The organism is Corynebacterium urinipleomorphum (assembly GCF_900155535.1).
Classification (GTDB): Bacteria; Actinomycetota; Actinomycetes; order Mycobacteriales; family Mycobacteriaceae; genus Corynebacterium; species Corynebacterium urinipleomorphum.
Window position 1 is genome coordinate 1 of sequence record NZ_LT706965.1, and the last position, 55763, is coordinate 55763.

A 55763-nucleotide genomic window follows, 5' to 3' on the forward strand; every position below is an offset into this window, starting at 1 on the left:
ATACACCAACCAACAAACCACAACAATTGTTCAACCCCGACACGGGCGAAAACACGCAAAAAACGCAGACAAAATGACCTGCCGCGTCCACTATGCAGTATCTGACACACCACACACCCCTAACGTGTGGCCACACAGAACAGATAACTCAATAACCCGCACACACCAACTAGTGTGATGCGACCATGACACAAACCCCCAAAGGTGTGTCGGTGGTTGATAGCGGTGGGGAAACGCCCGGACCCATTCCGAACCCGGAAGCTAAGCCCACCCGCGCTGATGGTACTGCACCCGGGAGGGTGTGGGAGAGTAAGTTACCGCCGACCAAAAACTTGAATAACAAAAAGAAGGACCCCCGAGGACGAAGACGTTCCTCGTGGGTCCTTCTTTCGTTTGTCCAGGTTCCGTAGAGTAGGTCAGGTTGAACAAGCGCGAAACGGAGGGAACGGGCTGATGGGTAGGCATAGTTTTGGGGCGGGAGGCGTCGATAAGCTCGTTGCTCCTGCTGCTCGTGCCGTTAACGTAGTGAAGTCTTATGGCTCTGGCGAGACAAAGGTCACCGCTCTGGATGGAGTTAGCTACGATTTTCCGCGCAATGAATTCACGGCGATTATGGGTCCGAGCGGATCCGGTAAATCGACATTGATGCACACTATGGCCGGCTTGGACTCTTTCGATGCGGGTTCTGTGCACATCGGGGACACTGATCTGGCCGGTTTGTCGGAGAAGGAGCTCACACACCTGCGGCGTGACCGGCTCGGCTTCATCTTCCAGTCATTCAATCTCGTTCCGACGTTGACGGCTGCGGAGAATATCACGCTTCCAGCGAATATTGCCGGTAGGGACGTAGACGAGGAATGGTACGAAGAGATCACGGAACGCCTTGGTCTTGCGAAGCGTTTGAATCACCGGCCGAGTGAACTATCGGGAGGCCAGCAGCAACGCGTGGCGTGTGCCCGTGCGTTGGTGAGCCGACCGGAAATCATTTTCGGGGACGAGCCGACGGGCAATCTGGATTCGAATTCCTCACGCGAGGTACTTGAGATCCTGCGCATGGCAGTGGACAGGGACGATCAGACGGTTGTGATTGTCACGCACGATGCTCGTGCGGCATCATATGCGGATCGTGTGGTGTTCTTAGCAGACGGCAATATCGTCGATGAACTTCTCAACCCGACGATAGAGAGAGTTCTTGCAACGATGAACGGGATTGAGGGCTGATGGGCAGTGGTCTCGGTCCCGGCGCGATGACGAAAGTTTCGTTGCGCAACCTCGGTGCCCACAAATTGCGTCTAGCTCTGACGGTATTGGCCGTCATTCTCGGGACGGCTTTCATTTCTGGTTCCTTGATGTTCACGAACATGCTGGAACGGACCTTTGATTCGGCGGTGGCGAGTAGGTACGACGACATCGATGTCGTAGTTCGCGCAGAGGAAGGTAGGCCGCCAGTTCCTGCGGGCATGCGCGACGAGCTCGCCGCAGATCCGAAGGTGGGCCGGGTGAATATTGACGGCTCGGAGGCCGTCGTCATTGCTGATGCAGATGCGAATGCGATCCAGACAGGTGCTGGCGAATCCCGCGTGGGTCTTTTCTACCCCGACGATGCGATCGTGGGCGAGCCTTTCGTTATCGAAGAGGGGGCGGGGCCGACTGCACGAGGGGAGGCGCTGCTCAACTCGGCCGCGGCGGAGCGGTACGGGATCGCGGTGGGCGACAAGATCATCGTTGCCGACGCGGAGGACCGCCACACGATGACGGTCACTGGGCTCTACGTCGACGAGCTCGATCAAGGGTCATCATTGATGCTCAAGATCCCGGAGAGCGCTTTCCTCGAGTTCTATACGAATGGTCGCTCTGTTCCAGGCCTGGCCCTCGCAGCGGCGGATGGCACGACGGGCGCTCAGCTAGCGGATTACATCGCTGAAAAGCACAGTGGCCTTGAAATCAAAGAGGGCCCGGTGCTTGCCGACGACATCTCCCAGCAAATCCGGGACGGCTTAAGCTTCATCAGTTATTTCCTCATCGCCTTCGGCCTGGTGGGTCTGTTGGTGGGCACGTTCTTGATCGCCAATACGTTCTCCATGATCGTGGCGCAGCGGACGAGGGAGTTTGCGCTGTTGCGGGCGCTGGGGGCGTCGAAAAGCCAGATCACCCGGTCGGTCGTGGTGGAGGCGTTGTTGGTGGGGTTGCTTGGCTCGGTTTTGGGTGTGGCGGCCGGCGCAGGAATGGTGGCGCTCATCCGTGTGGTGATGAATGCGCAGGGCATGGGTCTGCCCGGCTCTGGTTGGGGCCTGTCGGTGAGCGCTGTCGCAGTGCCGGTGGTCGTTGGCACGGTGGTGACTGTCCTCTCAGCATGGGCGCCGGCCCGGCGGGCGGGACGAGTGCAACCGGTGGAGGCGATGCGGTCGAGCGAGTCGGCCACACCACAGCCGCTCGCTGCCCGGACGACCGCGGGTGCGGTGTTGCTCGCAGCGGGAGCTGGGCTTCTAGCAGTGGGGGTGATGTGGGACGACACCTCCACGGGGCGGCGGGCGGCGCTGGTCGGCGCGGCCGCAGTCTGCATCATTGTGGGGCTCTTCCTCGCTGGCCCGGCACTGTCGCTTCCGGTCGTTCCCGTGCTCGGCCGGGTGATCGGTGCGCCGTTCGGGGCGGTCGGGTCTCTGGCGGCCACGAACTCGAAGCGGAATCCGCGGCGCTCGTCGGCGACGGCGTTCGCGCTCATGCTCGGTGTCGCACTTGTCACGGTCATCGGCATGCTGGGCGCCACGATGGAACGCTCGGTCGACGACGTTCTTGAGAACGAAGTCGACGCCGACATGGTGCTCTACGGCCCGCAGCTGGGCACGTTCCCTATCCCCAACGATCTGCCGGAACGCGCGGCGCAGGTCGACGGGGCGGGGGAAGTGGTCAGCTACACGCAGGCGCGCCTAACGGTGAACGGGGAGTTCGGTAACCAGTTCGGCCCCGTTGGCGCCACCGACGTGATCTCTGGGGACCCGGGCAAGCTGATCACCCTCACCATGACAGAAGGCACGTCATCGCTTATCGACGGCGGCGTTCTCCTCCCCGCCTCCCTCGCCTCCGAGAAAGGTGTGGCTGTCGGGGACACGGTGTCGATCGCAGCGCCCAGTCAGGAAGGTGCACCTGAAGTGGAAACGGAAGTCACCGGCCTGTTCGAGGACTCCAACATTTTGTCGTCCTGGGTGGTGTCCCAGAAGACTGCCGAGGAGCTCATGCCGCCGGAGAATTTCAACGTGCTCATGGTGGGCTTGAACAGCGACGGATCGGTCAGTGCGGACGAGCTGAGGGCGAACCTCGAGGAGGCGGTGCACGACGACATCGTGGTGCAGGTCCGCTCGCCGGAGGATGTCGGGGGAGAAGCGCAGCAGCTGATCAACCAGATGCTGTACATCCTGTATGCGCTGCTGTCCCTGGCGGTAATGATCGCGATCCTGGGCATTGTGAACACGTTGACACTGTCGGTGATCGAGCGCCGCCAGGAGATCGGCATGCTGCGCGCGGTGGGCACCCAGCGCGGCCAGGTGCGCACGATGATCATCTTGGAGTCGGTGCAGATCGCGGTCTTCGGCGCGATCCTCGGTGTGATCACCGGTTCACTGCTGGGCTGGGCGTTTCTGACTGTCTTGGCGGACCAAGGACTGGAGAATATCGCCTACCCATGGACGATGATTGCGGCGATGCTGGCGGGCTCTGTGCTCGTCGGCGTGGTGGCAGCGTTATGGCCGGCGCAACGGGCGGCGAAGACTCCGCCGTTGGACGCCATCGCGGATTAGACCAGCGGCACCGGTGCGTCTGGGCTTAACAGGTGGAATCAAAACGGTGGGATGACGCGTAACCCATATCTGAGTCCGAACCAGGCAGATGCGACACCGAGGGTGCAGGTGAGCAGCGTGTAGCGGGTGAGGGGCCACCACTTTTTCTGGGCAACCATCAACCCCATTTCCTTCGCCATTGTTGACAGCGTGGACACTGCACCGCCGAATCCGGCGCCGAGGAATGCGGGCCACATCACGGGCATGGCGGCAGAGAAACCCAAGACGGCGGAGCCGACCATGTTCGCCGCGAATGTGCCCACGGTGCCGGGGAGGACCACGCTCAGCGCCCAGCGAGACAGCCCGCCCAGGAAAGCGCCGAATCCGACGAGGACGAAGAGCATGAAGATGGTGCGTGCGCCTTCACCGGTGCTCAGAGCTTCGAGCAAGTGGGAGCCGACGACACCGTCGGGTCCTTGGTATTGCGGAGTGCGGGGGTTCACGGGGTCACCTCCTGGGGGCGGTCACGGTGGCGTCGAAAAGCGTTGCCCAGCTCCCACGCCGCGAGCCCGACGACCATGGTGCCGGCCATGTAGACAAGCGCGACGAATGCGCTGGACTGCATGGCCAAGAAAGACACTGCGGAGAACGTGGTGAAGCCGCCGATCATGCCGCGGCCGAAGAACGGGCCCGGGTCGAACCGTCCCATGAGGAAGCAGCCGATGAAGTTGATCACGAACACGACGATGATCTCGGCGGGCGGCTCGGGTGCCATCAGCGGGGTGAAGGCGAAGCGGGCGAGGGCACCGAATGATGCTCCGAAACCGATCGCCAGACCTTCCTTTAGTGCTGTGTCGAACACATTTCAACGGTAGCGCACGCCCGTCAGCGGGATGGATTGGGCGGGTGCGTGGCGGGGGCGGGCAAACCGGGGGAAAATGGGAGACACGAGGACCCGCAATGACGAACAAGGAGCAACCATGGCCCACGAGAGAGCCGGCAAACCAGCACTTCCTTCAGACTTGATCGACATCGCCGAGGTGGTCACCGCGTACTACACGCGTGATATTGACGCCGCCGATCCGGACCAGCAGGTAGCCTTCGGCACCTCGGGTCACCGCGGTTCGAGCCTGGACAACGCGTTCAACCAGCAACACATCTGGGCGACCACGCAGGCGATCGTGGACTACCGCCGCGAAAACAACATTGGCGGGCCCGTCTACATCGGCCGGGACACCCACGCGCTCAGCGAGCCGGCGATGGTCTCCGCGCTCGAGGTGCTCATCGCCAACGGTATCGAGGTGCTTGTGGACGCCGCTGGGCGCTACACCCCCACCCCCGCCGTGTCGCACGCGATTCTGGCCCACAACGCGAAGCTCCCCGGCGGCGTGACCGGAACGGATCCGAAGCGCGCCGACGGCATCGTGATCACCCCTTCCCACAACCCGCCGCGCGACGGCGGCTTCAAGTACAACCCGCCGTCGGGCGGTCCTGCGGACACGGACGCGACGGACTGGATTGCACAGCGCGCCAATGCCTACCTGGCGGACGGCTTGGACGGCGTGAACCGCACTTTGGTGAGCGGCGTGCTGGACGAGCGCACAACCAAGCACCCGTTCATGGACAACTATGTGGCGGATCTTCCGAATGTGGTGGACCTCGACGCGATCCGCGGCTCCGGGCTGCGCATCGGCGCGGACCCGATGGGCGGCGCAAGCGTGGACTACTGGGGAGCCATCGCCGAGGCCCACAACCTCAACCTGACCGTGGTCAACCCTGAAGTGGACGCGACGTGGCGGTTCATGACGTTGGACACCGACGGAAAAATCCGCATGGACTGCTCCTCGCCGAATTCCATGGCCAGCTTGGTGGCTAACCGCGACAAATACGACATTGCGACGGGCAATGACGCGGACGCGGACCGCCACGGCATTGTCACCCCGGATGCCGGCCTCATGAACCCGAACCACTACCTCGCCGTGGCCATCGAGTACCTGTTCGCGCACCGCGATGGCTGGGGTGCCGACACCGCGGTGGGCAAGACGCTGGTGTCCTCGTCGATGATCGACCGCGTCGTGGCGTCGCTCGGCCGGAAGCTCGTCGAAGTTCCCGTCGGCTTCAAATGGTTTGTGCCGGGGCTTATCGACGGCACCGTCGGTTTCGGCGGCGAAGAGTCCGCCGGCGCATCCTTCCTGCGCAAAGACGGATCTGTGTGGTCGACGGACAAGGACGGCCTGATCATGGACCTGCTCGCTTCGGAGATCACGGCGGTGACGGGCAAGACGCCGTCGCAGCGCTACGCGGAGCTGGAAGCCGAGTTCGGTGCGCCGGTCTACGCCCGCACCGATGCCGAAGCGAACCGTGAGCAGAAAGCCACCCTGAAGAAGCTGTCTCCGGACCAGGTTGAGGCCACCACTCTCGCCGGCGACGAGATCACTGCGAAGCTCACCGAGTCTCCCGGCAACGGTGCCGCGATCGGCGGGCTCAAGGTCACCACCGACAACGCCTGGTTCGCCGCCCGGCCCTCCGGCACCGAAGACAAGTACAAGATCTACGCGGAATCCTTCAAGGGCGAAGAGCACCTGGAGCAGGTGCAGCAGGAAGCGCAGGATGTCGTCCGGGCAGTGCTCGGGGAGTAAGATCCGCGCAGTTTGGTGACACAAACCTCATTGCGGTGATCTTCCGCCGTGTCTCCCGCATGGGCTAAGGTCATTGAGGTGACAACTAAGCAGGACGTGCAGGTGGCTGAGACCGACGTGCCGGAGTTCCCCGAAGCGGGGCAGTCGGAGGCGGAGGCGGGGGAGACGTCGAGAAGCGAATTTGTGCTCGACGCTCTTTCCGCCCTTGCCCGGTTCGGGCTCGCGGTGATGTGGATTTACTCGGGCTCGACGAAGCTGGGCAACCACATGACGGTGACGCAGAGCATCGAGGCGTACGAGATTTTCACCCCGTACTGGTCCAACCTGCTCGCCAACATCATCGGCCCAGCGGAAATTGCCGGTGGGCTGATCCTGCTGTTGGGCATCAAGATTCGCCCGGCGGGGTGGGTGTCTTTCGGTGTCCTCATCCTGTTCGTCATTGGCCTGGCATCGGCATACAACCGGGGTCTGCAGATTGATTGCGGGTGCTTCGGCCCGAACTCGAAGGGCTCCAGCGACGATCTTCTCGTGGCCATCGTCCGCGACATCGGCCTGATCGCCGTCACGCTGTTCATGATCTACCGGCCGTTCAAGAAATTCGCGCTGTACCCCTAGACTTTTCTAGGAAATAGCTCGCGACACATATCGACAACACAGAAGGTGATGGATATGGCTTCTTCTAAGCCGAAAACGACGAAGGGCTCCACGAAGGTGGCCAACCCGAATTCCACCGGCGGCAAAGGCTTCCTGTGGGCGATTCTCGCGCTGGTTCTCATCGGTGCGCTGGTGATCGGCCTGATCGTGTACAACGGTCGCGGTGCGCAGGCTGACCGGGTTGCGGAAAATGTGGAGAAGGTCGACGGCGTGAACATGGAGTTCGTCGACAACGCCATCACGCTGTCCGGAGACAGCGCCGACGGTGCGAAGGAAGCGGCGATCTATGAAGACTTCTCCTGCCACTACTGCGCCGAGCTCGCTGAGAAGACCGACTCCGAAATGCTGGAGAAGATCAAGGCTGGCGAGCTCACAGTGAAGCTCCACCCGATGGTGTTCCTAGACGGCACCGGCGAGCAGTACAACCCGGGCCACTCCACGCACGCTCTCGCCGCCGTGCTCGCGCTCGCCGAGAAGGGCGACACCGAGGCAATGTGGAACCTGCGCAAGGCCCTCCTCGAGCAGCAGCAGAGCCTGTACGGCAACGCCGACGCGAACAAGCTCGCGGACATGGCCAGGGACTTCGGCGCATCCAAGGACGCGGTCGACGCCATCCGCAACGGCGAGTACGAGGACAAGGCCAAGGAGGTTGGCGAGGCGAACGAGGAATTCCTCGTCGAGCAGACCGGCGAGCTTTCCTCCCCGCGCGTGCTTGTCGACGGCAAGGATGTCGAATCCAACCCCCTCGAGAACTGGATCGACGACCTTCTGGCTAGCTAACGTTGCTGGCTGCGGGCGATTTGGGTCTCGCCCGCACGCCGGTGTATATTTATCAAAGTCGCTCGGCGGGCCGCACTGCTTCAACGCAGAGTCCGGATCCGCCGAAGCTACGGGGCTATGGCGCAGCTGGTAGCGCACCACACTGGCAGTGTGGGGGTCACGGGTTCGAATCCCGTTAGCTCCACTATGAACAAAGCCCAGCCATCCGGCTGGGCTTTCGCGTTTCTGCAGGGTGCTTGGCTAGGAAGGTCAGCTAGCGCGCAGCTTGGCGCTGACCGTCGAAATAGGCATTGCCGTCGGGTCCGGTGTAACAGGCGCTGGATTCCACCGGCCATGAAGCGCGGGCTTGCTCGCAGGTGAATTCGCTGCCGTACGGGCCGATCGTCGCCCACTCCATCGCCGGCGCCTGTTGCTGGGCAGGTGCTTGCTGTTGTGCCGGGGCCTGTTGTTGCTGCTGTGCGGGCTCGGGTTCCTGTACGTCGCGCTGACGTTCCTGGCGTTGCGCTTCGCGCTGCAGGGAAGCATCGCGCCGGCGCTCTGATTCGGCGCGTTCAGCTTCAGCGGACCGGGAGGCCTCCGCCGCTGCACGGCTCGACGAGGCGGCAGCTGCGGAGGATGATGCGGCGGCGCTGCTTGACGACGCCGCAGCTTCCTCCCGGTCGAGCCTCTTGCGTGCCGCATTGAGCTCTTCCTGGTCGATGATTCCGTCGCCGTTCAGATCGTCGATGGATTCCAGCTTGTAACTGAGGTCCCGCATGTCGGATTCGCATGCGGGGTCGCCGTCGCAGACGGCGGCGTCGATAGGCGGGTTGGTCCCGGATATCACGTCGGGTTCGGAGTTTCCGCAGGCCACGAGGGCCATTGCCGTCAGGGCTAACGAGAAGCTGATCATTGCCTTACGCACAGCTGGGAGTTTACTAGGCGCGAAGCTCTGACGAGGGACAATGAGTGTCCTGGGAGGCTTCAGTACTGTGGGGTGCATGGACGAGCTGCGGTTTCATGAAATAGATTCCCCGGTCGGCCGCATTGGTCTGGTCGTGTCGTCCGCTGGGGTAGCGAGGGTCCTGTTCGAGTCCGACGGCATTGAACAGGAGCGCGAGCGCATCGGGGCTGAAGCAGTCATTCCGCTCGCTGCGCATCAGCTCACCGAGTATTTCGAGGGGCGCCGCCGCGAGTTCACGGTGCCGTTGGACTACCGGTTTGCCCGGGGCCCGTTCCGGGCAGAGGTGCTCCGCGAACTCGCCCGCGTTCCTTACGGCCACACCACGACCTACGGCGAACTGGCGGCTCGGGCCGGTAACCCGAAAGCCGTGCGGGCTGTCGGTGGTGCGTGTGCTCATAATCCTTTGCCGTTGCTGGTGCCCTGCCACCGGGTGGTACGTGCGGATGGCGGGCTCGGAGGGTATCGCGGTGGTTCGGAGATGAAGCGTTTCCTGCTGGAGCTAGAAGGTATCGATGTCTGAATCAAACGTTTTTGTGAAGCAGGGCAGTGCGCCTGGTGCAGCCGCGGCGGAAGCCGCGTATTTGCGGTGGCTGCGTGAAGGTTCGAATGCCGTGGTGGAGGTGCTGGACCTCGACGACGAAGCCAACACTGTCACTATCGAGCGCGTCGATAGTGCCCGGCCTACCGCAGATGCCGCGCGCCAGGCCGGTCGAGAGCTCGCAGCTATCCACACGATGGGTGCGGACGCGTTCGGTGCGCCCGCCGACGGCTGGGACGGCCCCAACTTCATCGGCCGGGCGCAACAGGAGTGCACGCCCACGAAACGGTGGGCGGAGTTCTACACCCGGCAACGTGTGCTGGCGTTCGCGGAGAAAGCCCACCGGAGGGGCAACCTGGATGAGGCCGGGTTGGACGTGGTCAAACGTGCATGCGACGCGCTGCTCCAGGAAGACGAGGACGCGCCGCTTGCGCGCATCCATGGCGACTTGTGGGCGGGAAACTTACTGTTCTCCTCCTCAGGTCCGCGTTTCATTGACCCGGCCGCGCACGGTGGTCACCCGCTGACGGACATAGCGATGCTCGAGCTTTTCGGGGCACCGCACGTGAGCGCGCTTATCGACGGCTACTTTGCCGCCGGTGGTTCCCTGGGCAACGCGTCCGGCGGGGATTGGGAGAGGCGTATTCCGGTCCACCAGCTTCACCCGCTCGCCGTCCACGCCTACACGCACGGCCCCAGCTACGGATCTGCGCTGGTGCGCGCGGCGGAGGAGACACTGCGCGTCGTCGATTAGCGGCGGAGTTTTAGAGCCACCAGGTTTCGGCCGGGCCGGGCGGAAGATTACGCTTGTGCTGGCCTTTCGCCCAGAGCTGTTCGAGGCGTTGGGAGGAGGAGGCGCTGATGAGCTTGCCCTCCAAGTAATCGTCGATCTCGGCGTAGGTGATGCCGAGAGCCTCCTCGTCGGGAAGTGCCGGGCGGTCCTCCTCGAGGTCTGCAGTGGGCACTTTTTCATAGAGACGTGTGTTCGCCTCTAGGTGGGCGAGCAGTTGTGCGCCCTGGCGCTTGTTCAACCCCGCGAGTGGGACGAGGTCCGCGGCGCCGTCGCCGAATTTGGTGAAGAATCCGGTGAGGTTCTCCGCGGCGTGATCCGTGCCAACGACCAGAAGGCCGAGCTCGCCAGCGATTGCGTACTGGGCGGTCATGCGCAGGCGGGCTTTGACGTTGCCCTTGTTGAAGTCGCCGAGCTTCTCACGGTCGATACTGCCGGCTACTTTAGCTGCGAGCGCGGTCGTCGCCGGTTCGATGTCGACCGTGACGCGCTGGTCCGGCGCAATGAAGTCGAGCGCGAGCTGCGCGTCATCCTCGTCCGCCTGGACGCCGTGGGGGAGTCGGACCGCGACGAAGGTGGCATCGCGTCCCTGTTCGCGGGTCTTCTCCACAGCGAGCTGAGCGAGCTTGCCCGCGAGTGTGGAGTCCTGGCCGCCCGAAATGCCCAGTACGTATCCTTTAGCGCCGGTCTTTTCCAAATAGTCGACGAGGAAGTCCACGCGCCGGGCGATCTCCCCAGCCGGAGCGATGACGGGTTTCACGCCGAGCGTAGAGACGATCTCCTGCTGGGTTGCGCCGATCGCGTCGTGCGATGGATTCTCGGGCAGGTTGCCTGAAGCGGTGTCGGACTGGTGTGGCATGCCCGCTATCGTAGCGCGGAAGCACCGCTCCGAGTCCGGTCTTCAGTCGAGTCGTTTTGGTGCTGCGGGGCCGGTCAGGTAGCATTGACTCCCGTTGAACGGCAGCGCCGACTCACGGTGCGCCGAGGAAAGAGACGAATAACCGCCGCCACCTGCTCGTATTTAGGTGGAGTCGGGGTGGTTGTTCGGAACATGAACGAGTAGAAAGGAGCGCCCGATGAAGGTCCGTAAGTCCCTTCGGTCGCTGAAGAACAAGCCGGGCGCTCAGGTTGTCCGCCGCCGCGGCAAGGTGTACGTGATCAACAAGAAGGACCCGCGTTTCAAGGCTCGCCAGGGCTAACCGCAGATCCGTTCGCGCTCCCACTGCACAGAGCAATGTGCTCGCAGTGGGGGCGTTTTTCTTGTCTCCGGGGTTGTCCGTCTGCGGGGGATTCGGGTTAAGTAGCAAAATGTGTGTCCGCTCGGCGTGTCGTGGGGCGGGCACACCGTTTGTTATTTCATGGGGCCTTTTCTGATTCCTATCGAGTGTTCGTATTCGGTTGGGATAGCGTTGTCGTAGAAGGCTGGTCGTCCTGTTTCCTGGTCGGCTTTGTTGTGGTCTTCTTCGGCAAGATCGTTGACTTTGACGAGTTGATCTTGGCCAAAATCGCACTGCCTGGCGATGTCTAGTGGGTCGTCAGGCAGTTGCTTTTTGGTGTGGAGGTACCACTCGAGCATTTTCCGTTGACGTTCTCCGGACCCGCACCTTTTCGTAGAGGTTTTTGGCGAAGTGGGTGCGACAGCGCTGCCACGACGCATCAGGCAGCACTTCAGAAATGGCGTGCTGGATGCCCTCATGAGCATCACTGGTGATAAGGAAGACCCCGCAAAGCCCGCGGGCCTTGAGGTCTTGGAAGAAGCCCTTCCACGACGCGTTGGATTCCGCAGTGGCTACGTGCATGCCGAGCATTTCCCGGTAGCCGTCGGCGTTGACCCCGGTAGCTAGCAGCACGCAGCATTTGACCACACGTCCGCCTTCACGCACTTTGATCGTGAGTGCGTCACACGACAGGTAGGCGTACCCGCCGGGGTCGAGTGGGCGGTTTTTGAAGTCTGCGACCATCTCGTCAAGTTCTTCCGACATCCGCGAGACTTGCGATTTTGACAGGTTAGAAATCCCAAGGGTTGCCACCAGATCGTTCATTCGGCGGGTGGAGACCCCTTTGAGGTAGCACGTCGCGATCACGGTCGACAGCGCGCGTTCTGCTCGTGAGCGGCGCTCTAGTAGCCAGTCGGGGAAGAACGCGTGCGTGGCGCAGTTTCGGCACTGCCACGTCGATCGTGCCGACACGGGTGTCGAGGTCGCGGTGGCGGTACCCGTTGCGGTGGTTGACCCGCTCGGTGGAAGCAACGCCGTATTCGGCGCCGCAGACGGTGTCGGCCTGGGCGGAGAGGATCTGGTTGATAAACCCTTGCAGCATCTGCCGCATCAGGTCAGGGGAGGCTTGGGCGAGCAGATCATCCAAGTAGGTTGCAGGGTCGATAGAATGCGGTGCAGCGGTCATCGTCATGTGCCTTTCGGTGAGATGTGGTAGTTGAGTCGAAAGGTTACTGGCGGTGGCCGCCCCACTATTTTCAAGGGCCCACCATCAGCAAGCGTTACACCACACTAAGGGACGCAACCCCTGATACGACACCCACCGGTTCGTAGCCCGAATCAGGTGCACAATGCAGGTCTGCACCATGGAATTCGGCCAGGTTGCCTCCACGGCTTCCGGCAAGCCTTTGAGCCCGTCGCAGCACACAATGAACACGTCCTGGACACCGCGGTTGGCCAGATCCGCGCACACCGATGCCCAGAATGCAGCGCCTTCATTGTCGGCGATCCACAATCCCAGGATGTGCTTGATGCCGTCCATGTCGACACCAACCGCCATATAGCAGGCTTTGTTGACCACGCGGTGGCCGTCACGGATTTTCACGCGTAGCGCGTCGAGGAAGATCACCGGGTAAAACTCGTCGAGCTGGCGGTTTTGTCAGATCATGACCTCGTCTAACACCGCATCGGTAATGGTGCTGATCGTATCCGGGCTCATATCCACCCCAAGGGTGGTCGCGAGGTGATGCTGGATATCGCGCACTGTCATCCCGCCGGCGTAGAGCGAGACGATCATGTCGTCGAGTTCTGTGAGCCGGCGTGCGCCCTTGGGTACCATCCGGGGAGTAAACGTGCCGGCACGATCCCTGGGCACGGTCACTTCCACCGCGCCGTAGCCAGAATTGACGGTCTTGGTGTACGACCCGTTGCGGTGATTGCTCTCCTGCGCGGTTTCCACCTGGGCTTTGGCCTTGCGGTCGGAATGGCTATAGCCCAAATGCGCATCCATCTCTGCCTTAAGACCAGCGTTGATCGATGCCTGCAACAAGCCTTTGACCAGCTCGCTGGCATCATCAGCAGTGGTCGACAGCTCGCTGATCAGGCTGGCGAGCTCAGGATTTTCCATCAGCTTCTCGCTGATCTCGTTGACCCTCGCCGGGTCATGGTTTTTCTTCGGTGACACCGTAGTCATTATCGGTGAAACTCCTTCTAGATCAGAGCCTCACACACAAACTTCCTGACACCCTTCAGGAATGACAGGCGAGGAGCAATCCGCGGGGACGGATAAGGCCACAGCGCGTTCAAATGTCTCACATGAGTGCAACGGTGAGGGGTGTAGAGAACGCACGGTGGGCGGTTGCGAATAAGTGACCACGCTGGCAGCCAAGAGGTACGAGCGATGAAAGATCAGCTCGAGCATTAGCGAACGTACTGACGTCGCTTTATTAGGTGTACTGACCGGGTACGTTGCGGGCACGCCGGTTCGGCGCACCGCCACAGCCGCTTGCGCCACACCAGCAGCACCGGCCGCCCCGCCGAGGGGATGTCACGCACCAGATGCTCACGCCGGCGGTGGGCCACCGCGACCACCCCGCACCGCGGGCACCCGGTCACCGACTCGGAGGTCTCCACCAACAGCTCCAGCTCACCGCCGTACTCACCGACGGCAAGCACCACCAACCCCGAGATGCCGAGCATCGCAGCGGGCAGGACGGTAGCCTCAACACTCACCTGGGACTCCTCTCGATCCGTTGCTTGGTCGCTACGAATCGTGGAGTCCCAGGCCCGTCTTCACCAGCCCAACCCGGTCAGCGCGTCGCAACCCGGCTACCACGCTTGGTGAGGAAGAGCTGCTAACGTGGTTCGGCGACGGCCCGGGCACGTCCTTGTTCCTAACCGTCGTGCGCTGGGGTCCGCGTGGACCGCTCGGCCAGCGTCCATCCAGTCAGGAGGCAGTCAGCAGATGTTCAACGACAACGGCTCATTCCTACTCGCCATGTTCGAGTTCTTCATCTTCTTCGCATGGTTCATGTCCCTATGGTGGATCTTCGGAGATCTCTTCCGCAGCAAGGACCTCGGCGGCTTCGCGAAGGCGCTGTGGGTGGTGTTCATCGTCGCGCTGCCGTTCATCGGAATGCTCGCGTACCTGCTTGTTCGAGGTCGGGGGATGACCGACCGCGCGGTCGAGGCGCGCCAGGAGCTCCAGCAGCGGCAGGATGAGTACATCAAGTCCGTCGCCGGCGGCTCCGCCGGATCGAGCCCGACCGATGAGATCGCCTCGGCGAAGGCCCTTCTCGACTCGGGAGCGATTACCCAGCAGGAGTTCGACCAGATCAAGGCAAGGGCGCTCTCCTCGGTCTGACCCTGGTCCGCTCCCTCGCCAGCCGCAGCGTCGCGGTCCGAGGGCGGCCATCCGGCGCGGCCTAGGTATTCGCCAAGTGTGCGGCTTGCGCGCGCGAGCAGGCGCATACCGGGCAGAGGGTGTCCGATTGTTTGTGTGCGGGGGGTGGTTTACAAGTAGTCCGCGAATCGGTCGGGGTATGCCACGGCTAGTTGGTTGATGGCTTGTTTCCACCCGTTGGCTTTCGCTCCTTCAATATAGCCGTTGCATTCAATGTCCCGTTTTGCTTTCTTCGCTCGCTGGGCGGCGCGCTTGTCTTCGATGTTGCAGATCATCAACCACAGCGTCTTCAACGCCGCGGTGTCATTCGGGAACTGGCCCCGGTTACGGGTGGCCTTGCGCATTTCAGCGTTGAGCGACTCGATCGAGTTCGTGGTGTAGAGCACCCGGCGTGCCGCTGGCGGGAACTGCAGAAACGGCACGAACCGCTCCCACGCGTCGCGCCAAACTTTGACCGACTGCGGGTATTTACGGCCTAGTTCGCTGGTCTCGAACGCATCCAAGCTGGCGCGTGCGGTGTCCTCGTTTGCGGCCGTGTAGACCTCACGCAGCGCCCGGGAGACACCTTTGCGGTCCTGATACGACACCCACCGGTTCGTAGCCCGAATCAGGTGCACAATGCAGGTCTGCACCATGGAATTCGGCCAGGTTGCCTCCACGGCTTCCGGCAAGCCTTTGAGCCCGTCGCAGCACACAATGAACACGTCCTGGACACCGCGGTTGGCCAGATCCGCGCACACCGATGCCCAGAATGCAGCGCCTTCATTGTCGGCGATCCACAATCCCAGGATGTGCTTGATGCCGTCCATGTCGACACCAACCGCCATATAGCAGGCTTTGTTGACCACGCGGTGGCCGTCACGGATTTTCACGCGTAGCGCGTCGAGGAAGATCACCGGGTAAAACTCGTCGAGCTGGCGGTTTTGTCAGATCATGACCTCGTCTAACACCGCATCGGTAATGGTGCTGATCGTATCCGGGCTCATATCCACCCCAAGGGTGGTCGCGAGGTGATGCTGGATATCGCGCACTGTCATCCCGCCGGCGTAGAGCGAGACGATCATGTCGTCGAGTTCTGTGAGCCGGCGTGCGCCCTTGGGTACCATCCGGGGAGTAAACGTGCCGGCACGATCCCTGGGCACGGTCACTTCCACCGCGCCGTAGCCAGAATTGACGGTCTTGGTGTACGACCCGTTGCGGTGATTGCTCTCCTGCGCGGTTTCCACCTGGGCTTTGGCCTTGCGGTCGGAATGGCTATAGCCCAAATGCGCATCCATCTCTGCCTTAAGACCAGCGTTGATCGATGCCTGCAACAAGCCTTTGACCAGCTCGCTGGCATCATCAGCAGTGGTCGACAGCTCGCTGATCAGGCTGGCGAGCTCAGGATTTTCCATCAGCTTCTCGCTGATCTCGTTGACCCTCGCCGGGTCATGGTTTTTCTTCGGTGACACCGTAGTCATTATCGGTGAAACTCCTTCTAGATCAGAGCCTCACACACAAACTTCCTGACACCCTCTACTGGGCATCGTGGTCTGTTTTTACTCACCCGGAAAGCACACCAACCCCCGATTAGCACATGCGAGTGCCATTCCGGTGGATTGAACACAAATCGGGCGGATATAAGGTCTTGCTGCTTATATCCGTCCGATTTACCTAGACTGATCAGCAAGAACGCCGAAACTCAGACACACATTTTGCTACTTAACCCGGGGATTCAGTGCACTCGTGCCGGCTGGGTATTCGGTGCTATTCGAAAGAAAATCCCACGGATGTGACCCGGTTTTCGCCTGCGGTTGCGAGCAATGAAACTACATGTAGGTTATTTTGTTCCCCTATCCTGCGAATACCATACGTGTAACTACTATATGTAGTATCAGTTGCCATAATCTGGCACAACGTATAGTGTCTCAAGGTGTTCGCCCCCACGGGGTGCGGGCGCGGCGCATCGCTCGATGCCGCACCACTCTTACGTTGATTCGAGCGCTAGCGGCGCCCCTGGGGCCGCCAGGTAAGTCTCACTAGCCCCCGAACATCCTCTGAGAAGAAAAGAGCCTTGAGAACAATGTCGATCACCCTTTACACCAAGCCGGCTTGCGTCCAGTGCAATGCGACCAAGAAGGCGCTTGACCGCGCAGGTCTGCAGTACACTACGGTGGACATCTCCATGGATGATTCCGCCCGCGATTATGTTATGGCGCTGGGTTACCTGCAGGCTCCGGTTGTGGAGGTTGACGGGGAGCACTGGTCCGGCTTCCGCCCGGACCGCATCCGCACCCTCGCCGAGGGCGCCGCGTAACCGCCCCGCACGAAGCTTAAAGCCGTCACGTTGTTGGCGGCTTAACGTTTTGCAGCAGCAGTCGCAGTAGCCGTTCACGTTCAGTCTCGAGGTTAGCAATCCGCCATGTTGGTCGTGTATTTCTCTTCCGCGACGGGCAACACGCACCGTTTTGTGAAAAAGCTCGGTCTCCCCAGTGAGCGGATTCCGCTCCGCCGCGGTGATGAACCGCTGAAGGTGGATGAGCCGTACGTGCTGGTCTGCCCAACGTACGGTGGCGGGGTATCCCTGAACCACGAGAATTCCCGTCCAGTTCCGGTGCAGGTCATCCGGTTCCTGAACGATAAGGAGAACCGAGATCTGCTCCGTGGAGTGATCGCGGCGGGCAACTCGAATTTCGGCCCCGACTTCTGCAAGGCGGGCAACGTGATCGCCACCAAGACAGGCGCGCCGTACCTGTACCGCTTCGAGTTGATGGGCTCGGAGGAGGACGTGGAGAAAGTGCGCGAGAACTTGGTGGGGAACGTCGATAAGCTCGGCCTCAAACCGCTGTCCGCGCGCGAGCGTGAGGTGCTTGATGCTCGTCGCGCGGAGACGGCGGAGAACGCGCAGCGGCTGGCTCGGCTCCGTGAGCGGTACCAAACTGTTTAGCCCCGATTTATTACAAACACTGCTTGAGAAAGGCCCGATGAACCGTGTCTGACACCCTGGGTAAGACTGTCGCAGAGCCGGTCGACCAGTCCGAACAGCTCGACTTTCACGCGCTGAACGCACTGCTGAATCTGTACGACGAGAATGGCCAGATTCAGTTCGACAAAGACCGCGAGGCGGCCAACCAGTACTTCTTGCAGCACGTCAACCAGAACACGGTCTACTTCCACGACTTGGAAGAGAAGATCGATTACCTGGTGAAGAATAAGTACTACGAGCCGGAGACGATTGAGAAGTACGAGTGGTCTTTTATTAAGGACACGTTCAAGCGCGCGTACTCCTACAAGTTCCGCTTCAAGTCATTCTTGGGTGCGTACAAGTACTACACGTCGTACACGCTGAAGACGTTTGACGGACGCCGCTACCTTGAGCGGTTCGAGGACCGCGTGTCCATGACCGCGCTGTTCCTCGCCGACGGCAACGAGGATCTGGCCACCGCGCTGGTCGACGAGATTATGACCGGCAGTTTCCAGCCCGCCACCCCGACGTTCCTCAACGCGGGAAAGGCGCAGCGCGGCGAGCTCGTATCCTGCTTCCTCCTGCGCATCGAGGACAACATGGAGTCCATCGGACGCGCCATCAACTCCTCGCTGCAGCTGTCCAAGCGCGGCGGGGGAGTGGCGCTGCTGCTGTCCAACATCCGCGAGTCAGGCGCGCCGATCAAGCACATTGAGAACCAGTCGTCCGGCGTCATCCCCGTGATGAAGCTGCTGGAGGACTCCTTCTCTTACGCCAACCAGCTCGGTGCCCGCCAGGGTGCAGGCGCGGTGTACCTCAACGCGCACCACCCGGACATCCTGTCCTTCCTGGACACCAAGCGGGAGAACGCGGACGAGAAGATCCGCATCAAGACCCTTTCGCTCGGTGTGGTCATCCCGGACATCACGTTCGAGCTGGCTAAGCGCAACGACGACATGTACCTGTTCTCCCCGTACGACGTGGAGCGCGTTTACGGCGTTCCGTTCGCCGATATTTCGGTCACCGAGAAGTACGAGGAAATGGTCGAGGACCCGCGTATCCGTAAGTCCAAGATCAACGCCCGCCAGTTCTTCCAGACCATTGCCGAGATTCAGTTCGAGTCCGGGTACCCGTACATCATGTTCGAGGACACGGCGAACAAGGCCAATCCGGTGAAGATCGGCCGCGTGAACATGTCGAATTTGTGTTCGGAGATCCTCCAGGTCAACACCCCGTCGGTGCTCAATGACGACTTGACGTACAAGGAGCTGGGCAACGACATTTCCTGCAACCTGGGCTCGCTGAATATCGCGATGTCGATGGACTCGGACGACTTCTCCAAGACAGTCGAGACGGCGATCCGCGGCCTGACCGCTGTGGCGGACAAGACGTCCATTGATTCGGTGCCGTCCGTGCGCGAGGGCAACGACGCCTCCCACGCAATTGGCTTGGGCCAGATGAACTTACACGGCTACCTCGGCCGCGAGCACATTGACTACGGCTCGGAAGAAGGCCTGGACTTCACCAACGCTTACTTCGCCGCGGTGCTCTATGAATGCCTCAAGGCTTCCCACCGGATCGCGGTGGAGAAAGGCGAGGCGTTCGAAGGCTTCGAGCGCTCCGAGTACGCCACCGGCGAATTCTTCGACCGCTACGACCCGCAGGACTTCCAGCCGAAGACAGATAAGGTCAAAGAGCTGTTCGCTCACTCGTCCGCGCAACCGCCGACGGCCGAGCAGTGGGCGCAGCTGAAGGCAGATATCGCGCGCGACGGCATTTACAATCGCTACCTGCAGGCAGTGCCGCCGACCGGTTCGATTTCCTACATCAACAACTCGACGTCTTCGATCCACCCGATCGCCTCCAAGATCGAGATCCGCAAGGAAGGCAAGATCGGCCGCGTCTACTACCCGGCGCCGCACATGGATAACGAGAACATCGATTACTTCAAGGACGCCTACGAGATCGGCTACGAGAAGATCATCGACACCTACGCGGTGGCCACGAAGTACGTCGACCAGGGCCTGTCGCTCACGCTCTTCTTCAAGGACACGGTGACCACGCGCGACCTCAACCGCGCGCAGATCTACGCGTGGCGCAAGGGCATCAAGACCCTGTACTACATCCGCCTGCGCCAGATGGCGCTCGAAGGAACCGAGATCGAGGGCTGCGTGTCCTGCATGCTGTAGGGCACGCTTATCGACGCCTCCTGCCCACACCCTTTTCCCTGCCAACAGATAGGATGATCTGCGTGACTGACGCGCACGACTACGACTCGTACCTGGAATCCCACGACAAGCCCGTGAAGGCGATCAACTGGAACTCCATTCCCGACGAGAAGGACTTGGAAGTCTGGGACCGCCTGACCGGCAACTTCTGGCTGCCGGAGAAGATCCCGGTGTCCAATGACATCCCGAGCTGGCGCACACTCAACGAATACGAGCAGACGGCGACGATGCGCGTGTTCACCGGCCTGACCTTGCTGGACACTGTCCAGGGCACCGTCGGCGCTGTCTCGTTGCTGCCTGACGCGAAGACGCTGCACGAAGAGGCTGTGCTGACCAACATCGCCTTCATGGAGTCCGTGCACGCGAAGAGCTACTCCAACATCTTCATGACGCTGGCGTCCACCCCGCAGATCAACGACGCGTTCCGCTGGTCCGAGGAGAACGAGGCCATGCAGCGCAAGGCGAAGATCATCCTCAGCTACTACCAGGGGGATGACCCGCTGAAGCGGAAGGTCGCGTCCACGCTGCTGGAGTCCTTCCTCTTCTACTCCGGCTTCTACCTGCCCATGTACTGGTCCAGCCACTCGAAGCTGACCAACACCGCGGACATCATTCGCCTGATCATCCGCGATGAGGCTGTGCACGGCTACTACATCGGCTACAAGTACCAGCGTGGTGTGCAGGAGGAGACGCAGCAGCGCCGCGACGAGTTGAAGGAATACACCTTCGACCTGCTCTACGACCTGTACGACAACGAGACCCAGTACACCGAGGACATCTATGATCCGCTGGGCTGGACCGAGGACGTCAAGCGCTTCCTGCGCTACAACGCCAACAAGGCGCTGAACAACCTCGGCTATGAAGGTCTGTTCCCGGCGGACGAGACCCGTGTCTCGCCGGCGATCCTCGCTTCGCTGTCGCCGAACGCCGACGAGAATCACGACTTCTTCTCCGGGTCCGGTTCCTCCTACGTGATCGGCAAGGCGGAGGACACTCAGGACGACGACTGGGATTTCTAGCCCACATCCCCGCCGCCACGGCCCCGCAACTCACACACCGCCCGAGTTGCGGGGCCGTTCTATCCCCAATCCGGGGTCAATCAGGAAAGGCCAATTAGGCAGGTGCCGCGCTCATAATGGGTGTGGCCTGTGATGTCTGGATTTTGGCTGGGGCGGCCGTTAAGATGAAGCGGTACTAGTTGCGCCTACCCGCGTGCCCGCGTGGGGGTGCCCAGGGAAAATCACCCCGGGACGTGGTGTGACTGAGTCTCAATCAGGAGGAATCGAATGACTGCTGTGGCACCACGGCTCGACAACGAGGTCGGTACCGACGTTGTCGCCCCGGTCCGGCCGGAGCCGACCGGTAAGGCGCGTAAAGGCACCCGCCTTTATGATTTGCTGACCACCACAGACCACAAACAGCTGGGCATTTTCTACATCATCATGTCCTTCGTGTGGTTCTTCGTGGGTGGTCTCATGGCACTGCTCATCCGTGCGGAGTTGTTCCACCCGGGTCTGCAGTTCCTGTCCAACGAACAGTTCAACCAGCTGTTCACCCTGCACGGCACGGTGATGCTTTTGGCGTTCGGTACTCCGATCGTCTGGGGCTTCGCTAACTTTGTGCTTCCCCTTCAGATCGGTGCGCCGGATGTCGCGTTCCCGCGTCTGAACTCCTTTGGTTTCTGGATCACCCAGGCCGGTATTTTGGCGATGCTTTCCGGATTCCTCACCCCGGGCGGCGCCGCTGACTTCGGCTGGACCATGTACCTGCCGCTGGCAGATGCCATCCACACCCCGGGTGTGGGCGCTGACCTGTGGATCCTGGGTGTGGGTGCCACCGGTATCGGTACCCTTGCCTCTGCGATCAACATGGTCTCCACCGTCCTGACGCTGCGCGCGCCGGGTATGACCATGTTCCGTCTGCCGGTGTTCACGTGGACGGTGTTCGTCGCGTCGATTCTGGCTCTGATGATCTTCCCGCTGCTTACTGCGGCTGCTCTCGGTGTGCTCTACGACCGCAAGCTCGGCGGACACATCTTCGACCCGGCTAACGGCGGTGCCATCCTGTGGCAGCACCTGTTCTGGTTCTTCGGCCACCCGGAGGTCTACGTTCTCGCGCTGCCGTTCTTCGGCATCATCTCCGAGGTCGTCCCGGTCTTCTCCCGTAAGCCGATCTTCGGCTACATCGGCCTGGTCTTCGCAACCCTCGCCATCGGCGGCCTGTCCATGGCTGTGTGGGCGCACCACATGTACATCACCGGTGCGGTTCTGCTTCCGTTCTTCTCGTTCATGACCTTCCTCATCGCCGTCCCGACCGGTGTGAAGTTCTTCAACTGGGTGGGCACGATGTGGAACGGCCACTTGACGTTCGAGACTCCGATGATCTGGGCGATGGGCTTCCTGTTCACCTTCCTCTTCGGTGGTCTCACCGGCATCATGCTGGCTTCCCCGCCGCTGGACTTCCAGCTGCACGACTCCTACTTCGTCGTCGCGCACTTCCACTACACCCTGTTCGGTACCGTGGTGTTCGCATCCTGCGCCGGCGTGTACTTCTGGTTCCCGAAGATGACGGGCCGCATGCTCGACGAGACTCTGGGCAAGTGGCACTTCTGGCTGACCTTCATCGGCTTCAACCTGACCTTCATGGTCCAGCACTGGCTGGGCAACATGGGTATGCCGCGCCGCTACGCCGACTACCTCGACTCCGACGGCTTCACGCTGCTCAACCAGATCTCCACCATTGGTGCGCTGATCCTGGGTATCGCATTCCTGCCGTTCATCTGGAACGTGTACAAGTCCTGGCGCTACGGCGAGGTCGTCACCGTGGACGACCCGTGGGGTTACGGCAACTCCCTCGAGTGGGCTACCTCCTGCCCGCCTCCGGGACACAACTTCGAGTCCCTGCCGCGCATCCGTTCCGAGCGTCCGGCCTTCGAGCTGCACTACCCGCACATGGTTGAGACCATGCGCCGTGAGGCTCACACCGGCCACCACGATGCCCGCTCCGAGGCGACCACCCCGGGTGAGACCCAGGGTCGTGCCACCCGCACTGAGACTGCACGCCCGGAGACGGTGACCACCGTTCGCCCGGCAGAAGGTCGCGGCCCGGCATCCGGCTCTACCAAGGTTACCGACTAGCCACCGGCTTCGGCGGCCTTTAGAGGCCGCTCCTGATTGACAGCCCCATTCCACGTGAATCGTGGAGTGGGGCTTCTTGCTGTAGTGCGGTAGTTTCGTACCCATGACTTACGCCGTGCGCCTGCAACCTGGTCTCAACTACGCCGTGATCACGCTGACGGGGGCGGACCGCCCGGGAGTGACGGCCGCATTCTTCGCGGTTTTGTCGCAGCACGGCGTGCAACTTCTGGATGTCGAGCAGGCGAATTTCCGCGGACGGCTCGCCCTCGCCGCTTTTGCGGGTGTCAACCCAGTCGCAGTTGAAGCTCTACGCCGCGATCTTGAGGCGGCACCGCAGTTGACAGACCACACGGTGCTGATTGAGACAGATGAGGAATCGCTTGCTCCGCAGCGCAAGCGCTCCACTCACGCGGTAGTAGTGCTGGGGGACCCGGTGACGGCGGAGTCGGTCTCTGAAATCGGCCGCACGCTCGCGGACTTCGGCGCGAACATCGACCGCATCAGGGGCATCTCCGACTATCCGGTGACTGGGCTGGAGTTGTCCATCACCATCCCCGGCCAGGGGGACGAAGTCAGCCACACAGTCCGTAAAGCACTAGCGGAGCTGTCGTCGGGGCTTGGCGTGGATATCGCCATCGAGCGTGCTGGTCTTGCCCGCCGTTCAAAGCGTCTGGTCTGCTTCGACTGCGACTCCACTCTCATCACCGGTGAGGTCATCGAGATGCTCGCGGCCCATGCCGGACGAGAGGAAGAGGTTGCTGCAGTCACTGAACGCGCGATGCGCGGGGAGCTGGATTTCGAGGAGTCCTTGCGCGAGCGCGTGAAAGCGCTGGCAGGCCTGGATGCCTCTGTCATTGATGAGGTAGCGCGTGACATCGAGCTCACCCCAGGTGCCCGGACCACCATCCGCACTTTGAAGCAGATGGGCTACCGGACCGCAGTGGTCTCCGGTGGCTTCATACAGGTGCTTGAACCGATGGCAGAAGACCTTGAGTTGGACTACGTGCGCGCCAATACTCTGGAGATCGTCGACGGGAAGTTGACGGGCGAGGTGATTGGACAGGTCGTCGATAGGCGGGCAAAGGCCGATTTCCTCGCCGAGTTCGCTGCAGACTCAGGGCTTCGCATGTCGCAGACTGTCGCAGTGGGCGACGGCGCGAACGACATCGACATGATCACCAAGGCGGGCCTAGGTATCGCGTTCAACGCGAAGCCGGCGTTGAGGGAGGTGGCGGATACCGCGCTGAACCACCCATTCCTCGACGCGGTTCTGTACATCATGGGTGTGCCGCGCCACGAGATCGACGTGCTCAACGAGGAGCAGGGGATTGACGGAAAGGTCGCTCTGGATTGATGGGGAGCGAACTTATCTGCGCCCACTCGTTCCTCGTCAATAGTCTCTCCGCGCCAGGCCGCGGTGAGGAGGACCCGGACGACCCACAGACCGTTCAAGCAATGCAGATCGCACTGCATGTGCCCAAGATCGATCCGCCCGTGCGCACGGATCTGTTGGCTGCGGCAGCTCGGGCTGTCGTGCAGGTGTGCCTTGACCCGCGTGCTGCAGAATCAGGCTCGTGGCACGATGCGTTGGAGCAGTGGTACGGGCACAGGATCCGCAAAATCGCCCGCCGCGCTCGCGGTGCCGGTTGGGACGGTGTGCAGGCTTTGCCTGGGTGCACGGCAACCGCCGGCACCGCGATGGCGCGCGCTTTCATTCCGTCTGCGGTAGGGGAGGTCCCGCACGCAATCTCGAAGCTGCAAATCCGCGGCACAGACGTGCCTCTCGAAGACGATGCGCCCGGCGACCCTGGGATTCCGCTAATCGCCATCGATACCTCGCTGGACATGACCGCTGGTAAAGCTGCGGCACAGGCGGGGCATGGCTCCATGCTGCTCGCCGCGGCGATGAGCTCTGATGCAGTCGCAGCGTGGGCTGCCGTCGGCTTCCCGCTGCAGGTGAGGGAAGTGCCGCGGAAGCTCTTTGCTGAATTAGCGGCCGAACCCGGGGCGGTAGCGGTACAAGACAGCGGCTTCACTGAGGTCGCTCCTGGGTCGACCACCGTCGTGGCCCTCCCCGGCAGCTATGCCTAGTCCTGTTTCATCGCGGTCTAGCTTGGCGCTGTGAGGCGGCGCAGCGCGCCGCGGACCACGTCTGGGTCGGTTGTCTCCCAGAAATCGGGGAGGGACGCGCGGAGAAATTGACCGTACCGCTTTGTGACGAGGCGGCTGTCCAGCACTGAGACCACACCGCGGTCTGAGGTGCTGCGCAGGAGGCGCCCCGTCCCTTGCGCGAGCAGGAGCGCGGCGTGAGTGGCGGAGACTTCCATGAACCCGGAGCGGCCGGCAGCGTCGGCCGCGTTGCTGCGCGCCTGCAACAACGGGTCGTCCGGACGGGGAAACGGGATGCGGTCGATGATCACTTGGGACAACGAGGTGCCCGGGACATCGACGCCCTGCCACAGGGTAAGAGTGCCGAAAAGGCAGGAATTCTCGTTGTTGGTGAACTCTTTGACAAGCGCACCGATGGAGTCATCGCCCTGCACGAGAATGTCGAATGGCAGACGTGCGCGGAGAGCTTCAGCAGCTTCGACAGCCGCGCGTTTCGACGAGAACAGCCCCAGTGTGCGCCCTCCGGAAGCTGTGATGAGCTCGGCCATCTCGTCGATGGTGGCTGGTTGCAGACCGTCGCGGCCGGGCGGCGGCAGGTGTTTGGCAATGTAGAGGATGCCGCTCGTGCGGGGATCGAACGGCGTGCCGGCGTCGAGGCTGTCCCACGACCCGTCCGGCAGACCCCAGTTGGCCGCCATGGCGCGGAAGTTTCCGCCGACTGCCAGCGTCGCTGATGCCAGCACCACGGTCTGTTCGCTGAACAGCCGCTCGCGCAGAAGTGCCGACACCGACAGCGGGGCGACAGCTACGGAATCCCCGTAACGCTCGGAGCGGGTCAGCCAGACCACGTCAAAGTGCTTCGCCGGGTCCTCTTCGTCGAAGACATCGAGGATGCGCACAAGAGAATCGTGTAGTTCCGTCAGGTGGTTCTTCAGGTTCTCCCGTTCGGCGAACGTCTCCGGGTCATTCGTCGACTCGCCCTCGGGAGATCGCGCAATGGCCTCGCGGGTGCGCCACAGGGCATCGCGTACCGCCGCGAACGATGCCCGGGCAGGATCGGAGATCGTTTCCCAGCGGCCGGGGGATTCGAGGTCGAGGACGGCAGAGAAGTCGTCGATAAGCTCCTCGAGCTTCTGTTGCTCAGTTGTGGCCTTGAGCTTCCCGGCGCGGCGCGCGGCGAGCGTGAGGGCGCGGGCGGAAAGCTCGTTCGTGGCTACGGAGGTGACGCGGCCGTCGAGTTCGTGCGCCTCGTCGATGATCACAACGTCGTGGTCGGGAAGAATGTTCGCGTCGGACATCGCGTCGATGGCCAGCAGTGCGTGGTTGGTGACCACGATGTCGACATCGTGCGTGCGATGCCGCGCGGCTTCCGCGAAGCACTCTTCGCCGTGCGGGCACCGCGTCGCGCCCAGACATTCGTTCGCGGTGACGGAGACCTGGCGCCATGCGGCGTCGGGCACACCGGGCTCGAGCTCATCCCGGTCGCCAGTGTCGGTTTCGTCCGCCCACTCGTGGACCCGTTTGATGTGGCGACCGAGCCATGACACGTCTTCGGTGTCCATGAGTGCGTCCGGTGCATCTTGCTCGACGGTGAGCTTGTTCAGGCACAGGTAATTTGAGCGGCCCTTTTGTATCGCGAACGTCGGAGTGCGCGGAAGCAACGGCTCGAGCGCTTCGACGAGGCGGGGCAGATCGCGGTCGACCAACTGGCGCTGCAGGGCAAGTGTCGCAGTGGACACAATCACCGTGGTGTCTGTCGCTTGGGCGTGACGGATTGCCGGGACGAGGTAGGCGAGCGATTTACCGGTGCCTGTGCCCGCTTGGACGGCGAGGTGGCGCTCCGAGTCGAGGGCGTCGGACACAGCCTCCGCCATTGCCACTTGTCCGGGCCGCTGAGAGCCGCCGAGCGATGTGACGGCTGCGCTGAGTAGCTCTTCCGTGGACAGCGACAGCGGGCGATCCTGCTCCTTCTCTGCGCCCGTCACTCTTCAGGGAAACCGACGAGACGGGTGCGTACGGCCGGTTCATCACGGGACAGGGACAGGCCCTCCCACGGCAAGGTCTCGCGCTGCTTGGCCAGGTGCTCGCGGGACGCTTCCAGATCATCGAGGCCGTCGACGATCTCGCCGTCGCGCATGAGCGGCACGACCAGTTGCCGGTAATCCAGCGATGTCGGGTTCTCCGGCGGATTGGACTGCGGGTAGACAATCTCGTCGACCGCAACTCCCGTGCCGCGGTAGGTGCGCACCGCGCCTTTCGCGCCGCCCTTCATCTGCTTGCCGGACGAGCGCTTCGCCACAGGCACCCCGTCGACCTCGACGAGTTTGTACACCATGCCCGCAGTGGGTGCGCCTGAACCAGTGACCACAGACGTACCGACGCCGTAGCCATCCACCGGGTCGCCACGTAGACCTGCGATGGCGAATTCGTCGAGGTCGCTGGAGACGATGATCTTGGTGTTGTACGCGCCGAGGCTGTCCAGTTGCGCGCGGACACGGCGCGACATGATGCCCAAGTCGCCTGAGTCGAGGCGGACCCCGCCGAGCTCGGGGCCGGCCACCTCGATTGCGTTGGCGACGCCTTGGGTGATGTCGTACGTATCGACGAGCAATGTCGTGTGCACCCCGAGCGAATCAATCTGCGCCTTGAAGGCAGCCTTCTCATTAGGGGTGCCGTCTGGGTTCGTGTGCAGCAGCGTCCAAGCGTGGGCCGCGGTGCCGGCCGCCGGGATACCGTAACGCAGGCTCGCCTCCATGTTGGAGGTGGAATTGAAGCCCGCAATGTAAGCCGCCCGGGCGGATGTCACTGCGGCCTGTTCGTTCGTGCGGCGCGATCCCATCTCCATGATCGGTCGGCCGTCCGCAGCGGTGACCATACGCGAGGCGGCTGTCGCCACAGCCGAATCGGAGTTGAGGATGGATAGGATCACCGTCTCCAGGATGCAGCACTCGGCGAACGTGCCGCGGACCGTCAGGATCGGGGAGTACGGGAAGTACAACTCGCCTTCCCGGTAGCCGTCGATCTGCCCGCTGAAGCGGTAATTGCGCAGGAAGTCCTTGGTCTTGTCGCTCAAAAAGTCCGCCGTGGCGATCTGTTCTTCTGTGAAGCGGAACTTGCGAACAGCTTCGATGAGGCGGCCGGTGCCCGCGACAACACCGTAGCGGCGCTCGTGTTGCAGCTTGCGCGCGAAGACCTCGAACACGCATTCCCGCGCGTACGTGCCGTCCTGCATGGACGCGTCAAGCATGGTCAGCTCGTACATGTCGGTCAGGAACGCGGTGGAGGATTGGTAATCGCTGGACTGGATGTCCGCCTCAGGCGTAGTCATGAGGGTAATCCTAGTCGGTGCGGGCTGACACATGTACGGCCGTCCGCCGAGCCGGGGCGAGTCTAGTAAAGTTGGGTTTATGACTGGTGTCACACGCGAGATTCGCATGGGCTCGCCCATGGCCACGCCTGAGCTCGACGAGGAAATTGATGTCGACGTCGATGTCGCAGAGAACCTCCCATGGATGTGCATCGTGTGGGATGACCCAGTGAACCTGCAGAGCTACGTCACCTACGTCTTCCAGACAGTGCTGGGGTATGGACGCAAGCGCGCCCAGGAGCTCATGATGCAGGTGCACACGGAAGGGAAGGCAGTCGTCTCCTCCGGCGAGAAAGACAAAGTCGAAGGTGATGTGAAGAAGCTGCATACTGCGGGTCTGTGGGCCACGATGCAGCAGGCGGGGTGACCCCGGCGGGCAGAACGAGCCTGAACAACGAGCCTGAACAAGGACGTTCGAGAACAAGCAGCTAATTCGAGGGGAGAGGCACAGAGATGCAGCCGTGGCGGCGGAAGAAGGGACTCATGCGGGCCACGCGGTACAGCGCCGTGTTCGACCCGATGGAGCGCGAGGTCATCGGTGATCTCACGGCCACTGTTTCAGAGGCGTTGATTCACAGGGCGCAGTCCGCCCCGAAGGATGAGTTAGCCGCCATGATGGACATGCCGTCGGGTCACACGGAGGCTCCGCAGGATCCGTCCCTTGCCCGTTTGCTGCCCGATTTCGAGCGTGAAGGCGATGAGGAGTTCGACGGCGACAATTCTCTTCTACGCAGCTTGCACGAAAACGACATCATCAAGGCGAAGTTGAGCAACCTGCAGGTGATCAATGAAGCGCTGGGCCCCACTGGTGGCGTGGCCGTCACCATCGAGGAAGAGGACGCGCACCGAGTCATCGCTGCGCTCAACGACATGCGCCTGTATGTGGCATCGTCCGACGTCCAAAGTGAATCGGCTGAGCAGGACCGCGACAATCTCGTGGAGTGGCTCGCGTTCTGTCAGGATTCTCTGTTGCAGGCGTTGATGGGGGAATAGTGGCGGCCACCTCGGAGAACAGGGTGGAAGCCGGATTCACTATCCCCGGTCTTTACGTCGGCCACGTCTCGCTGGGCGACACCGGAGTGACTGCGCTGGTGTCCACGGATCCGGCAGGCATGACGGGGGCTGTGGACGTGCGTGGTGGGGGTCCCGGAACGCGGGAGACGGATTTGCTCGATCCGCACAACACGGTCCAACGCGTCAATGCCGTGGTGCTATCCGGAGGCTCCGCTTTCGGTCTGGCGGCAGCTGACGGCGCTATGCGTGAGCTCGAATCCCGCGGGCTTGGCTTCGCAGTCTTCGGTGAGGATGTCCCCGGCCCGCGTGTGCCAATCGTGCCTGCGGCAGTCATATTCGACCTCATTATCGGGGACCCGAGCCACCGGCCGACAGCTTCAGACGGCGCTGCGGCAGTGCGGGCAGCCCTTGCCACTCAGGATGAGGGGGAACCGGTAGATTCCTTTCACCCGCAGCAGACGGCGGGCAGCGTCGGAGCTGGTTGCGGTGCTACAGCCGGGGTACTGCGCGGGGGAGTGGGAAGTGCACACATCACTGTCGCAGGCATGGATGATCAGGAGTACACGCTTGCAGCACTAGTGGTTGCTAACCCGTTGGGCAGTGTGATTGATCCGGAAACTGGGCGGTTCTTCGGGGATCCCTCCCGCCCACCGGTCGACCTCGATCAGTTCACCGCGCTCGAACGGCCGAAACCTAAGCTGAACACGACGATCGGGGTGATTGCCACCGACTGCCCGCTGCCGCAGGCGCAGTTGAAACGGTTGGCAATGACAGGCCATGACGGTATTGCCCGGGCTGTCCGACCCTCGCACTCGCCGCTCGACGGCGACACACTTTTCGCTGTCTCCACCGCTGGCGTGTCGGACTACTCCGCCTACAGCCCAGCGGATGCGGATCCGGAACTGTACTACGCCTTGTGTGACGCATCGGCCAATTGTGTCGAGCGCGCCATCGTGGAGGCGGTCGCTCATGCGACGGCAGGTTATGACGTCGCGGCATGGAGCGACATCGTTGTAGCCGGGCATTAAGCTGAACCGCACCATGAGCTATAACCCGTACCCTTCAGCGCAGAACGCTTGGAATCAACAGCCGGACCCCTTTACCCAGCCCGGCCGATCAGGCGTACCTATCCCGCAACCGGGCATGCAGCCGGCACCGCAACCGATCCGTCGCCGGTCACAGGCGAAGCTTGGCCTCACCTACGCCATCGGATACATCGTGGTCATCTGGGCCGTGCACCTCGTCAACGTCATAGTTTTCGGCGGGGCTCTGGTCAATTTCGGCATTCACCCGTTGGAACCGGCTTCCCTGCCGTTCATTTTCACCTCGCCGATCCTCCATGTGGATTTCGAGCACCTCATCTCCAATACCATGCCGGGCGCGATCTTCGCGTTTTTGATCGGTTATTCAGGGCACCGTGTGTTTTGGGAAGTCACAGCCTTCGTGGTGGTTGTCGGAGGCTTGGGTACTTGGCTGTTGGGCGGTCCCGGCACGAACCACATCGGCGCGTCCATGCTGGTGTACGGGTGGCTGGCGTACTTGCTCATCCGCGGCATTTTCAACCGGTCCGCGTCACAGATCGCGCTGGGTCTGCTGCTCGGCCTGATGTACTCCGGACTGCTGTGGGGCGTTCTGCCTTTGGACGAAAGTGTCAGTTGGCAGGCCCACCTGTTTGGAGCCATCGGTGGTGTAGCCGCCGGTGTGCTGATCTCTTCCGATGACCCGCCGGCGTTGCGCGCACGCAAGCAAGCGAAGAAGACGCAGGGCGCCATCGTGCAAGGCGGCCGACGCGGATAAACCCTTTTCAGTGAAGGCCGCTTTTTGGATTTGCTCAACCGTTTCTCAGGGTTTCGGGTCGGCTTCCCGTATAAAGGAAGCAGGCGCAGGCCGTTGAGCTGGGAACCGCGTTCGGCAAGAATTTTCCGAAGCTGAGATTAAGATGAATTCCATGGAAAACACGGATTCCCTCAGCGACTTCGAGGCCGATACGTGGGCCCGAATGTGGGCATGCCACATGCAGCTGCCCTGCGTTTTGGATGCGCAGTTGAAGCGGGATTCGGGCGTGTCCTATTTCGAATTCCAAGTAATGCTGAAGATCGGCGAGAGCCCCACTGCTTCGCGCCGGATGACGGATTTGTCCGAAGCGACCGCGATGTCGTTGTCCCACCTTTCCCGGGTGGTAACGCGGTTGGAGAAGAAGGGGTTTGTCGCGCGCATTCCTGACCCGAACGACGGTCGGTCGACGTTTGCGGCGCTCACGCCTTCCGGACAGCGGGCACTGGCATCGGGAATGTCCGGCTACCTCACTGAGTTGCGCCGGATCTTCTTTGACAATGTGGACGAGAGCGAGCTTGAGACAGTCGCTTCGGTGTTGGCGCGCATGAATTCGGCTCTTTCCGGGGCGGAGGCCTCGGGTTCGGCGGCGCAGGGCTCAGCTGTCTCCACGTCAGGCGCAGCCTAGACAGGGGTGTTGCATAGCCGCGGTAGAATCCCACACCGTGGTTGGAGTGGTTGAGGTTGAAAACAGTAGCGCGTACAACAACGCGCCCATCGGCATCTTTGATTCGGGCTTCGGCGGGCTGACCGTGGCGCGCGCTGTGATGGACCAGCTGGGAGGGGAGTCCATCCTCTACATCGGGGACGGCGCGAATGGCCCGTACGGACCGAAGCCGATCGCCCAGGTTCGAGAGCACGCAACGGCAATTGCGGATGAGCTTGTGGAACGCGGCTGCAAAATGATTGTGATTGCGTGCAACACTGCGTCGGCTGCGTTCCTCCATGACGCACGGGAGCGCTACAGCGTTCCGGTGATCGAGGTGATTCAACCGGCGGTGCGTCGCGCTATCGCAACGACGAGGAACGGCAAGGTCGGTGTAATCGGAACTCAGGCGACGATCCGGTCGCATGCGTACCAGGACTTGTTCTCCATCGCCTCCGGCATCGAGGTGACCGCAGCCGCTTGCCCGGCGTTCGTTGAGTTCGTGGAGCGGGGAGTCACCTCGGGCCGCCAGATTCTCGGGGTGGCGCAGGGGTATTTAGAGCCGTTGCAGTCGGCGGGTGTGGATACTTTGGTGCTCGGTTGTACCCATTACCCGCTGTTGTCTGGCGTGATCCAGCTGGCGATCGGGGACGATGTCACGCTTGTCTCCTCCGCGGAGGAGACGGCGAAGGACGTGTTGCGTGTGCTCACTGAACAGGACATGTTCAGTGACCCGGACCAGGCGCCGACGCGGACATTCGAGTCAACGGGTGACCCAGAGACTTTCAACCGTCTCGCTGAGCGCTTCCTCGGGCCGCAGGTGTCAGCCGTCGCACACGACGCAAGGTAAGTGGGCCGCGGTACGCGGTTCAGCCGACGACAAAAATCCTCACTTTCGTTTAGAAATTCTGTCCTGTTCGTGGCACAGTAATGCCATGAAATTGACAGTTCTCGGCTGCACGGGGTCGTTGTCGGCCCCGGGCAATCCCGGCTCGTCGTATCTGGTCAATCCGGACGAGGGACAGCCTGGCATTCTGATGGATTTCGGGCCTGGGGCGCTTGCCGCGTTGCAGGAGGTCGCCGATCCGTCTGATGCGCACCTGGTGTTCAGCCACTTGCACGCCGATCACTGTTCCGACACGGCCTCGTTGATTGTGTGGCGCCGCTTCCACCCGACGGCCCCGGCGTCGCGCCGCCATATTCTCGCTGGCCCTAGCTTCGCTCCAGAGCACCTGGGCCGCTTGGGGGCGAACGGCCCGGACGATATCGACGATATTTCGGACACATTCGATGTCCGCGCGTGGAGCGGACAGTCGCTGTCGATCGATTCGGTGACGGTGACGCCGTTCCCCGTCGTTCACCCCGCAGCCGAATCGCACGCGCTGCGCATCGAGCACCGCGATTCGGGCAAGGTCATCACTTTCTCCGGCGATTCCGCGTACACGCCCACGCTTATTGACGCAGCACGGAACGCCGACCTCTTCCTCTGCGAGGCCGCCTGGGGGCCTGAGACGGATGAGAGCACTCCGCCCGGCATGCACATGTCGGGCCGTGAAGCTGGCCGTATTGCGCGCAAAGCGGGTGTGAAGAAACTGGTGCTCGTCCATATTCAGCCGTGGACTGACAAGGAAGCCACCCGCCGCGCCGCGGCAGAGGAATTCGACGGCGAGATCCTCGTGGGCAACGCTAAGGACGTTTACGAAGTGTAGGTGGACAGTGCTAGGTGCCACGCCGGTGGTCCTGGCTGGTCTGTAGGCTCGGTCCCATGACTGACGCACTAGAAACAAATACTGCTCCTGATGCCGAGTCGTTCGTTCGCGCCGACGGCCGCGCGCTCGACGAGATGCGCCCCGTCCGCATCACCCGCGGATTCACTTCGAACCCGGCGGGCAGCGTCCTCGTGGAATTCGGCAACACGCGCGTTATGTGCACTGCCAGCGCCGAGGAAGGTGTCCCGCGCTTCAAGAAGGATTCCGGCGAGGGGTGGCTCACCGCGGAGTACGCGATGCTCCCGTCGGCAACACACGAGCGCATGCCTCGCGAGTCGATGAAGGGGAAGGTGAAAGGCCGCACGCACGAGATCTCCCGTCTGGTGGGCCGCTCTCTCCGAGCCGCTGTGGATCTCTCGCAGTTGGGCGAGAACACGATTCAGCTCGACTGCGACGTGCTGCAGGCGGACGGCGGCACCCGCACAGCCTCCATCACCGGTGCGTATGTCGCGCTCGCGGATGCCATCGCCCACCTGAAGGAGCGCGAGCTCGTGCCAGGGGAGCCGCTGCTTCCGCCGGTCGCGGCGGTCTCCGTCGGCATTGTCGACGGCCGCGTCTGCCTCGACCTGCCCTACGAGGAAGATTCCCGCGCCGAAGTGGACCTGAACGTCGTCATGACGGAGTCCGGAAACTTCGTCGAGGTGCAGGGCACCGGCGAGCACGGCCTCTTCGGGCGCGACCAGCTGAACGCTATGCTCGACTCGGCGGAGAAGGGCTGCGCCGAACTCATCGCGGCCCAGAAAGCGGCGCTGGGATGGTGACACCGGTGAAAGTCCTCGTCGCTTCCGGCAACGCGAAGAAGCTCGTGGAGCTGGAGACGGTGCTGCGAGAACTGGGGGTCGAAGGCGTCGAACTCGTCTCCCTCAAAGACATTCCCGCCTACCCCGAGCCTGTGGAAAACGGTCTGACATTCGCCGAGAACGCGCTGATCAAAGCGCGCGAAGGCGCACAGCAGTCCGGTTTGGCCTGTGTGGCGGACGACTCGGGGCTTGCTGTCGATGCACTGAACGGCATGCCCGGGATTCTCTCTGCGCGCTGGTGCGGCCGCCACGGCGACGATAGTGCTAACAACGAGCTTCTTCTCGCCCAAGCCAGCGATATCGACGACGCTCACCGCGGTGCCGCTTTCGTCTCCTGTTGTGCTTTGGTCACTCCGGACGGCCAAGAATTCACGGCGGAAGGCCGTTGGGAAGGCTCCCTGCTCCGTGAGCCTCACGGGGAAGGCGGCTTCGGGTACGACCCGATTTTCGCGCCCGCGGACGCACCGGGGAAGTCCGCAGCCCAACTCACGCCGGAAGAGAAGAATGCCCGGTCCCACCGCGGGAAAGCGCTCCGGGAGCTGGCTCCCCGAATCGCCGAGCTGGTGAACGGGTAGGGTCGAGAGGGCGAAAGGCAACGTCGAAAAGCTTGTGTAAAAGGAGCGTAATTATGAAGAAGCAACTTGTTCTCGCTGGTGCCGCGGTCATGTCCGCGGGCCTGCTTACTGCGTGCGGCAACTCCCTGGACGGCACATGGGAGGGCACCGGCCAGGACGCGAGCACCGGTGCGGCTGCCGGCAACGTGAAGCTGGAGATCGACGGTGGCGACTGCACCTGGTCCGTCACCGACCCGGCAACCGGCGAGACGAAGACCGCCCGCTGTGAGGAGAGCGGCAACAGCATCAAGCTGGCAGATGTTGATACCGGCCGCGACCTGAAGTACGACATGGAACAGACTGAGGAATCCCTCACTCTGACTCCCGACGGCGGCGACGCGAAGGACATCCTCGTCCTCACCCGCGCGTCGAAGTAATTCCGCGTACGTGTTCAAGCGGCCGCACAGCAAGATTTTCGCTGTGCGGCCGCTTTTCTCGTGGCGTGTGCGAGGCTATCGTTGCCCGCAATCCTGTCGAGTTAGAGCGCGAATTCCTCAGTGACTTCTTTACGGCGCCAAGCTTCGACAAAGAAAGACAGGAACGGCACCACGCCGGCGAGAGCGGTGATAATCCACTGTTGCGTGGACCAGCGTGCCTTCATGCCCAAGTTCAGCGTGGCTAGCAGGAACAGGGCGTACATCCAGCCGTGGAGGATGGCCACCCAACCCAGCGCGCTGACATCCATGTGGAAGCCGTATTCCATGATCATGCGGACGCAGAGCAAGAGCAGCATGACACCGGTGATCCACGCTGCGACAGAGAACAACCGGAGGGCAGTGCGGACGCGACGCTGGCGCTCAGGGTGGATGCGCGGGGCCGCGCCACCAGTGCGGGCGGAATTCTGCGCGGGCTGTCCGGTCGGGTCAGTCATGGTGGATCACCTATCTTTCTCGTCTGAAATCTGGGCGGACGCTGTCTCAGTGCTCTCCACGTCCGCACCACTTGCGCGGCGCGGTGCGAACCGCGCGTTGTATTCGTCGATGCCCATGGTGGGGCGGCTGGGCAGAAAGTCTTCGTCGATCTCCGTCATCGCGCCGGGGTCGCCGAATGCTGCTTTGTCCGCCTCGTAAAGAGCTTGCATGGTGTCGCCGGAGTTCTCGGCGTCGATCTTCTCGTTCTCCATCCGCATGCCGGCGCGGTAGATGAACACCACGAACGCGCCGAAGAACGGCCACTGCATCGCGTACCCCAGGTTTTGGAGCGAGCCTGTGCCGGACTGGAACCTCTGCCACTGCCAGCGGGCGAGAAGTAGGGTCACTACGACGGCGGCGACGAGCAAGATAACGTGCCAGGCGCGGACGCGGACGTGCTCCCGCTTGGGGGGTTCCTGTCCGTTACCGGGGTCTGCCGCATGGTTGCTCACGCTGGGCATTCTATCAAGTGGCGCGTACCCGCCAAAAGTTTGAGGCGGTCCCTCCAATAGATGGAACCGCCTCGGTGAAAAATGGTGCGCCCGGTGAGACTTGAACTCACACGCCTTACGGCACTGGAACCTAAATCCAGCGCGTCTGCCAATTCCGCCACGGGCGCGCAAAGCGGTTCATAGTGTACCGCGTGCGCTCGTGTCGGGGAAACAGCGCCCCGTAGCGCTCTCTGTGTGCGGGCGCGAAGGTGGGCACAGGGAGGTCTAGAGGTCCAAGTCGCGCAGCAAACGGCCTACGTGGCCGGTCGCCTTGACGTTGTACTGGGCGGATTCGATTGTGCCGTCGGCGCCGACGAGGAAGGTGGAGCGGATGACGCCCTGGACGATCCTTCCGTAGTTCTTCTTCTCGCCGAAAGCGCCGTATGCGGTCATGACATTCTTGGATTCGTCGCTGAGCAGCTCGATGGTGAGGTCGTGGTCGGCCCGGAATTTCGCCAGTTTTTCCGGGGAGTCGGGGCTGATTCCCACGACGGCGACGGAAGCGTCCTCGAATTCGGAGAGGTTCTCGCTGAAGTCGCAGGCCTCTGTGGTGCACCCCGGGGTGTTGGCTTTGGGGTAGAAGTACACGATGACGCGCTTGCCAGCGTAGTCCGCGAGTGAGACGGTGTCACCTTTGTCGTTGGGGAGGGAGAATTCGGGAGCTTTGTCGCCTTCGGTCAAACGTGTTGCTTCAGTCATGCCCGCCACTGTAGCGACATCAAGTACTGTGGGAGCGAGACAAAAGCTTTATCCAAGTTCGATCTGGGAGACGAAAGTGGCACGAGACATTAACGACATTCAGCGCGACATTGAGCGCACCCGCGGCAACCTCGCCGCCACCATTGACGAGCTGGCGGACCGTACCCGCCCGGAGAACCTGGCGAACGACGCGAAGAAGCAGGTCTCCGCGAAGCTGCAGGATGAGTCCGTGCAGAAGGTGCTCGCAGGCATCGGAGTCGCTGTCGCGGCGCTGGTAGCCATCAGCTTCGCTAACAAGCGCAAGAAGAAGAAGGATCTGAAGGAGCTGCAGCGTCTGCTGTCGCAGCGTTAAGCACCAGGTTTCGCGCGCTGCTCCCTAGCTTGGGAGCAGCGTTTTTCATGCGATTTCCGCGCCAGCATCACGCATTTCATCGAGGGCAGCTGCGCCCCGGGCGTCGTCGACAGGCGAGCACTTGTCTGCGAGCACGCGCACGCCGAAGCCTTCCTTCAGCCCGTCGAGCACGGTGGCGCGCACGCAGTGGTCGGTGGCGATGCCCACGACATCGAGGTTCTCGATGCCGCGTGTACGCAGCCATTCCGCGAGCAAAGCTTTTCCGCTTATCGACGCCCCCTCGAACCCGCTATACGCCGCCTCATACTCCCCTTTGCGGAAGTACTCGTCAAAGGGGACGTTCGCGATCGGGCTGCGCAGCGCCGCCCCCTCCGAGTCCGCGACGCAATGCACGGGCCACGTGTCCACGAAGTCGGGATTCTCCGCGAAGTGCGCGCCGGGGTCGATGTGCCAGTCCTGGGTGGCGACGATGTGGGAGTACTCGCCGCTGCGGTCGCTCTGTGTCGAGATGAGGTCGGCAATCTTCGTCGCCACTTCGTCACCGCGCTCGGTCCCCAACGCTCCGCCGGGGCAGAAATCGTTCTGCACGTCGACGACGATAAGTGCCCGTGATCCTGTGTTCTGCGTAGTCATGATGCCAGCGTACAGCGCCAGCTACCCCCAACGCGGCGGCTGAGGTTCCCAAGCAGACAGCCCCTCTAGGAGCTCGTCGGGGTCATCGGCGACGATGAGGCTGTCCCGATCTGCTTGGCGAACGAAGCCGGCGGCGACCATGTGGTCGATCATAGCCGTGAGCGGCTGCCAGAAATCTGCGTCGAGTAACCCGATCGGTTTGGTGTGGAGGCCGAGTTGTTGGTTGGTCCATTCGTCGAAAAGCTCGTCGAGCGTACCCGCGCCCCCGGGGAGCGCGACGAACGCGCCGCACCTCTGGCTCATCATGCGTTTGCGTTCGGCCAGCGTGTCCACGAGCACCAGTTCTGTGAGCCCCGTATGGGCGATCTCGTGCTGTGCAAGGTGCCTGGGCATGATCCCGATAGTCTCCCCGCCGCCATCGATCGCGCCTTGAGCGACGGCCCCCATCATGCCCAGGCGGCCGCCGCCGTAAACGAGCGCGATGCTGTTACGTGCCAATGCCGTTCCGAAGCCGTACGCGGCAGTGGTCATCGCCTCGTCCACCCCCTCGCGCGCGCCGGCGAACACGGTGATTGCGGTAATTGAGGGGCTGGGGGAGGGGGACTCGGTTCTCACAGTCCCCAATGTAGCTGCCGCTGCGAGCCCCAGGCGGGCATCGAAAAAACCAGGCCGCACAATCTCTAGACTGTGGAGCCTGGTCTGCTGTGCGCCATCAGGGAATCGAACCCCGAACCCACTGATTAAGAGTCAGTTGCTCTGCCAATTGAGCTAATGGCGCTTGTTGTCTGTGCCGTGAAGGCAACGAGAAGAAAATATAGCAGCTTGTTTCAAACGAGAGAAATCGCCTGGTCAGGGGGATGGTTCAGGTATGGGTATAACATCATGAAATAAGTTCTGCAGCGGACGCGTTGCAGGGGCAGATGGGGTGCCGGAGAGTGCTCCCCGGGTCGTGGGCGTGTAACTGGAATCAGTCTCGGTACGACCTATAGAGTGAGTGAACATTGCGTTGGGGATGAGAAGTCTCTTCATTGGCGGATTCGAGGGTTGCGTGGTTGCTGATGGCTGAAAATTCTGTGTGGGGTCTGCGTCGGTTCGTTGCCGTTGGTGCTGCTCTGATGTTGCTAGGCGGTTCTTTGACGGCGTGCACGATCGACCGTTCGGGAACTGCGGCTGAGTCCTCGGATGCCGCTGAGGCGGAGCACCATGACCCTGCGGTCATTTCTGTTGAAGACGGAGCTGCGGATGTGGAGCCGGGAGATCCGGTGACGGTGACTTCCCCCGATGGTCTTGAATCCGTCACCATGAAGAATGAGGAAGGCCGCGAGGTCGAGGCTGAGTTCAACGCTGACAAGACGGAATGGACTACCTCTGAACCGCTGGGCTACGGCCGCGAGTACACCGTAGAGGCCACCACGGTGCACGGGGAGACTTCGCAATCGGTTTTCACTACTGTTGTCCCAGATAGCCAGATTTCCGCTTATATCGGTCCGCTGGACGGCTCCGAGGTCGGTGTCGCTCACGCTGTGAACTTCTACTTCGATGTGGCGCCCGCGGACCGTCAGGCAATGCAGGATGCAATCACGGTGGAGACTTCGAACAACACCGAGGGTGCTTTCTACTGGCTGGAGCCCAATCACTTGGTCTGGCGTCCGAAGGACTACTGGGTGCCCGGAACTCACGTGACGGTCACGGCCGATATCTACGGTAAGAGCTTCGGCGACGGCATGTACGGCGCGGAGGACTCCACGTCCAGTTTCACCATCGGCGACCTGGTCAAAACGGTGGTGGACGACAACACGAAGACGCTCACGGTGTACCACGGTGACGAAGTGGTGAAGTCCTTCCCGGTGTCGCTGGGGCGTGACGGCGAATTCGCTACCCCGAACGGACTCTACGTTGTTGGGGACAGGAACGAGTCCATGACCATGGACTCCACGACCTACGGGTTGGCGCTGGAGAACGGCGGTTACCGCACTCCTGTCAACTACGCCACCCAGATGTCATGGTCGGGCATCTACGTTCACTCTGCCCCGTGGGCTGTGGGAGCTCTCGGCAGTTACAACCAGTCTCATGGTTGTGTGAATGCCGCGCCCGGTGACGCGCAGTGGTTCATGGAGTACGTCAAGCAGGGCGACCCGGTCGAGGTGGTCAACACCAGCGGCGGCACTCTCGACGGTTTGGACGGCCTTGGGTACTGGAACCTGGATTGGGAGACATTGAAGGCCGGTAACGCCGACGAAGGCTAGGCGGACCGAGACCAACGCGAACACCCTGTGCTGATCCTCGCGGAGAGAAACTGCACAGGGTGCTTTTATTTCAGCGCCTTAGTTGCGGGGTTGGATTTCGCTTTCCACTACCCATTTGTGATTGGTCATTTCCATGCCGTCCATCTCGAAATCGACCATGTAGACGGTTTCGTCGGTGGAGCTATCAATGGTGGCTTCTGCCCCTTTCATTCCGGGCATGTGATCGGCGTTCAAAATAACTTGATTGCCTGCTTCAAGCGGTGCTTCGCCGTGATCTGCGAGTTCTTCGTGGACAACCCATTTATGGTTCGTCACCGCCTCACCGCCATCGGTGGGCGTGTAGCTCACCGAATATGTGGTCGTATCAAATGCGCCAGAAATTTTGGCTTCAGCGCCATCCATGCCGGGCATATGGTCAGCGTTGAGGATCACAGAGTCGCCGACGGCATATGTGGGATCGGTGGCTTCCTGGATTCCCGCCGGTGCTGGGCCGCCATCCGAGTCATGATCGTGGGCCTGTGTATCGGGACTGGAGGTATCGGTGCGCACCTGGTCTTGGGTGGGCGCGGATTCTGGGGCAGTCTCGTCGTCACCGGGTTCGGCACAGCTGGTCAGGGCCAAAGCACCCACTGCTGCGACGAGAGTAAGTCGAGTTATCTGGGTCAGCTTGTTCATCAGTACTCCTGTCGTGCAACGCATTACTGGACGGTTCAATCCGTTGAGATATACCCTATAGGGGTATAGGCTAGAAGAGCAAGCGAGCTGAAAGGAGGGCCCGTCTCACCGCTTCCTGGGGCGAGCGATGTCCAGGTCAGTGACTGATCGGACTGATTGGCCGTCACCGGTGAAAAGCGGGTTGATGATGCTGGCGTGCTCGCCGCGGTCGATGTGGCGGGTTATTGAGCATCAAGTGACTAGTTTGAAACCATCACCCAGCCCAACGACCTGATGAGCCCGAAAGCTCTCGCCAGGCGCTACGCGCTCGATGGGTATCTCCCGGTTCTCCGGGTATGGAAACAATTCATGATCACCTCCGCGGAAAGGAATCCAGCATGGTTGAACACGACCGCCACGACCACCATCACCCCACACACCACACTGCGCATCAACAGGCGCGCGCTACTGAAACCGCCGTCCATCAGGGGGATCATCAATCAAGCCAAGATCGCGGCATGGGTCACGACGGGAATGAGCATCACGAACACGCCCTAGGCGGGCACGGCCAGGAAGGCCGGCACCATTCCGGCCACGAGATGCACGGAGGCCATGCCGGACATGGCCACGGGGGCCACGGGGATCATGTCGGACAATTCCGGCGGTTATTTTGGATCATGTTGGTGCTGGGTATTCCAGTGGTCACGTTCGATCCGATGTTCGCGGACCTTTTGAGCTATCAGTTACCTGACGCGGCGTGGGTGTGGTGGGTGTCGCCGATCCTGGGCACGATCATTTATTTCTGGGGCGGCCAGCCATTCCTGGCTGGGGCAGTCTCCGAGATTCGGTCCCGGCAACCGGGCATGATGCTGCTTATTGGGTTAGCTATCACAGTGGCCTTTGTTGCCTCCTGGGGGGCGACCCTGGGCATTCTGGATCACGAGCTGAACTTCTGGTGGGAACTGGCCCTACTGGTGGTCATTATGTTGTTAGGCCACTGGATTGAAATGCGCTCCCTGGCCCAAACCTCCTCCGCCTTAGACTCCCTGGCCGCCTTGCTTCCGGATGAAGCCGAGAAGGTCGACGGCGATGATGTCGTCACCGTCACGCCGGCGGAGCTGGTCGTTGGGGATGTCGTCATTGTCCGGCCAGGGGCTGCGGTCCCAGCCGATGGGCAGATCATCGAGGGTAATGCGTCTATGGATGAATCCATGGTCACCGGGGAATCCACAACCGTTCGACGCGGGCTGAACGAGCACGTCGTGGCCGGCACTGTCGCCACAGATTCCGGGCTGCGGGTCAAAGTCACCGCCACTGGAGATGACACCGCACTGGCGGGTATCCAGAAACTGGTCGCCGATGCCCAAGCCTCCTCCTCCAAAGCCCAACGCATCGCCGATACCGCCGCCGGCTGGTTGTTCTGGTTCGCCTTCGGGGCTGCGGTAATTACCGCGCTGGCGTGGTCCATGCTGGGCATGCCCGACGCCGCCGTAGTACGCACCATCACGGTGCTCGTCATTGCGTGCCCTCACGCTTTGGGCCTGGCCATTCCGTTGGTGGTATCGATTGCCACTGAGCGTGCAGCTCGTGGCGGGGTGCTGATCAAAGATCGCTTGGCGCTGGAATCGATGCGCACCGTGGATTCAGTGCTGTTCGATAAAACCGGCACGCTGACCAAAGGTGAACCCACCGTCACCGGGATCCACTCCGTCGGTGATCGGACCAAAGATGAGGTGTTAGCGTTGGCTGCTGCTGCTGAAGCCGATAGCGAACACCCCTTAGCGCAGGCCATTGTCGGCGCTGCCCGCGCTCGGAAACTCGATGTGCCAGGCGCCACTGATTTTTCATCTTCCCCAGCTGTAGGCGTCAAAGCGACGGTCAATGACGCGGTCATTGAAGTCGGGGGTCCCTACCTGTTAGACCATCACTCCCAAGATGAGTTAGGCATTGCTGAGCAGTGGCGCAAAGAAGGCGCAATCATTCTTCACGTGCTGGCCGATGGCCAGGTTATCGGCGCGCTGCGACTAGCTGATGAAATCCGACCAGAATCCCGTGACACCGTGGATGCCCTGCATGCCCGCGGGGTCCAGGTCGTGATGATCACCGGCGATGCCCAAGCCGTGGCCGAGACCGTGGCCAAAGAGCTGGGTATTGACCGGGTCTTTGCTGGGGTCCGACCCGAAGATAAGGCCGCCAAGGTCGCTGAACTCCAGGCCGAGGGCCGTAAAGTGGCCATGGTCGGTGATGGGGTCAACGACGCCCCAGCTTTGGCTCAGGCCGATGTGGGCATCGCTATTGGTGCCGGCACCGATGTGGCCATCAGCTCGGCCGGGGTCATCCTGGCCTCCTCGGATCCCCGCTCAGTCTTGTCCGTGTTTGAGCTCTCCGAGGCCACCTACCGGAAAATGAAGCAGAACCTGTGGTGGGCTGCCGGCTACAATATTGCGGCTGTCCCCTTGGCCGCTGGAGTGCTGGCTCCGATCGGGTTCGTATTACCGATGAGCGTGGGTGCAATCCTGATGTCGGTCTCCACCGTGGTAGTAGCCCTCAACGCCCAGCTGCTGCGCCGCCTGGATCTAACCCCAGCTGCCAGTGCTGCCAGGTCCCTTGGCCGTACGCCCGAAACCGTGGACGCCTAACATGAGACACTGCTGTGACAACTCTGGTGTACGAAGAAAGCAGGCCCATGACTAAAACCCCGCATGCTGATTCCGCTGACCACGGCTATATCAGTGACAAAGACCGCTACCTGGCCCGATTGAAACGGATTGAAGGCCAGGCCCGCGGGATTCATCGCATGATCGATGAAGAGAAATATTGCATCGATATCCTCACCCAGATCAGCTCCATCACCTCAGCCCTGAATAACGTCGCGCTGAGCCTGCTCGATGACCATATGCGCCACTGCGTTGTTCGTGCTGCCCAAACCGACGGGCCAGCAGCCGAAGAAAAACTTGTCGAAGCTGCCGACGCCATCGCCCGCCTCGTCCGCTCCTAAAGCCCGGGACTCTTCAACCCGCCGCCGCCCGTGGCAAGCCTGAAGCGAGGCAATATCTTGGTTGTTGATATGTCATCAAAAGGAGTGTTATTTAATGAAAGCGTTTGGATTCCTAAGCTTCGGGCACTACGCCTTCGGTGGCCAGCGGGGGCCGTCTGCGGAAGAGATTGCCAAGATTCACCTGGAGATCGCCCTGGCTGCGGATAAGGTCGGCGTGAATAACGCGTCCTTCCGTGTCCACCACTTCGTGCCGCAGGCATCCGCCCCGATGTCGCTGCTTGGTGCTGTCGCAGCCACCACCAAGCACATCGAGGTGGGCACCGGAGTTATTGACATGCGCTATGAGAACCCGCTCTACCTCGCCGAAGAGGCCGCGTCGCTATTCCAGCTCTCCGGTGGCCGCGTGGCCTTGGGCGTTTCGCGCGGCGCCCCCGAGGTGGCTGACCGCGGCTGGGAGGCCTTCAGCTGCAAGGGCGAAGCACCCAACGGTGCGGACGTGGCACGAGACCACACCGGCATGGGCGTGGACGTCAACGTTAAGACCTTGGGCAACTTCGCCACCCACGTCGCCCCCGCGTTGGGCTGGCGGCCGAACCGCGAAGGTCCGGTCACCGGCTATCCTATCGAGCAATTCCTGCAGGTCGCGGTTATTGCGCGTTCATTGTAGTTCAGTGTATCTTGAACAATTCAGCATGTGCTGTATAGTGCAGTACATGCTGACTATTGCTTCGCGCCTCGACGTCATGAACCGGCTCGGCCGGGCCATGGCGGATCCGACGCGCTCCAGAATCCTGATGACCCTACTTGACGGCCCGAGCTACCCGGCCGTGCTTTCGCGCGACCTGGACCTGACCCGCTCGAACGTCTCGAACCACCTGACCTGCCTGCGCGACTGCGGGATCGTCGTCGCCGAGCCGGAGGGCCGGAAGACTCGCTACGAAATCGCCGATCCGCACCTCGCGGCAGCGCTCGACGCGCTGGTGAACGCGACGTTGGCTGTCGACGAAAACGCCCCGTGCATCGACCCTGAGTGCTCGGTGCCCGGCTGCGGCGGGAAAGGAGCGGAGGCATGAGCTCGGCGTGTGGTTGCGAACACGAACCCGCCGCGGAGATCGAAGAGCGCGATCGGCCTTGGTGGAAGGACCCCGAGTTGCTACTGCCGATCTTCTCCGGCGTTGCCCTCTGCATAGGCCTGGTGCTGGACTGGTCCGACTTGGAGACACCCGCGACGGTACTGTTTTGGGTCGGCCTGCTGTTGGGCGCATACACGTTCGCGCCTGGAGCGATCCGGAACCTTGTCACGAAGCGAAAGCTCGGCATTGGCCTGCTGATGACGATCAGCGCGGTCGGCGCGGTGATCCTCGGCTTCGTCGGAGAGGCCGCGGCGCTAGCGTTCCTGTACTCGATCGCTGAGGCACTGGAGGACAAGGCATTGGACCGGGCCCAAGGCGGGCTGCGGGCGCTGTTGAAGTTGGTGCCGCAGACCGCGACGGTGCTGCGCGACGGCACGGCGGTCGAGGTCGCAGCGAAGGACCTCGTGGTTAGCGAGCTGATGCTCGTGCGCCCCGGGGAGCGGATCGCCACGGACGGCATCATTCGTTCCGGACGCTCCAGCCTTGACACCTCAGCGATCACTGGAGAATCCATTCCGGAGGAGGTCGCGCCCGGCGACGAGGTGCCCGCGGGAGCGATCAACTCCGCCGGTGTGCTGGAGGTCGAGACGACCGCAGCTGGAACGGACAACTCACTGACCACACTCGTGGACCTAGTCGAGCAGGCGCAGGCGGAAAAGGGCGACCGCGCCCGGATCGCCGACCGGATTGCCCAGCCCCTAGTGCCCGGGGTGATGATCCTGGCGGTGCTGGTCGGCGTGATCGGCTCGCTGCTCGGCGACCCTGAGACGTGGATCACCCGTGCGCTGGTGGTCCTGGTCGCAGCGTCACCGTGCGCGCTGGCAATCTCCGTGCCGCTGACGGTCGTGGCCGCGATCGGCGCGGCCAGCCAGTTTGGCGTGGTCATCAAGTCCGGCGCGGCATTCGAGCGGCTCGGCGGCATCCGTCACCTGGCGGTGGACAAGACTGGAACCCTCACCCGCAACCAGCCTGAGGTTACCGGCGTGGTCCCGGCAGACGGATTCGATCGGGCGGAGGTGCTTGCCTTCGCGGCGGCAGTTGAACAGCATTCGACGCATCCCCTCGCCGCGGCGATCGCGGCAGCGGGGCCCGAAGCGCCCGCCGCCTTGGACATCAGCGAGGAAGCCGGGCACGGCATCAGCGGCACCGTCGAAGGCCGACGGGTGCTGGTGGGCAGCCCCCGGTGGATCGACGCCGGGCCACTAAAGGCAGACGTTGAGCGCATGGAGTCCGAGGGCCAGACCTGCGTACTGGTCACTGTCGATGACGCTCTCGCCGGGGCGATCGGGGTCCGCGACGAGTTGCGGCCCGAGGTGCCCGAAGCCGTGCAGACCCTGCACGCCAACGACGTGAAAGTGAGCATGCTCACCGGCGACAACACTCGCACCGCCCGGGCGCTGGCTGAAATCGCCGGGATCGACGACGTGCGCGCCGAGCTGCGCCCAGAGGACAAGGCAAGCATCGTCGCCGAACTCTCCTCCAAGACGCCGACGGCGATGATCGGCGACGGCATCAACGACGCTCCGGCACTGGCGGGCGCAACGGTGGGCATCGCGATGGGAGCGACCGGCTCTGACGCCGCGATCGAGTCCGCTGACGTCGCCTTCACCGGCCACGACCTCCGGCTGATCCCGCAGGCGCTGCAGCACGCCCGCCGAGGCAGCAGGATCATCAACCAAAACATCGTGCTGTCTCTGGCCATCATCATTGTGTTGATGCCGCTGGCGATCAGCGGCGTGCTGGGCCTTGCCGCCGTCGTGTTGGTTCACGAGGTTGCCGAAGTCGTCGTGATCTTGAACGGCCTGCGGGCTGCGCAAGCGAAGCGCTGAGGCTGTGATCGGCACGTGTTGTGACGGGTTGAACAACACGCCGAGCCGGATACAGTTTTTCGTTTAATACCCAAAACCGGCGCCCTGGAAAACAAATCCAAGACGCCGGTTTTGTCCACCATGTCGCGACTCATCTGTCAACAATGTCGCGACTGATGAATTTGGGGTGGCTGACGGGGCTCGAACCCGCGACACCCAGGATCACAACCTGGTGCTCTACCAGCTGAACTACAGCCACCATCGCTGCCGGAGCAGCGGTCTTTTACATTAGTTCACCGACGCGTTTTTACAAAAACTGCTGGTAAGCCTCGGTCGCTGCTTTGGTGCTCCTGTTAGCTTCGGAAGACGACGGGCCCGGTGCGGGCACGAACACGGCGCGGCGGTAGTAGTCGAGTTCACGAATGGATTCGACGATGTCAGCCAGAGCACGGTGCGCCATGCCCTTCTCCGGCTGGTTGTAGTAGGCCTTGGGGAACCAGCGTCGCGTGAGTTCCTTGACGGTGGAGACGTCGATCATCCGGTAATGCAAGGCGGCGTCCAGCCGCGGCATTTGGGCGCGGATGAATGTGCGGTCTGTTGCGATGGAATTACCGGCAAGGGGAGGGCGGTGCTCTCCGCAGTGCTTCTCCACCAGTGCTAAGACTGCGTCCTCGGCCTCTTCGACGGTGACGGTGGAGGATTTGATCTGCTCGGTCAACCCGGAGGAACCGTGCATGTCTGTGACGAAATCGTCCATTTCCGCCAGCTCTTCGTCGGTGGCGTGAACGACTAAGTCGATGCCGCCGTCGAGAATGTTCAGATCAGCATCGGTGACCAGGGCGGCGACTTCCACGATCACGTGGCGGTCGGGGTCCAGGCCCGTCATCTCTAAATCGACCCATACGATGCGGTCGTCTTTCGCGGCCAGTGCTTCACTCATGGGGCCCACGCTAGCCCATTTTGGCGTAGAACCAGCCCATCACCGGAGCGAGCGCACCGCGCGGTGCGTAGGAGGATACGAAGTCCATGGCCTTGGACAGTGGGCCGGGCGTGATGCGTCGGCGGTTCTTCTTCATTGCGTCGATAGTTTCGCGTGAGCAGGACTCGTAGGTGGTCCAGAGGAAGTCGGGCACGACCTTGTCCACGATGGATTGCTCCTCTTCGGGGATGACGGCAGCGCGCACGGGGCCGGGGGCGAGGAGCGTGCAGTGCACACCGGTCTTCTTCAGCTCGTAGTGCAGCGCTTCGGTGAACGCGTTGACGCCGGCCTTGGTGAGCACGTAGGTGGCGTTGTTAGGGATCGGGACGTTGCCGGCAGCGGAACCGACATTGCACAAAGCGCCCTGGCCACGCGGGACCATTTGGTCGAGCACTGCCTTAGTGATGCGGAAAACGGCAGTGGCGTTCAGGTTGAACTGGTTCGTCTCATACGTCCAGTCTTGGTCCATGAACGGCCCGAAGGAGGCGATGCCAGCGGAATTCACGCAAATGGAAACTTCTTTTTCGCTGATGAGTGAAAGCAGCTTATCGACGTCCCCCTCGACCGACAGATCATGCGCCGCCACGATGACCTCGATGCCGTGTTTGCGCTCGAGCTCCTCTGCCAGTGCGGCCAGGACGTCTTCGCGCCGGGCGACAATGATGAGGTTGTGACCTTCGGCGGCGAAATCGCGCGCCATGGCCTCGCCAATGCCTTGGCTCGCTCCGGTGATCAGGGCGTAGGAATTCCGTGTCGGGGAAGGGAAACTCATGTCTGCGAGCCTACAGGGGCTTATTCATTGCTTTCGGGGTGCTCGACGGAGAAGATGTCGCCTGGTTGGCAGCCGAGCGCCTTGCAGATCGCGGCGAGGGTGCTGAACCGGACTGCTTTCGCCCGGTTGTTCTTCAACACCGACAGGTTGACGGGGGTGATGCCCACCTGCTCGGCGAGCGCCGCACCGGTGATTCCGCGTGCGGCCATGAGTTCATCGAGGTGGCAGACCACCTGGGGTTCAGTGTGGGGGTTAGACAAGGCCGTCAACGTCCTCTTCGAGCTTGGCGCCGCGGCGCAGGATCGTGGCCAACGCGCCGAAGACAACAGCCAGAATCAGTGCCGGTGCCAGATCGGAGAGGGGCGTCGTAGTGCCCGGGTCCTGCCACCAGTCGATGCCCAGTTGCGCCGACGCGTAGTTATTGGCCATGCCCTCCAAACCGAGGCGGGCGAACCCGTAGACGAAGATGCTCGTCATGCCTGCGACGAAGCGGCGGGAATTTCGCTCGGTGAACACCTGACCGTTAGCCATGTCGCCCAACGCCCGGGTGACAAAGAAGACTGTGGCAAGCAGAGCGATGAATTTCAGTGTGAGTGCGACGATGAAGTAGCTTTGCGGGCCGGAGTCCAAGTCTGAGAGGTGCAGACCGCCCTCGATGGCGGGGGAGAGGCGCGATGAGATGGTGCCGTTGACAATCAGGTCGCCGATTTCGGGGAGGATCCAGATGATGGCGATGGCGGGGCTCAAAACGTCCGCCCATGTGAATTCGGTGCGGTCCTTCTGTTTTGCTGCACCTTGCTCGGGCCCGGGTCCGGTTTTAGGTCGGTGTGCGGGAATATCGGCGGGGTCGGTCTGTGCGTTCACGGCTGATCCTTTCTATGGGGTCTTATCGATATTCGATGTTGTCGTGATTCGATAATATCGCTATTCGATAAGATGTCAAGTGTCGGCGCATAAAAAACGCCACCTTGTTCCCAAGGTGGCGTGGTTGGCCCAGGTGGAGCCGTTCTTTGTGGTTAGACCAGCTCGCTCGGCCCATCCGGGTTGTCGTTGGCGAAGCTGCTGTCGCCCTCGTCAAGGTTCTCCTCGTCGAGGTGATCCAAGTCGCGGGACTCCAGACGGTCCAGGTCGGAGATCGGGTCGGTGTCGGGCTCGTTGCCGATGCGGCGCGTCGCTGCGTCGAGAAGCTTGTCCTTCTCTCCGCCTGCGTTGCCAGTGGTGTTGCCCGGCTGCGTCATTATTTCTGCTCCTCTGCGTCGGTTTCCGTGTCTTTCTGGCCGGTCTTGTCTGCGCGCTCCTGCAGACCAGCGTCAGCTTCCGGATCGGTCAGGTCGTCGATGCTGTCCTCGCGGATGGGGCCTTCGTTGGACATAGCGTCCTCCTTCAGTGAATAAAGACGTTGTTGACGCTTTGCACAGTCCAGCGTAGCCATTCTTGGGCGGCCGCGACCGGAAAATTACCCCGTTTAGCGGGCCGGCAGCCGGCTCACTCACCCGCCGTGAAGTCGCGGACGTGGCAGTTCGGCCCCTCGGGGGCCTCGTCCGGGTCGTAATCATAAAGTCCATCTTCGCCCTCGTCCCCGGCCGCGACACCATCCATGCGGACATTCCCTTCGAGCGTGTAGTCGTCGACCACCGTCTCAAGCCAGTCCTCCAACGACAACGATTGGACGCTTCGCGTGGGGTGCTCCCGGTCAAAGTCCACGATCTGACCGCGTTCGCCGCCAGCGACACCTACCGCGTCGAAGCACAAGAAGCTGTTGGTCCAGGACTTGGCGAAGGGAATCCAGCTGGGGTAGTACCAGTTCTCGACGGTGAACTCGGTTCCGATGGCTTCTAACAGCGCGCGCCATGTTTCCAAAGACTCTTCGAGGCTGAGCAACTGCACCGGGCCGATGACATCCTCTTGGTTCGAGCCGTTGTGCCAGTGGAAGAGCTCAACCAGTTCCGCAGGGAAGTCCACCCCGGCCTTCTCCAGAACTGGCGTATACGCGTTGACTGTTCTTTGGATGACATTGAGTGGCAGTCCGTCGCTTAATGCGAGGAAAGCCGGCGGGTGGACAGTGGCCATGAGGAATTCCAGATCGTTGAGGGTTGCGGTGATGCCCATGCCCTCATGCTAAGTACTCGGGCCGCCGATGTCGCCCTGTTTCCGCACGTAGATTGCGCACTCTAGTGCGCAATTGGCGCGGATGGCTCTGGGCCGGGGTGAGCGTTGGCTCAGAGCCGGGGTGAGCATTGGCATGAATTGGTCGGCATGAATCGAGAGACCGCGATGGTGGGCAACGGCGGGATCATGCCAATGGATTCATGCCCAGGTGCAAAAAGGAGTGTGCCCACCATGTCGCGACTCATCTGTCAACAATGTCGCGACTGAGGACAATGGCGCCCCCAGCAGGATTCGAACCCGCGACCAGCCGGGTAGAAACCGGATGCTCTAATCCACTGAGCTATGGAGGCCCGCCCTTTGCGCACGTGCAACTGCGTTCTGGGCGGGACTAATCGTATCGCACGGGTAGTGGCTTTCCACATTGCCGTCCATCAAAAGTAGGGTGATTGCCATGTCGCGAAAGCAAGCAGTGCAGTCGGCCTGGCCTGTCTACCTTGCGGTGTTGGCGGTCGGGGCCGTAGTGGCCGGGGCGTTGTCCTTCTCGTTCGTCGGCGGTTCGTTGGCGGCGTTGGGCATCCCGGATCCGGGTCCGCTCACTACGGCGGGGTTGCCGGCGTTGCGCGGGGTCGCGTGGTTGCTGGCTGCGTTGGCTACCGGTTCGTTCATGTTCTCGGCGTTCATGATTCCGCCGGACAGCAGAAAGCTTGCCGACGCCTCGCTCACCGTCGACGGCCACATCACCGCCCGCACGGCCTCGTGGGCGAGTGCGGGTCTGGCGCTCATCGCGTTGGTGATGATCCCGCTGGTGTTGTCGGATGTGTCGGGAACTCCGCTGACTGACGTGATGTTCTCACCGGAGATGTGGGCGACGGCGCTGGAGCGGGTGGCGGATGCGACAATCTGGTTGATCGTCGCTCTCATTGCGGCGGTGGTCGCGGCGTTCGGGTTCGCGTGCAGGTCCTGGGGCTCGCAGGTCGCGCTGTTCATTGGCGCAGTCATCACCATCATGCCGCTGGGGCTGTCGGGTCACTCCGCGTCGGGCGGCAACCACGACTACGGGACGAATTCCTACCTGTGGCACCTCGTGTTCATGATGGTGTGGGTCGGCGGATTGCTGGCGCTGGTTGCGCACGGGCGCCGTTTGGGGCCGGACATGCCGGCCGCGGTGCGCCGCTACTCCACGGTGGCGTTATTCGCGTTTGTCACCATGATGATCTCTGGAGTGGTCAACGCGTTGATCCGGGTGCAGTTCTCCGACCTGACTTCCACCGCTTATGGGTGGACGGTGCTGCTGAAAGTGATTGGGCTGGCTGTGCTCGGCTTGATGGGATTCGCGCACCGTCAGTTGACCATTCCCCAGTTGGGGAAGAGGCCAGAGTTGTTCGGGCGTATCGCGGTCGCCGAAACGCTCGTGATGGCGGCCGTGACTGGTGTGGCTGTCTCGATGGGGCGCACGCCGCCGCCTGCTCCGTTGCAGCCGGACCTGACGGCGATGCAGATTCAGATGGGGTACAACCTCGAGGTCGCGCCGACTGTGACCAATGTCTTCGGTATGTGGCGCTTCGAGGTGTTCTTCAGCGTCATCGCGATTCTGCTTGCCGTTTATTACCTGCACTTGACCCGGCGTGTGGAGGGCTGGAAGCACTCGCGCACCGCATGGTGGCTCCTGGGCTGCGCCACGATCGTCGTGACCATGTCGTCGGGAATCGGCATGTACATGCCCGCGAGCTTCTCGGTTCATATGGTCGTGCACATGATCCTGTCCATGGTGGTGCCCGTCTTCCTGGTGCTGGGCGCGCCACTGACGCTGGTCAAAGAAGCGTACCCGGAAGGGGAGTTCAACCCGCGTGCCTGGGCTGAGGCCTTCGAGGAATCGACCTTCCTCAAAGTGATCACCTACCCGCCGGTGTCCACCCTGCAATTCCTTGTGGTCTTCTACGTGCTCTACGTTTTCCCGTCGCTTTACGAGTTCGCGGTGTCGGAGCATGCCGGCCACCTGATCATGAACGCGGTCTTCCTCCTGTCGGGCTACTTCTACTTCTGGGATCTCATCGGCCCGGATGATGTGCCCAACAGGCGCCCAACGGTGATCCGTTTCGCGTGGTTCGTCGCCTCCATGCCCATCCACCTATTCATGGGCGTGTACCTGATGCAGCTCAATTTTGTTTTGGCGGAAACCTTTTACACGAACCTCGAACTTCCATGGAACCCTGATCTACTGCGCGACCAAAAGGTTGGTGGCGGCATCGGATGGGCCGCCGGCGGCTTCCCCATGGCGCTTGTCTTCGTCATCCTGCTTCTGGGCTGGCTGCGCGACGATCGCGCTGATGCGAGGGATATTGACCAGCGCGAGGACGAGTCCGACGACGAGCAGTGGCGCGCCTACAACGAGATGCTGGCGCAGTACTCGGAGCACTCCAAGAAGAGCTCTAACGGTTCCCGCCGATAAACCCCCGAAAACAGTCGCCTGTGGATAACTGAAATCTATCCACAGGCTTTTTCGGGCATGGTCGCGCCGGGTGCGCACATGGGAAAGGCTTGAAGCGTCACCGCCTAATCGGGCCAGGTGGCGCACTAGTCACACACCCGCAATGAAAGGTTCAACGACCATGTCCCAACTTCCCATCACCCTGTCCGGCAATCTCACCGACGACCCGGTGTGCAAGACCTTCGACACCGGCAGCACTCTGACCCGGATGCGCGTGGCCACCAGCCGCCGCGTGCGCACCGATTCGGAGGATGAGAACGGCAACGCCCAGTGGGCGGACACCGACTTGCTCTACATCGACGTCGAGTGCTGGGGTCAGCTCGCGGTGAACACCCGCGCATCTCTGGCCAAGGGAATGCCCGTCGTGGTTGTCGGCCGGCTCGTCTCCGACAAGTGGACCGACGGCGAGGGCAACACCCGCTACAAGCACATCATCAAGGCCAACCAGATCGCACTGGAGCTCACCCGCTTCCAGGTCTCGTCCCGCTCCACCAGCGTGCAGAAGCACACGCCCAAGGGGATGGAGGAGGTCGCCGAAACGACGCGCGAGGACATTGCCGATGAGGTCGGCACCATTTCCACGGGCGGGACCAGCGGCGCCGCCAACGAGCCCGCGAACGGGCAGGCCGAGGGCCAAGCTAACAGCCAAGGTGGTGCCGGCGTCGACGGCGTGATCGAACGTAACGGCACGGCGGAGGAGATGAGCTTCGCGGACCGCGAGCGCGAGGTCGCAGAAGAGAACCGGACACCTGTGTCCGTCGGTTAGCGTCCGTCCCCGCTCACACACCCGTTTTCGGCGGGTGCGTGCTCGCGGTCACTGCCGGTTCCCAGGCGGGGAGCGTGATGTACCCTTTGTGGTGATTTACGTTCTACCGCCTACACGCATGTAAAGGGGACTTAAGTGGCCGAGTTCATCTACACGATGAAGAATGTTCGCAGGGCCGTCGGTGACAAGGTCATTCTGGACAATGTCACGATGGCTTTTTATCCCGGCGCCAAGATCGGTGTCGTGGGCCCGAACGGTGCGGGTAAGTCCTCGCTGCTGAAGATCATGGCGGGCATTGACCAGCCGAATAACGGCGAGGCCTTCCTTGATCCGGGCGCGACCGTGGGCATCCTGCTCCAGGAGCCGCCGTTGAACGAGGAGAAGACGGTCCGCGAGAACGTCGAAGAGGGCTTGGGCGACATCTTTGAGAAGAAGCAGCGCTTCGAGGAGATCGCCACCGAGATGGCCACGAACTACTCCGACGAGCTCATGGAAGAAATGGGCAAGCTGCAGGAGGAGCTCGACGCGGCTGACGCGTGGGAGGTCGACTCTAAGATTGAGCAGGCCATGGAGGCTCTGCGTTGTCCGCCGTCGGACTCCCCGGTGACCAACCTCTCCGGTGGTGAGCGCCGCCGCGTCGCTCTGGCCAAGCTTCTGCTGTCCCAGCCGGATTTGCTGCTTCTCGACGAGCCGACGAACCACCTCGACGCCGAATCCGTCCTGTGGCTGGAGAAGCACCTGCAGGATTACCCGGGCGCCGTCCTGGCTGTGACCCACGACCGCTACTTCCTGGACCACGTCGCGGAGTGGATCTGCGAGGTGGACCGCGGAAAGCTGTACCCGTACGAGGGCAACTACTCCACCTACCTGGAGAAGAAGGCTGAGCGTCTGGAGATCGCCGGTAAGAAGGACCAGAAGCTGCAGAAGCGTCTGAAGGGCGAGCTGGAGTGGGTCCGGTCCTCGCCGAAGGCACGTCAGGCGAAGAACAAGGCCCGTCTGGAGCGCTACGAGGAGATGGCTGCCGAGGCGGAGCAGTACCGCAAGCTCGACTTCGAGGAAATTCAGATCCCCACCCCGCCGCGCCTGGGCAACAAGGTCGTGGAGGTCAAGGACCTGAACAAGGGCTTCGACGGCCGCACCCTGATCAAGGACCTGTCGTTCACGCTGCCGCGCAACGGCATCGTCGGTGTCATCGGCCCGAACGGTGTGGGTAAGTCCACGCTGTTCAAGACCATCGTCGGGTTCGAGGAGCCGGATTCCGGCACCGTGGAGGTCGGCGACACTGTCCAGATCTCGTATGTGGACCAGAACCGCGAGAACATCGACCCGGAGCAGACGGTGTGGGAGGTCGTCTCCGACGGCCTGGATTACATTCACGTGGGTCAGAATGAAATGCCGTCGCGCGCGTACCTGTCAGCCTTCGGCTTCAAGGGGCCGGACCAGCAGAAACCGTCCAAGGTGCTTTCCGGTGGTGAGCGCAACCGCCTGAACCTGGCGCTGACGCTCAAGCAGGGCGGAAACTTGATCCT

55 protein-coding genes, 5 tRNA genes, 1 rRNA gene and 5 pseudogenes (1 of these 66 running past the window's edge) are annotated in these 55763 nt (G+C 62.0%); 38 read left to right on the plus strand and 28 right to left on the minus strand.

Features of this window, described 5'->3' with window-relative positions:
- Window positions 1-208: 208 nt before the first annotated feature.
- From rrf to CZ338_RS07130, 3 genes are all read left to right on the plus strand, one after another.
- Window positions 209-326, plus strand: a 5S ribosomal RNA gene (gene rrf / locus CZ338_RS07120).
- A 127-nt stretch (window positions 327-453) separates the two neighbouring features.
- Window positions 454-1221: an ABC transporter ATP-binding protein gene (locus CZ338_RS07125; RefSeq protein ID WP_087117589.1), complete on the plus strand. Its 768-nt coding sequence runs from the start codon at window positions 454-456 to the stop codon at window positions 1219-1221.
- A 26-nt stretch (window positions 1222-1247) separates the two neighbouring features.
- The gene (locus tag CZ338_RS07130) at window positions 1248-3794 is read left to right on the plus strand and encodes an ABC transporter permease (protein WP_087118175.1); all 2547 of its coding nucleotides are present in this window, start codon (window positions 1248-1250) and stop codon (window positions 3792-3794) included.
- Window positions 3795-3832: 38 nt separating this feature from the next.
- Here CZ338_RS07130 and CZ338_RS07135 read toward each other — a convergent pair whose 3' ends face one another.
- A complete protein-coding gene (locus CZ338_RS07135; RefSeq protein ID WP_235839495.1) occupies window positions 3833-4276 on the minus strand; it encodes a FluC/FEX family fluoride channel in 444 nt (147 codons plus the stop codon).
- Window positions 4273-4635, minus strand: a complete 363-nt coding sequence (locus tag CZ338_RS07140; RefSeq protein WP_087117590.1) for a CrcB family protein — start codon at window positions 4633-4635, stop codon at window positions 4273-4275. Before CZ338_RS07140 ends, CZ338_RS07135 begins: the two co-directional genes overlap by 4 nt.
- A 118-nt stretch (window positions 4636-4753) precedes the next feature.
- Here CZ338_RS07140 and pgm point away from each other — a divergent pair, with 118 nt between their 5' ends.
- From pgm to CZ338_RS07160, 4 genes are all read left to right on the plus strand, one after another.
- Entirely contained in the window at window positions 4754-6412 is a 1659-nt protein-coding gene (gene pgm / locus CZ338_RS07145) for a phosphoglucomutase (alpha-D-glucose-1,6-bisphosphate-dependent) (protein WP_087117591.1), read from the plus strand.
- Window positions 6413-6595: 183 nt separating this feature from the next.
- A complete protein-coding gene (locus CZ338_RS07150) occupies window positions 6596-7027 on the plus strand; it encodes a DoxX family protein (RefSeq protein WP_268875435.1) in 432 nt (143 codons plus the stop codon).
- Window positions 7028-7081: 54 nt separating this feature from the next.
- Entirely contained in the window at window positions 7082-7846 is a 765-nt protein-coding gene (locus CZ338_RS07155; protein ID WP_087117592.1) for a DsbA family protein, read from the plus strand.
- 111 nt (window positions 7847-7957) lie between these two features.
- Window positions 7958-8030, plus strand: a tRNA-Ala gene (locus CZ338_RS07160).
- A gap of 69 nt (window positions 8031-8099) precedes the next feature.
- Here the strand turns inward: CZ338_RS07160 and CZ338_RS07165 are convergent.
- The gene (locus CZ338_RS07165) at window positions 8100-8750 is read right to left on the minus strand and encodes a hypothetical protein (protein ID WP_143341281.1); all 651 of its coding nucleotides are present in this window, start codon (window positions 8748-8750) and stop codon (window positions 8100-8102) included.
- Between the two features lie 76 nt (window positions 8751-8826).
- On the opposite strand from CZ338_RS07165, the gene CZ338_RS07170 reads away from it, so the two are divergent.
- Both CZ338_RS07170 and CZ338_RS07175 read left to right on the plus strand, forming a co-directional pair.
- On the plus strand, window positions 8827-9309 hold the full coding sequence (locus CZ338_RS07170) for a methylated-DNA--[protein]-cysteine S-methyltransferase (RefSeq protein WP_087118178.1): 483 nt from the start codon (window positions 8827-8829) through the stop codon (window positions 9307-9309).
- The gene (locus CZ338_RS07175) at window positions 9302-10081 is read left to right on the plus strand and encodes a fructosamine kinase family protein (protein WP_087117594.1); all 780 of its coding nucleotides are present in this window, start codon (window positions 9302-9304) and stop codon (window positions 10079-10081) included. The genes CZ338_RS07170 and CZ338_RS07175 overlap by 8 nt, the downstream gene beginning before the upstream one ends.
- A 10-nt stretch (window positions 10082-10091) precedes the next feature.
- On the opposite strand, the gene nadE is transcribed toward CZ338_RS07175, so the two are convergent.
- Window positions 10092-10976: an ammonia-dependent NAD(+) synthetase gene (gene nadE / locus CZ338_RS07180; RefSeq protein ID WP_087117595.1), complete on the minus strand. Its 885-nt coding sequence runs from the start codon at window positions 10974-10976 to the stop codon at window positions 10092-10094.
- 217 nt (window positions 10977-11193) lie between these two features.
- Here nadE and ykgO point away from each other — a divergent pair, with 217 nt between their 5' ends.
- Entirely contained in the window at window positions 11194-11316 is a 123-nt protein-coding gene (gene ykgO, locus CZ338_RS07185; RefSeq protein WP_003852698.1) for a type B 50S ribosomal protein L36, read from the plus strand.
- A gap of 152 nt (window positions 11317-11468) precedes the next feature.
- Here the strand turns inward: ykgO and CZ338_RS07190 are convergent.
- The 4 genes and pseudogenes from CZ338_RS07190 to CZ338_RS07205 all read right to left on the minus strand — a co-directional run.
- A pseudogene (locus CZ338_RS07190) lies at window positions 11469-11714 on the minus strand (IS1249 family transposase); the annotation flags it as partial.
- A 16-nt stretch (window positions 11715-11730) separates the two neighbouring features.
- Window positions 11731-12520, minus strand: a pseudogene (locus CZ338_RS07195) (IS256 family transposase); the annotation flags it as partial.
- Between the two features lie 123 nt (window positions 12521-12643).
- A pseudogene (locus CZ338_RS07200) lies at window positions 12644-13525 on the minus strand (IS256 family transposase); the annotation flags it as partial.
- Between the two features lie 227 nt (window positions 13526-13752).
- A complete protein-coding gene (locus tag CZ338_RS07205; protein WP_087117596.1) occupies window positions 13753-14064 on the minus strand; it encodes a transposase family protein in 312 nt (103 codons plus the stop codon).
- Between the two features lie 232 nt (window positions 14065-14296).
- On the opposite strand from CZ338_RS07205, the gene CZ338_RS07210 reads away from it, so the two are divergent.
- The gene (locus CZ338_RS07210) at window positions 14297-14695 is read left to right on the plus strand and encodes an SHOCT domain-containing protein (RefSeq protein WP_087117597.1); all 399 of its coding nucleotides are present in this window, start codon (window positions 14297-14299) and stop codon (window positions 14693-14695) included.
- Window positions 14696-14844: 149 nt separating this feature from the next.
- Here the strand turns inward: CZ338_RS07210 and CZ338_RS07215 are convergent.
- Window positions 14845-16194: pseudogene (locus CZ338_RS07215) on the minus strand (IS256 family transposase).
- 602 nt (window positions 16195-16796) lie between these two features.
- Between CZ338_RS07215 and nrdH the strand changes: the two are divergent.
- From nrdH to CZ338_RS07250, 7 genes are all read left to right on the plus strand, one after another.
- Entirely contained in the window at window positions 16797-17030 is a 234-nt protein-coding gene (nrdH, locus tag CZ338_RS07220) for a glutaredoxin-like protein NrdH (RefSeq protein WP_087117598.1), read from the plus strand.
- A 105-nt stretch (window positions 17031-17135) separates the two neighbouring features.
- The gene (nrdI, locus tag CZ338_RS07225) at window positions 17136-17660 is read left to right on the plus strand and encodes a class Ib ribonucleoside-diphosphate reductase assembly flavoprotein NrdI (RefSeq protein WP_087117599.1); all 525 of its coding nucleotides are present in this window, start codon (window positions 17136-17138) and stop codon (window positions 17658-17660) included.
- A 44-nt stretch (window positions 17661-17704) separates the two neighbouring features.
- Complete coding sequence (gene nrdE / locus CZ338_RS07230; protein ID WP_087117600.1) at window positions 17705-19867, plus strand: class 1b ribonucleoside-diphosphate reductase subunit alpha; 2163 nt, start codon at window positions 17705-17707, stop codon at window positions 19865-19867.
- Between the two features lie 53 nt (window positions 19868-19920).
- A complete protein-coding gene (gene nrdF / locus CZ338_RS07235; RefSeq protein WP_087117601.1) occupies window positions 19921-20925 on the plus strand; it encodes a class 1b ribonucleoside-diphosphate reductase subunit beta in 1005 nt (334 codons plus the stop codon).
- A 267-nt stretch (window positions 20926-21192) separates the two neighbouring features.
- Entirely contained in the window at window positions 21193-23043 is a 1851-nt protein-coding gene (gene ctaD / locus CZ338_RS07240; protein ID WP_087117602.1) for an aa3-type cytochrome oxidase subunit I, read from the plus strand.
- 103 nt (window positions 23044-23146) lie between these two features.
- Complete coding sequence (serB, locus tag CZ338_RS07245; RefSeq protein WP_087117603.1) at window positions 23147-24397, plus strand: phosphoserine phosphatase SerB; 1251 nt, start codon at window positions 23147-23149, stop codon at window positions 24395-24397.
- Window positions 24397-25134: a peptidyl-tRNA hydrolase gene (locus tag CZ338_RS07250; RefSeq protein ID WP_087117604.1), complete on the plus strand. Its 738-nt coding sequence runs from the start codon at window positions 24397-24399 to the stop codon at window positions 25132-25134. Before serB ends, CZ338_RS07250 begins: the two co-directional genes overlap by 1 nt.
- 17 nt (window positions 25135-25151) lie before the next feature.
- On the opposite strand, the gene CZ338_RS07255 is transcribed toward CZ338_RS07250, so the two are convergent.
- Window positions 25152-27137, minus strand: a complete 1986-nt coding sequence (locus CZ338_RS07255) for an ATP-dependent DNA helicase (RefSeq protein WP_087117605.1) — start codon at window positions 27135-27137, stop codon at window positions 25152-25154.
- On the minus strand, window positions 27134-28480 hold the full coding sequence (locus CZ338_RS07260; protein WP_087117606.1) for a nicotinate phosphoribosyltransferase: 1347 nt from the start codon (window positions 28478-28480) through the stop codon (window positions 27134-27136). The genes CZ338_RS07255 and CZ338_RS07260 overlap by 4 nt, the downstream gene beginning before the upstream one ends.
- Window positions 28481-28559: 79 nt before the next feature.
- On the opposite strand from CZ338_RS07260, the gene clpS reads away from it, so the two are divergent.
- From clpS to CZ338_RS07310, 10 genes are all read left to right on the plus strand, one after another.
- Window positions 28560-28886: an ATP-dependent Clp protease adapter ClpS gene (clpS, locus tag CZ338_RS07265; protein ID WP_235839496.1), complete on the plus strand. Its 327-nt coding sequence runs from the start codon at window positions 28560-28562 to the stop codon at window positions 28884-28886.
- Between the two features lie 86 nt (window positions 28887-28972).
- Window positions 28973-29512 carry a DUF2017 domain-containing protein gene (locus tag CZ338_RS07270; RefSeq protein ID WP_087117607.1) on the plus strand — a complete coding sequence of 180 codons (540 nt, stop codon included), beginning with the start codon at window positions 28973-28975 and terminating at the stop codon, window positions 29510-29512.
- The gene (locus CZ338_RS07275; RefSeq protein WP_235839497.1) at window positions 29512-30561 is read left to right on the plus strand and encodes a P1 family peptidase; all 1050 of its coding nucleotides are present in this window, start codon (window positions 29512-29514) and stop codon (window positions 30559-30561) included. Before CZ338_RS07270 ends, CZ338_RS07275 begins: the two co-directional genes overlap by 1 nt.
- A gap of 13 nt (window positions 30562-30574) precedes the next feature.
- On the plus strand, window positions 30575-31330 hold the full coding sequence (locus CZ338_RS07280) for a rhomboid family intramembrane serine protease (RefSeq protein WP_087117608.1): 756 nt from the start codon (window positions 30575-30577) through the stop codon (window positions 31328-31330).
- A gap of 151 nt (window positions 31331-31481) precedes the next feature.
- A complete protein-coding gene (locus CZ338_RS07285; protein ID WP_235839498.1) occupies window positions 31482-31994 on the plus strand; it encodes a MarR family winged helix-turn-helix transcriptional regulator in 513 nt (170 codons plus the stop codon).
- 37 nt (window positions 31995-32031) lie between these two features.
- Window positions 32032-32862 carry a glutamate racemase gene (gene murI, locus CZ338_RS07290; RefSeq protein WP_204211903.1) on the plus strand — a complete coding sequence of 277 codons (831 nt, stop codon included), beginning with the start codon at window positions 32032-32034 and terminating at the stop codon, window positions 32860-32862.
- A gap of 85 nt (window positions 32863-32947) precedes the next feature.
- On the plus strand, window positions 32948-33721 hold the full coding sequence (locus CZ338_RS07295; protein WP_087117610.1) for an MBL fold metallo-hydrolase: 774 nt from the start codon (window positions 32948-32950) through the stop codon (window positions 33719-33721).
- Between the two features lie 56 nt (window positions 33722-33777).
- Complete coding sequence (gene rph / locus CZ338_RS07300) at window positions 33778-34542, plus strand: ribonuclease PH (RefSeq protein ID WP_087117611.1); 765 nt, start codon at window positions 33778-33780, stop codon at window positions 34540-34542.
- Entirely contained in the window at window positions 34536-35156 is a 621-nt protein-coding gene (gene rdgB, locus CZ338_RS07305; protein WP_087117612.1) for an RdgB/HAM1 family non-canonical purine NTP pyrophosphatase, read from the plus strand. Before rph ends, rdgB begins: the two co-directional genes overlap by 7 nt.
- 53 nt (window positions 35157-35209) lie before the next feature.
- Complete coding sequence (locus CZ338_RS07310; RefSeq protein ID WP_087117613.1) at window positions 35210-35572, plus strand: hypothetical protein; 363 nt, start codon at window positions 35210-35212, stop codon at window positions 35570-35572.
- Between the two features lie 101 nt (window positions 35573-35673).
- Here CZ338_RS07310 and CZ338_RS07315 read toward each other — a convergent pair whose 3' ends face one another.
- From CZ338_RS07315 to bcp, 4 genes are all read right to left on the minus strand, one after another.
- On the minus strand, window positions 35674-36066 hold the full coding sequence (locus CZ338_RS07315; RefSeq protein WP_087117614.1) for a DUF3817 domain-containing protein: 393 nt from the start codon (window positions 36064-36066) through the stop codon (window positions 35674-35676).
- A 6-nt stretch (window positions 36067-36072) separates the two neighbouring features.
- Window positions 36073-36558 (minus strand): hypothetical protein, encoded by a 486-nt coding sequence (locus tag CZ338_RS07320; protein ID WP_235839499.1) that lies wholly within the window; start codon window positions 36556-36558, stop codon window positions 36073-36075.
- 82 nt (window positions 36559-36640) lie between these two features.
- Window positions 36641-36725, minus strand: a tRNA-Leu gene (locus CZ338_RS07325).
- 97 nt (window positions 36726-36822) lie between these two features.
- Window positions 36823-37296: a thioredoxin-dependent thiol peroxidase gene (gene bcp / locus CZ338_RS07330; protein ID WP_087117616.1), complete on the minus strand. Its 474-nt coding sequence runs from the start codon at window positions 37294-37296 to the stop codon at window positions 36823-36825.
- A 76-nt stretch (window positions 37297-37372) separates the two neighbouring features.
- On the opposite strand from bcp, the gene CZ338_RS07335 reads away from it, so the two are divergent.
- Window positions 37373-37648 (plus strand): DUF3618 domain-containing protein, encoded by a 276-nt coding sequence (locus CZ338_RS07335; RefSeq protein WP_087117617.1) that lies wholly within the window; start codon window positions 37373-37375, stop codon window positions 37646-37648.
- 45 nt (window positions 37649-37693) lie between these two features.
- Here the strand turns inward: CZ338_RS07335 and CZ338_RS07340 are convergent, their stop codons facing one another.
- The 3 genes from CZ338_RS07340 to CZ338_RS07350 form a co-directional block, all read right to left on the minus strand.
- The gene (locus tag CZ338_RS07340; protein ID WP_087117618.1) at window positions 37694-38281 is read right to left on the minus strand and encodes a nicotinamidase; all 588 of its coding nucleotides are present in this window, start codon (window positions 38279-38281) and stop codon (window positions 37694-37696) included.
- A 21-nt stretch (window positions 38282-38302) separates the two neighbouring features.
- Window positions 38303-38896 (minus strand): LOG family protein, encoded by a 594-nt coding sequence (locus tag CZ338_RS07345; RefSeq protein ID WP_235839500.1) that lies wholly within the window; start codon window positions 38894-38896, stop codon window positions 38303-38305.
- Between the two features lie 90 nt (window positions 38897-38986).
- Window positions 38987-39059: transfer RNA gene (locus CZ338_RS07350), tRNA-Lys, on the minus strand.
- A 280-nt stretch (window positions 39060-39339) separates the two neighbouring features.
- Here CZ338_RS07350 and CZ338_RS07355 point away from each other — a divergent pair.
- Complete coding sequence (locus CZ338_RS07355; RefSeq protein WP_235839501.1) at window positions 39340-40527, plus strand: L,D-transpeptidase; 1188 nt, start codon at window positions 39340-39342, stop codon at window positions 40525-40527.
- 78 nt (window positions 40528-40605) lie between these two features.
- On the opposite strand, the gene CZ338_RS07360 is transcribed toward CZ338_RS07355, so the two are convergent.
- A complete protein-coding gene (locus tag CZ338_RS07360) occupies window positions 40606-41202 on the minus strand; it encodes a YdhK family protein (protein ID WP_087117619.1) in 597 nt (198 codons plus the stop codon).
- A gap of 656 nt (window positions 41203-41858) precedes the next feature.
- On the opposite strand from CZ338_RS07360, the gene CZ338_RS07370 reads away from it, so the two are divergent.
- From CZ338_RS07370 to CZ338_RS07390, 5 genes and pseudogenes are all read left to right on the plus strand, one after another.
- Entirely contained in the window at window positions 41859-43820 is a 1962-nt protein-coding gene (locus CZ338_RS07370; protein ID WP_087117621.1) for a heavy metal translocating P-type ATPase, read from the plus strand.
- 47 nt (window positions 43821-43867) lie between these two features.
- Complete coding sequence (locus CZ338_RS07375; RefSeq protein ID WP_076599909.1) at window positions 43868-44179, plus strand: metal-sensitive transcriptional regulator; 312 nt, start codon at window positions 43868-43870, stop codon at window positions 44177-44179.
- 94 nt (window positions 44180-44273) lie between these two features.
- A pseudogene (locus CZ338_RS07380) lies at window positions 44274-44684 on the plus strand (LLM class flavin-dependent oxidoreductase); the annotation flags it as partial.
- Window positions 44685-44892: 208 nt separating this feature from the next.
- Entirely contained in the window at window positions 44893-45252 is a 360-nt protein-coding gene (gene cmtR / locus CZ338_RS07385) for a Cd(II)/Pb(II)-sensing metalloregulatory transcriptional regulator CmtR (protein WP_087118184.1), read from the plus strand.
- The gene (locus tag CZ338_RS07390) at window positions 45249-47141 is read left to right on the plus strand and encodes a heavy metal translocating P-type ATPase (RefSeq protein ID WP_087117623.1); all 1893 of its coding nucleotides are present in this window, start codon (window positions 45249-45251) and stop codon (window positions 47139-47141) included. The genes cmtR and CZ338_RS07390 overlap by 4 nt, the downstream gene beginning before the upstream one ends.
- A gap of 162 nt (window positions 47142-47303) precedes the next feature.
- Here CZ338_RS07390 and CZ338_RS07395 read toward each other — a convergent pair.
- The 9 genes from CZ338_RS07395 to CZ338_RS07430 all read right to left on the minus strand — a co-directional run bounded on the left by CZ338_RS07395 (window position 47304) and on the right by CZ338_RS07430 (window position 51330).
- Window positions 47304-47379 (minus strand) — tRNA-His (locus tag CZ338_RS07395).
- Window positions 47380-47427: 48 nt separating this feature from the next.
- Complete coding sequence (gene orn, locus CZ338_RS07400; RefSeq protein WP_087118185.1) at window positions 47428-48060, minus strand: oligoribonuclease; 633 nt, start codon at window positions 48058-48060, stop codon at window positions 47428-47430.
- A gap of 10 nt (window positions 48061-48070) precedes the next feature.
- Entirely contained in the window at window positions 48071-48871 is an 801-nt protein-coding gene (cmrA, locus tag CZ338_RS07405; RefSeq protein WP_087117624.1) for a mycolate reductase, read from the minus strand.
- A 20-nt stretch (window positions 48872-48891) separates the two neighbouring features.
- Window positions 48892-49140 carry a helix-turn-helix domain-containing protein gene (locus CZ338_RS07410; protein ID WP_407919370.1) on the minus strand — a complete coding sequence of 83 codons (249 nt, stop codon included), beginning with the start codon at window positions 49138-49140 and terminating at the stop codon, window positions 48892-48894.
- On the minus strand, window positions 49124-49735 hold the full coding sequence (locus CZ338_RS07415) for a hypothetical protein (RefSeq protein ID WP_235839502.1): 612 nt from the start codon (window positions 49733-49735) through the stop codon (window positions 49124-49126). The genes CZ338_RS07410 and CZ338_RS07415 overlap by 17 nt, the downstream gene beginning before the upstream one ends.
- 152 nt (window positions 49736-49887) lie before the next feature.
- Window positions 49888-50109 (minus strand): hypothetical protein, encoded by a 222-nt coding sequence (locus CZ338_RS07420; protein ID WP_087117626.1) that lies wholly within the window; start codon window positions 50107-50109, stop codon window positions 49888-49890.
- A complete protein-coding gene (locus CZ338_RS11265) occupies window positions 50109-50243 on the minus strand; it encodes a hypothetical protein (protein WP_268875427.1) in 135 nt (44 codons plus the stop codon). Before CZ338_RS11265 ends, CZ338_RS07420 begins: the two co-directional genes overlap by 1 nt.
- 113 nt (window positions 50244-50356) lie before the next feature.
- A complete protein-coding gene (locus tag CZ338_RS07425) occupies window positions 50357-50980 on the minus strand; it encodes an SMI1/KNR4 family protein (protein WP_087117627.1) in 624 nt (207 codons plus the stop codon).
- A 273-nt stretch (window positions 50981-51253) separates the two neighbouring features.
- A tRNA-Arg gene (locus CZ338_RS07430) sits at window positions 51254-51330 on the minus strand.
- Between the two features lie 101 nt (window positions 51331-51431).
- On the opposite strand from CZ338_RS07430, the gene CZ338_RS07435 reads away from it, so the two are divergent.
- The 3 genes from CZ338_RS07435 to ettA all read left to right on the plus strand — a co-directional run.
- On the plus strand, window positions 51432-53429 hold the full coding sequence (locus CZ338_RS07435) for a bifunctional copper resistance protein CopD/cytochrome c oxidase assembly protein (RefSeq protein ID WP_087117628.1): 1998 nt from the start codon (window positions 51432-51434) through the stop codon (window positions 53427-53429).
- 160 nt (window positions 53430-53589) lie between these two features.
- Window positions 53590-54234 carry a single-stranded DNA-binding protein gene (locus CZ338_RS07440; protein ID WP_162287325.1) on the plus strand — a complete coding sequence of 215 codons (645 nt, stop codon included), beginning with the start codon at window positions 53590-53592 and terminating at the stop codon, window positions 54232-54234.
- A gap of 135 nt (window positions 54235-54369) precedes the next feature.
- Window positions 54370-55763, plus strand: the 5' portion of a protein-coding gene (gene ettA, locus CZ338_RS07445) for an energy-dependent translational throttle protein EttA (protein ID WP_087117630.1). It continues 277 nt past the right edge of the window; only the first 1394 of its 1671 coding nucleotides appear in the window; it begins with the start codon at window positions 54370-54372; its stop codon lies beyond the right edge, outside the window.

What these genes read in the sequence shown, in the direction of transcription:
- nrdI (WP_087117599.1), top strand. Translation starts at nt 17,136, where the DNA reads ATGTTGGTCGTGTATTTCTCTTCCGCGACGGGCAACACGCACCGTTTT.
- cmrA (WP_087117624.1), bottom strand. Translation starts at nt 48,871, where the DNA reads ATGAGTTTCCCTTCCCCGACACGGAATTCCTACGCCCTGATCACCGGA.
- orn (WP_087118185.1), bottom strand. Translation starts at nt 48,060, where the DNA reads ATGAGTGAAGCACTGGCCGCGAAAGACGACCGCATCGTATGGGTCGAT.
- CZ338_RS07425 (WP_087117627.1), bottom strand. Translation starts at nt 50,980, where the DNA reads ATGGGCATCACCGCAACCCTCAACGATCTGGAATTCCTCATGGCCACT.
- CZ338_RS07175 (WP_087117594.1), top strand. Translation starts at nt 9,302, where the DNA reads ATGTCTGAATCAAACGTTTTTGTGAAGCAGGGCAGTGCGCCTGGTGCA.
- rph (WP_087117611.1), top strand. Translation starts at nt 33,778, where the DNA reads ATGACTGACGCACTAGAAACAAATACTGCTCCTGATGCCGAGTCGTTC.
- CZ338_RS11265 (WP_268875427.1), bottom strand. Translation starts at nt 50,243, where the DNA reads ATGTCCAACGAAGGCCCCATCCGCGAGGACAGCATCGACGACCTGACC.
- CZ338_RS07440 (WP_162287325.1), top strand. Translation starts at nt 53,590, where the DNA reads ATGTCCCAACTTCCCATCACCCTGTCCGGCAATCTCACCGACGACCCG.
- CZ338_RS07375 (WP_076599909.1), top strand. Translation starts at nt 43,868, where the DNA reads ATGACTAAAACCCCGCATGCTGATTCCGCTGACCACGGCTATATCAGT.
- nrdF (WP_087117601.1), top strand. Translation starts at nt 19,921, where the DNA reads ATGATCTGCGTGACTGACGCGCACGACTACGACTCGTACCTGGAATCC.
- cmtR (WP_087118184.1), top strand. Translation starts at nt 44,893, where the DNA reads ATGCTGACTATTGCTTCGCGCCTCGACGTCATGAACCGGCTCGGCCGG.
- ykgO (WP_003852698.1), top strand. Translation starts at nt 11,194, where the DNA reads ATGAAGGTCCGTAAGTCCCTTCGGTCGCTGAAGAACAAGCCGGGCGCT.
- CZ338_RS07435 (WP_087117628.1), top strand. Translation starts at nt 51,432, where the DNA reads ATGTCGCGAAAGCAAGCAGTGCAGTCGGCCTGGCCTGTCTACCTTGCG.
- rdgB (WP_087117612.1), top strand. Translation starts at nt 34,536, where the DNA reads ATGGTGACACCGGTGAAAGTCCTCGTCGCTTCCGGCAACGCGAAGAAG.
- nrdH (WP_087117598.1), top strand. Translation starts at nt 16,797, where the DNA reads ATGTCGATCACCCTTTACACCAAGCCGGCTTGCGTCCAGTGCAATGCG.
- CZ338_RS07270 (WP_087117607.1), top strand. Translation starts at nt 28,973, where the DNA reads ATGCAGCCGTGGCGGCGGAAGAAGGGACTCATGCGGGCCACGCGGTAC.
- CZ338_RS07295 (WP_087117610.1), top strand. Translation starts at nt 32,948, where the DNA reads ATGAAATTGACAGTTCTCGGCTGCACGGGGTCGTTGTCGGCCCCGGGC.
- CZ338_RS07315 (WP_087117614.1), bottom strand. Translation starts at nt 36,066, where the DNA reads ATGACTGACCCGACCGGACAGCCCGCGCAGAATTCCGCCCGCACTGGT.
- CZ338_RS07125 (WP_087117589.1), top strand. Translation starts at nt 454, where the DNA reads ATGGGTAGGCATAGTTTTGGGGCGGGAGGCGTCGATAAGCTCGTTGCT.
- clpS (WP_235839496.1), top strand. Translation starts at nt 28,560, where the DNA reads ATGACTGGTGTCACACGCGAGATTCGCATGGGCTCGCCCATGGCCACG.
- CZ338_RS07370 (WP_087117621.1), top strand. Translation starts at nt 41,859, where the DNA reads ATGTTGGTGCTGGGTATTCCAGTGGTCACGTTCGATCCGATGTTCGCG.
- CZ338_RS07355 (WP_235839501.1), top strand. Translation starts at nt 39,340, where the DNA reads ATGGCTGAAAATTCTGTGTGGGGTCTGCGTCGGTTCGTTGCCGTTGGT.
- CZ338_RS07170 (WP_087118178.1), top strand. Translation starts at nt 8,827, where the DNA reads ATGGACGAGCTGCGGTTTCATGAAATAGATTCCCCGGTCGGCCGCATT.
- CZ338_RS07130 (WP_087118175.1), top strand. Translation starts at nt 1,248, where the DNA reads ATGACGAAAGTTTCGTTGCGCAACCTCGGTGCCCACAAATTGCGTCTA.
- nadE (WP_087117595.1), bottom strand. Translation starts at nt 10,976, where the DNA reads ATGCCACACCAGTCCGACACCGCTTCAGGCAACCTGCCCGAGAATCCA.
- bcp (WP_087117616.1), bottom strand. Translation starts at nt 37,296, where the DNA reads ATGACTGAAGCAACACGTTTGACCGAAGGCGACAAAGCTCCCGAATTC.
- CZ338_RS07420 (WP_087117626.1), bottom strand. Translation starts at nt 50,109, where the DNA reads ATGACGCAGCCGGGCAACACCACTGGCAACGCAGGCGGAGAGAAGGAC.
- CZ338_RS07210 (WP_087117597.1), top strand. Translation starts at nt 14,297, where the DNA reads ATGTTCAACGACAACGGCTCATTCCTACTCGCCATGTTCGAGTTCTTC.
- ctaD (WP_087117602.1), top strand. Translation starts at nt 21,193, where the DNA reads ATGACTGCTGTGGCACCACGGCTCGACAACGAGGTCGGTACCGACGTT.
- pgm (WP_087117591.1), top strand. Translation starts at nt 4,754, where the DNA reads ATGGCCCACGAGAGAGCCGGCAAACCAGCACTTCCTTCAGACTTGATC.
- CZ338_RS07155 (WP_087117592.1), top strand. Translation starts at nt 7,082, where the DNA reads ATGGCTTCTTCTAAGCCGAAAACGACGAAGGGCTCCACGAAGGTGGCC.
- CZ338_RS07280 (WP_087117608.1), top strand. Translation starts at nt 30,575, where the DNA reads ATGAGCTATAACCCGTACCCTTCAGCGCAGAACGCTTGGAATCAACAG.
- CZ338_RS07285 (WP_235839498.1), top strand. Translation starts at nt 31,482, where the DNA reads ATGGAAAACACGGATTCCCTCAGCGACTTCGAGGCCGATACGTGGGCC.
- CZ338_RS07250 (WP_087117604.1), top strand. Translation starts at nt 24,397, where the DNA reads ATGGGGAGCGAACTTATCTGCGCCCACTCGTTCCTCGTCAATAGTCTC.
- CZ338_RS07360 (WP_087117619.1), bottom strand. Translation starts at nt 41,202, where the DNA reads ATGAACAAGCTGACCCAGATAACTCGACTTACTCTCGTCGCAGCAGTG.
- CZ338_RS07390 (WP_087117623.1), top strand. Translation starts at nt 45,249, where the DNA reads ATGAGCTCGGCGTGTGGTTGCGAACACGAACCCGCCGCGGAGATCGAA.
- CZ338_RS07340 (WP_087117618.1), bottom strand. Translation starts at nt 38,281, where the DNA reads ATGACTACGCAGAACACAGGATCACGGGCACTTATCGTCGTCGACGTG.
- CZ338_RS07310 (WP_087117613.1), top strand. Translation starts at nt 35,210, where the DNA reads ATGAAGAAGCAACTTGTTCTCGCTGGTGCCGCGGTCATGTCCGCGGGC.
- serB (WP_087117603.1), top strand. Translation starts at nt 23,147, where the DNA reads ATGACTTACGCCGTGCGCCTGCAACCTGGTCTCAACTACGCCGTGATC.
- CZ338_RS07260 (WP_087117606.1), bottom strand. Translation starts at nt 28,480, where the DNA reads ATGACTACGCCTGAGGCGGACATCCAGTCCAGCGATTACCAATCCTCC.